Source organism: Micromonospora halophytica (assembly GCF_900090245.1).
GTDB classification, from domain to species: domain Bacteria; phylum Actinomycetota; class Actinomycetes; order Mycobacteriales; family Micromonosporaceae; genus Micromonospora; species Micromonospora halophytica.
This window is the reverse complement of sequence record NZ_FMDN01000018.1, coordinates 1-52,460: the sequence shown is the minus strand read 5'-3', so window position 1 is coordinate 52,460 and position 52,460 is coordinate 1. Positions and strand designations below refer to the sequence as shown.

At 72.6% G+C, this 52,460-nt stretch carries 51 protein-coding genes and 1 pseudogene; 16 read left to right on the top strand and 36 right to left on the bottom strand.

Annotated features, from left to right (window positions below):
* The coding region (locus tag GA0070560_RS28315; RefSeq protein WP_170839511.1) for an SseB family protein at positions 1–1,742 on the bottom strand (1,742 nt) is incomplete at its 3' end.
* Between the two features lie 153 nt (positions 1,743–1,895).
* On the opposite strand from GA0070560_RS28315, the gene mycP reads away from it, so the two are divergent.
* Entirely contained in the window at positions 1,896–3,149 is a 1,254-nt protein-coding gene (mycP, locus tag GA0070560_RS21035) for a type VII secretion-associated serine protease mycosin (RefSeq protein ID WP_091300635.1), read from the top strand.
* Positions 3,150–3,314: 165 nt separating this feature from the next.
* Here mycP and GA0070560_RS21030 read toward each other — a convergent pair whose 3' ends face one another.
* Positions 3,315–3,608: a WXG100 family type VII secretion target gene (locus GA0070560_RS21030; RefSeq protein WP_088977028.1), complete on the bottom strand. Its 294-nt coding sequence runs from the start codon at positions 3,606–3,608 to the stop codon at positions 3,315–3,317.
* A 25-nt stretch (positions 3,609–3,633) separates the two neighbouring features.
* On the bottom strand, positions 3,634–3,951 hold the full coding sequence (locus tag GA0070560_RS21025; RefSeq protein ID WP_091300633.1) for a WXG100 family type VII secretion target: 318 nt from the start codon (positions 3,949–3,951) through the stop codon (positions 3,634–3,636).
* Between the two features lie 295 nt (positions 3,952–4,246).
* Between GA0070560_RS21025 and eccE the strand changes: the two genes are divergently transcribed.
* From eccE to rarD, 4 genes are all read left to right on the top strand, one after another.
* Positions 4,247–6,070, top strand: a complete 1,824-nt coding sequence (gene eccE, locus GA0070560_RS21020) for a type VII secretion protein EccE (RefSeq protein ID WP_091300630.1) — start codon at positions 4,247–4,249, stop codon at positions 6,068–6,070.
* Positions 6,071–6,125: 55 nt separating this feature from the next.
* Positions 6,126–6,512: a phage holin family protein gene (locus tag GA0070560_RS21015; RefSeq protein ID WP_091300628.1), complete on the top strand. Its 387-nt coding sequence runs from the start codon at positions 6,126–6,128 to the stop codon at positions 6,510–6,512.
* 78 nt (positions 6,513–6,590) lie between these two features.
* Positions 6,591–7,082: a GNAT family N-acetyltransferase gene (locus GA0070560_RS21010; protein WP_091300627.1), complete on the top strand. Its 492-nt coding sequence runs from the start codon at positions 6,591–6,593 to the stop codon at positions 7,080–7,082.
* Complete coding sequence (gene rarD, locus GA0070560_RS21005; protein WP_091300625.1) at positions 7,079–7,999, top strand: EamA family transporter RarD; 921 nt, start codon at positions 7,079–7,081, stop codon at positions 7,997–7,999. Before GA0070560_RS21010 ends, rarD begins: the two co-directional genes overlap by 4 nt.
* 40 nt (positions 8,000–8,039) lie before the next feature.
* On the opposite strand, the gene GA0070560_RS21000 is transcribed toward rarD, so the two are convergent.
* Positions 8,040–8,744 carry an anti-sigma factor family protein gene (locus tag GA0070560_RS21000; protein ID WP_091300624.1) on the bottom strand — a complete coding sequence of 235 codons (705 nt, stop codon included), beginning with the start codon at positions 8,742–8,744 and terminating at the stop codon, positions 8,040–8,042.
* Entirely contained in the window at positions 8,741–9,256 is a 516-nt protein-coding gene (locus GA0070560_RS20995) for a sigma-70 family RNA polymerase sigma factor (protein ID WP_091300621.1), read from the bottom strand. Before GA0070560_RS20995 ends, GA0070560_RS21000 begins: the two co-directional genes overlap by 4 nt.
* Positions 9,257–9,469: 213 nt before the next feature.
* Here GA0070560_RS20995 and GA0070560_RS20990 point away from each other — a divergent pair, with 213 nt between their 5' ends.
* Complete coding sequence (locus GA0070560_RS20990) at positions 9,470–11,599, top strand: PhoX family protein (RefSeq protein WP_091300619.1); 2,130 nt, start codon at positions 9,470–9,472, stop codon at positions 11,597–11,599.
* Positions 11,600–11,753: 154 nt separating this feature from the next.
* On the opposite strand, the gene GA0070560_RS20985 is transcribed toward GA0070560_RS20990, so the two are convergent.
* Complete coding sequence (locus tag GA0070560_RS20985) at positions 11,754–12,536, bottom strand: IclR family transcriptional regulator (protein WP_091300617.1); 783 nt, start codon at positions 12,534–12,536, stop codon at positions 11,754–11,756.
* Between the two features lie 156 nt (positions 12,537–12,692).
* Here GA0070560_RS20985 and GA0070560_RS20980 point away from each other — a divergent pair, with 156 nt between their 5' ends.
* The 3 genes from GA0070560_RS20980 to GA0070560_RS20970 are packed head-to-tail and all read left to right on the top strand — an operon-like array spanning position 12,693 to position 14,745.
* Entirely contained in the window at positions 12,693–13,874 is a 1,182-nt protein-coding gene (locus GA0070560_RS20980) for an MFS transporter (RefSeq protein WP_091300615.1), read from the top strand.
* A 32-nt stretch (positions 13,875–13,906) separates the two neighbouring features.
* A complete protein-coding gene (locus GA0070560_RS20975) occupies positions 13,907–14,266 on the top strand; it encodes a DUF6915 family protein (protein WP_139131554.1) in 360 nt (119 codons plus the stop codon).
* Complete coding sequence (locus tag GA0070560_RS20970; protein ID WP_091300612.1) at positions 14,263–14,745, top strand: hypothetical protein; 483 nt, start codon at positions 14,263–14,265, stop codon at positions 14,743–14,745. Before GA0070560_RS20975 ends, GA0070560_RS20970 begins: the two co-directional genes overlap by 4 nt.
* A 104-nt stretch (positions 14,746–14,849) precedes the next feature.
* Here the strand turns inward: GA0070560_RS20970 and GA0070560_RS20965 are convergent, their stop codons facing one another.
* From GA0070560_RS20965 to paaA, 25 genes are all read right to left on the bottom strand, one after another.
* Positions 14,850–15,935: a polyprenyl synthetase family protein gene (locus GA0070560_RS20965; protein ID WP_091300610.1), complete on the bottom strand. Its 1,086-nt coding sequence runs from the start codon at positions 15,933–15,935 to the stop codon at positions 14,850–14,852.
* Between the two features lie 90 nt (positions 15,936–16,025).
* Entirely contained in the window at positions 16,026–17,579 is a 1,554-nt protein-coding gene (gene nuoN / locus GA0070560_RS20960) for an NADH-quinone oxidoreductase subunit NuoN (protein WP_091300608.1), read from the bottom strand.
* Between the two features lie 64 nt (positions 17,580–17,643).
* Positions 17,644–19,176, bottom strand: a complete 1,533-nt coding sequence (locus GA0070560_RS20955) for an NADH-quinone oxidoreductase subunit M (RefSeq protein WP_091300606.1) — start codon at positions 19,174–19,176, stop codon at positions 17,644–17,646.
* Positions 19,177–19,237: 61 nt separating this feature from the next.
* On the bottom strand, positions 19,238–21,196 hold the full coding sequence (nuoL, locus tag GA0070560_RS20950; protein ID WP_091300604.1) for an NADH-quinone oxidoreductase subunit L: 1,959 nt from the start codon (positions 21,194–21,196) through the stop codon (positions 19,238–19,240).
* Positions 21,197–21,207: 11 nt separating this feature from the next.
* Positions 21,208–21,525, bottom strand: coding sequence for an NADH-quinone oxidoreductase subunit NuoK (gene nuoK / locus GA0070560_RS20945; protein WP_091300602.1), 318 nt, complete (start codon positions 21,523–21,525; stop codon positions 21,208–21,210).
* On the bottom strand, positions 21,525–22,295 hold the full coding sequence (locus tag GA0070560_RS20940) for an NADH-quinone oxidoreductase subunit J (protein ID WP_091300600.1): 771 nt from the start codon (positions 22,293–22,295) through the stop codon (positions 21,525–21,527). Before GA0070560_RS20940 ends, nuoK begins: the two co-directional genes overlap by 1 nt.
* On the bottom strand, positions 22,292–22,933 hold the full coding sequence (gene nuoI, locus GA0070560_RS20935; RefSeq protein ID WP_091300598.1) for an NADH-quinone oxidoreductase subunit NuoI: 642 nt from the start codon (positions 22,931–22,933) through the stop codon (positions 22,292–22,294). Before nuoI ends, GA0070560_RS20940 begins: the two co-directional genes overlap by 4 nt.
* Position 22,934: 1 nt before the next feature.
* On the bottom strand, positions 22,935–24,287 hold the full coding sequence (gene nuoH / locus GA0070560_RS20930) for an NADH-quinone oxidoreductase subunit NuoH (RefSeq protein ID WP_091300724.1): 1,353 nt from the start codon (positions 24,285–24,287) through the stop codon (positions 22,935–22,937).
* Between the two features lie 61 nt (positions 24,288–24,348).
* Positions 24,349–26,865, bottom strand: a complete 2,517-nt coding sequence (locus GA0070560_RS20925; protein ID WP_091300596.1) for an NADH-quinone oxidoreductase subunit G — start codon at positions 26,863–26,865, stop codon at positions 24,349–24,351.
* 55 nt (positions 26,866–26,920) lie between these two features.
* Positions 26,921–28,237, bottom strand: coding sequence for an NADH-quinone oxidoreductase subunit NuoF (nuoF, locus tag GA0070560_RS20920; RefSeq protein ID WP_091300594.1), 1,317 nt, complete (start codon positions 28,235–28,237; stop codon positions 26,921–26,923).
* Positions 28,234–29,400 (bottom strand): NADH-quinone oxidoreductase subunit NuoE, encoded by a 1,167-nt coding sequence (gene nuoE / locus GA0070560_RS20915; RefSeq protein WP_091300592.1) that lies wholly within the window; start codon positions 29,398–29,400, stop codon positions 28,234–28,236. Before nuoE ends, nuoF begins: the two co-directional genes overlap by 4 nt.
* A 52-nt stretch (positions 29,401–29,452) precedes the next feature.
* Positions 29,453–30,778 (bottom strand): NADH-quinone oxidoreductase subunit D, encoded by a 1,326-nt coding sequence (locus GA0070560_RS20910; protein ID WP_091300590.1) that lies wholly within the window; start codon positions 30,776–30,778, stop codon positions 29,453–29,455.
* On the bottom strand, positions 30,775–31,512 hold the full coding sequence (locus GA0070560_RS20905; RefSeq protein ID WP_091300588.1) for an NADH-quinone oxidoreductase subunit C: 738 nt from the start codon (positions 31,510–31,512) through the stop codon (positions 30,775–30,777). The genes GA0070560_RS20910 and GA0070560_RS20905 overlap by 4 nt, the downstream gene beginning before the upstream one ends.
* Entirely contained in the window at positions 31,509–32,186 is a 678-nt protein-coding gene (locus GA0070560_RS20900) for a NuoB/complex I 20 kDa subunit family protein (RefSeq protein ID WP_091300586.1), read from the bottom strand. The genes GA0070560_RS20905 and GA0070560_RS20900 overlap by 4 nt, the downstream gene beginning before the upstream one ends.
* 14 nt (positions 32,187–32,200) lie before the next feature.
* Positions 32,201–32,566 carry an NADH-quinone oxidoreductase subunit A gene (locus GA0070560_RS20895; RefSeq protein WP_088977004.1) on the bottom strand — a complete coding sequence of 122 codons (366 nt, stop codon included), beginning with the start codon at positions 32,564–32,566 and terminating at the stop codon, positions 32,201–32,203.
* Between the two features lie 188 nt (positions 32,567–32,754).
* The gene (locus tag GA0070560_RS20890; RefSeq protein WP_091300723.1) at positions 32,755–34,029 is read right to left on the bottom strand and encodes a geranylgeranyl reductase family protein; all 1,275 of its coding nucleotides are present in this window, start codon (positions 34,027–34,029) and stop codon (positions 32,755–32,757) included.
* A 171-nt stretch (positions 34,030–34,200) separates the two neighbouring features.
* A complete protein-coding gene (locus tag GA0070560_RS20885; RefSeq protein ID WP_091300584.1) occupies positions 34,201–34,425 on the bottom strand; it encodes a hypothetical protein in 225 nt (74 codons plus the stop codon).
* Positions 34,426–34,504: 79 nt separating this feature from the next.
* A complete protein-coding gene (locus GA0070560_RS20880; protein ID WP_091300583.1) occupies positions 34,505–35,215 on the bottom strand; it encodes a demethylmenaquinone methyltransferase in 711 nt (236 codons plus the stop codon).
* Positions 35,216–35,346: 131 nt separating this feature from the next.
* Positions 35,347–36,576: an LPXTG cell wall anchor domain-containing protein gene (locus GA0070560_RS20875; RefSeq protein ID WP_091300581.1), complete on the bottom strand. Its 1,230-nt coding sequence runs from the start codon at positions 36,574–36,576 to the stop codon at positions 35,347–35,349.
* Positions 36,577–37,111: 535 nt separating this feature from the next.
* Positions 37,112–38,302 carry a cyclic dehypoxanthinyl futalosine synthase gene (gene mqnC / locus GA0070560_RS20870; RefSeq protein ID WP_091300579.1) on the bottom strand — a complete coding sequence of 397 codons (1,191 nt, stop codon included), beginning with the start codon at positions 38,300–38,302 and terminating at the stop codon, positions 37,112–37,114.
* Positions 38,303–38,704: 402 nt separating this feature from the next.
* On the bottom strand, positions 38,705–39,820 hold the full coding sequence (paaE, locus tag GA0070560_RS20865) for a 1,2-phenylacetyl-CoA epoxidase subunit PaaE (RefSeq protein ID WP_091300577.1): 1,116 nt from the start codon (positions 39,818–39,820) through the stop codon (positions 38,705–38,707).
* Positions 39,821–39,929: 109 nt separating this feature from the next.
* Positions 39,930–40,409 (bottom strand): 1,2-phenylacetyl-CoA epoxidase subunit PaaD, encoded by a 480-nt coding sequence (gene paaD / locus GA0070560_RS20860; protein ID WP_091300576.1) that lies wholly within the window; start codon positions 40,407–40,409, stop codon positions 39,930–39,932.
* Positions 40,406–41,131: a 1,2-phenylacetyl-CoA epoxidase subunit PaaC gene (gene paaC, locus GA0070560_RS20855; protein ID WP_091300574.1), complete on the bottom strand. Its 726-nt coding sequence runs from the start codon at positions 41,129–41,131 to the stop codon at positions 40,406–40,408. Before paaC ends, paaD begins: the two co-directional genes overlap by 4 nt.
* An 8-nt stretch (positions 41,132–41,139) precedes the next feature.
* Positions 41,140–41,427, bottom strand: coding sequence for a 1,2-phenylacetyl-CoA epoxidase subunit PaaB (gene paaB / locus GA0070560_RS20850; RefSeq protein ID WP_091300572.1), 288 nt, complete (start codon positions 41,425–41,427; stop codon positions 41,140–41,142).
* Positions 41,424–42,491 (bottom strand): 1,2-phenylacetyl-CoA epoxidase subunit PaaA, encoded by a 1,068-nt coding sequence (paaA, locus tag GA0070560_RS20845; RefSeq protein ID WP_091300570.1) that lies wholly within the window; start codon positions 42,489–42,491, stop codon positions 41,424–41,426. The genes paaB and paaA overlap by 4 nt, the downstream gene beginning before the upstream one ends.
* Before the next feature lie 368 nt (positions 42,492–42,859).
* Here paaA and GA0070560_RS20840 point away from each other — a divergent pair, with 368 nt between their 5' ends.
* Both GA0070560_RS20840 and GA0070560_RS20835 read left to right on the top strand, forming a co-directional pair.
* Positions 42,860–43,837 (top strand): hypothetical protein, encoded by a 978-nt coding sequence (locus GA0070560_RS20840; protein WP_091300568.1) that lies wholly within the window; start codon positions 42,860–42,862, stop codon positions 43,835–43,837.
* Positions 43,837–44,775 (top strand): serine hydrolase, encoded by a 939-nt coding sequence (locus tag GA0070560_RS20835; protein ID WP_091300566.1) that lies wholly within the window; start codon positions 43,837–43,839, stop codon positions 44,773–44,775. Before GA0070560_RS20840 ends, GA0070560_RS20835 begins: the two co-directional genes overlap by 1 nt.
* Before the next feature lie 101 nt (positions 44,776–44,876).
* On the opposite strand, the gene GA0070560_RS20830 is transcribed toward GA0070560_RS20835, so the two are convergent.
* From GA0070560_RS20830 to GA0070560_RS20815, 4 genes are all read right to left on the bottom strand, one after another.
* Positions 44,877–45,728: a menaquinone biosynthetic enzyme MqnA/MqnD family protein gene (locus tag GA0070560_RS20830; RefSeq protein ID WP_091300564.1), complete on the bottom strand. Its 852-nt coding sequence runs from the start codon at positions 45,726–45,728 to the stop codon at positions 44,877–44,879.
* Positions 45,653–46,426, bottom strand: a complete 774-nt coding sequence (locus tag GA0070560_RS20825; RefSeq protein WP_091300561.1) for a winged helix-turn-helix domain-containing protein — start codon at positions 46,424–46,426, stop codon at positions 45,653–45,655. Before GA0070560_RS20825 ends, GA0070560_RS20830 begins: the two co-directional genes overlap by 76 nt.
* Positions 46,427–46,488: 62 nt before the next feature.
* Positions 46,489–46,809 (bottom strand): helix-turn-helix domain-containing protein, encoded by a 321-nt coding sequence (locus GA0070560_RS20820; RefSeq protein ID WP_091300559.1) that lies wholly within the window; start codon positions 46,807–46,809, stop codon positions 46,489–46,491.
* Positions 46,806–47,177 (bottom strand): type II toxin-antitoxin system RelE/ParE family toxin, encoded by a 372-nt coding sequence (locus GA0070560_RS20815; protein ID WP_091300558.1) that lies wholly within the window; start codon positions 47,175–47,177, stop codon positions 46,806–46,808. Before GA0070560_RS20815 ends, GA0070560_RS20820 begins: the two co-directional genes overlap by 4 nt.
* A 221-nt stretch (positions 47,178–47,398) precedes the next feature.
* On the opposite strand from GA0070560_RS20815, the gene GA0070560_RS20810 reads away from it, so the two are divergent.
* From GA0070560_RS20810 to GA0070560_RS20795, 5 genes are all read left to right on the top strand, one after another.
* The gene (locus tag GA0070560_RS20810; protein WP_091300555.1) at positions 47,399–49,471 is read left to right on the top strand and encodes a HelD family protein; all 2,073 of its coding nucleotides are present in this window, start codon (positions 47,399–47,401) and stop codon (positions 49,469–49,471) included.
* Between the two features lie 65 nt (positions 49,472–49,536).
* Complete coding sequence (locus tag GA0070560_RS28835) at positions 49,537–49,662, top strand: twin-arginine translocation signal domain-containing protein (protein ID WP_170839509.1); 126 nt, start codon at positions 49,537–49,539, stop codon at positions 49,660–49,662.
* Positions 49,659–50,558 (top strand): ABC transporter ATP-binding protein, encoded by a 900-nt coding sequence (locus GA0070560_RS20805; protein ID WP_091300553.1) that lies wholly within the window; start codon positions 49,659–49,661, stop codon positions 50,556–50,558. The genes GA0070560_RS28835 and GA0070560_RS20805 overlap by 4 nt, the downstream gene beginning before the upstream one ends.
* On the top strand, positions 50,555–51,292 hold the full coding sequence (locus GA0070560_RS20800; protein ID WP_091300551.1) for an ABC transporter permease: 738 nt from the start codon (positions 50,555–50,557) through the stop codon (positions 51,290–51,292). Before GA0070560_RS20805 ends, GA0070560_RS20800 begins: the two co-directional genes overlap by 4 nt.
* Before the next feature lie 95 nt (positions 51,293–51,387).
* Entirely contained in the window at positions 51,388–52,146 is a 759-nt protein-coding gene (locus GA0070560_RS20795; protein WP_091300550.1) for a VOC family protein, read from the top strand.
* Between the two features lie 21 nt (positions 52,147–52,167).
* Here GA0070560_RS20795 and GA0070560_RS20790 read toward each other — a convergent pair.
* Positions 52,168–52,460 (bottom strand): annotated as a pseudogene (locus GA0070560_RS20790) (IS982 family transposase); the annotation flags it as partial.

The following is a 52,460-nucleotide window of genomic DNA, read 5'->3' as shown; positions in this document are numbered from 1 at the left end:
GCCCGGTCCACCGACCCGAACGACACCGTCGGCTCCGCCCGATCCACCGGCTTCGACCGGTCGGCGAAGAGCGAGGCGAGCGGCTCGGTGGGCTCCTCCGCGCCCGGGGCGCCCGGAGCGGTCCTCGGTTCCGGCACCGGCGGGACCACCCCGGCGACCGGCGAGATCGGCCGGGTCGGTTCGCCCGGGGCGGCGACGATCAGCTCGGTCGGTTCCTCGGCCCCGGGCCCGACCGGTCCGGCGGGCTGCCCGCCCGGGGTGCCCTGCGGGGGTGCGCCGGAACCGGTCCCGGTGGCGTGCCCGTCCCGAGCGGTGTCGACCGGCGGGCCGGCGGGCCGGGGCGCGGAAGCCGGCGCGGGCTCGTCGGCGACGGGCAGGTCCCGGGACTCGATGACGGTGCCCTCTATCACGATGGGCGAGAAGCCCCGGCGCGGCGCGGACGGCGCGGAGACCGGCTCGGTGTACGACACCGGCGTTTCCTCGGCCACCTCCTCGACCGGGGCCGGCGCGGGCGTCGGCTGCGGGGACGGGTCGGGCAGCGGCTGGGTGGGCTCCTCGGCCGGTGGCGGCGCGGGCGTCGGCCGGCGGCGCGGCAGGGACTGGGTGGCCTCGGGGTCCGGCACCCGGAAGGCCCGGGTGGGCTCCTCCGTCGGCCGGTCGGGCCGGAGGCCGTTCGTCCCCGGCCCGGGGACCGGTGGCGTCACCTTCGCCTCGTCGGTGTCCATCCGGAACGCGCGGGTCGGGTCGTCGCCCGGCGGGCCGGCCGGGCCGCGACGGGGGAACGGCTGGCCGCCGAGCCCGGGCCGCAGTGGCGGGGCGGCCCGTTCGCCCGAGCGCAGCGGGTTGTCCCGGAACACCCGGGCCGCACCCCGACCGGAGGCCGGCTCGAAGAAGGAACTGTGCCCGTTGGGCTGGCCCTCGTCCCCGGCGGACCGGGCACCCGGCCCTTCGGCGAGCAGACGACGTCGCGGTGGGATCGGCCAGGACGTGCCCGTCCGGCCCGCGCCGCCGTCGCGCGGGTCGGGCCCGGGGCCGGGCTCACCGTTCGCCGGGGTCCCGGCATCGGCCGGTACGGCCTCCGGGCGGGCGGCGGGGGCGGGGGCGGGGGCGGGGACCGTCGGCTGCCCGCCGGCCGTACGCACCGGGGCGGGACCGGGCCCGTGGGCGGCCCGCACCGGATGGGGCTCCCGCGCGGCGGCGGGCCGGACGGGTGGGGCGTCGGCCACGCCGCCGATGGCCGGGGGCGGAGCCGGCTCCGGCTGCCTCCGGGCGTCGGCGGGGCCGGTGCCCGGCTGCTCGGCGGCGAGCGACTCCACCCGTTCCAGCCGGGCGCGGGCACCCATGGTGCGGCCGGGCAGCCGCACGTCGCCCCGGGAGAGCTGCGACACGAACCAGGCCGGGAGGTAGCCCTCGACCGGCAGGCCCGGGTTGACCGCCAGCCACCACTCGTGGTGGGGCCAGGCGGCGGCGAGGTCGGCGTAGGGGCTGCGCCGGCTGGGACCGTGGTCGGCGCCGAGGCAGGCACGCATCGCGGCGGGCGAGGTGAAGGCCAGCACATGCGTCCGGCCACCCGTGGTCCAGGTGCCCCAGCCTATCGGCGCCTCGCCGGCCAGGGCCTGCGCGGAAACCGGGAGGAACAGCTCCGTACCGGCCAGGATGCGGAAGTAGAGTCCCTGGTCGTTGGCGCGCAGCGCGTCCCGCATCGCCGCCTCGACCTCGGTAGCCGGCTCCCAGTCGGTCACGGCCACCTCTCCTCCCGCTAACAGGCCATAGGCATCGCGTACAACCTACAAGGTACGAACAAGATCACAATGGGTTGGCCGGCGGCGGGCCGCCGCCGCGACCTCGGGGCGATAACATCCCGTTCCGGAGTCGACACGATACGGAGGCGGTCGATGTACCGGCCCAGTACCCGACCGGCCCTGGCAGGCCTGGCCGCGGCCCTGCTGACCGGAATCCCGGCCGTCGCCGTGTCGTCGGTCACCCCGGCCCGCGCCGCCGTCCCGGCATCCGTGGCGGCCCGCACGCCCGCACCCGGGTGCGCCGCCCCGCTCGCCCCGGCCCGCGCCGTCGCCACCACGCCCTGGGCCCAGCAGCGGTATGCCCCGGAACGCCTCGCACCCCTGGCCACCGGTGCCGGAGTCACCGTCGCGGTGATCGACTCCGGGGTGGACCGGCGGCACCCGCAACTACGCGGTCAGGTGCTCGACGGGGCGGACTTCCTCGACCCGGGCGGCGACGGCGGCCGCGACTGCGCCGGCCACGGGACCGGGGTGGCCAGCATCATCGCGGCGGCCCCCGGCGACGGCGTCGCCTTCCAGGGGCTGGCGCCGAGGGCCCGCATCCTGCCGGTACGGGTCAGCGAGCAGCAGGTCGTCGAGGGGCGGGAGTCGGGGCGTACGGTCGGCGCGGCGGAGTTCGCCCGGGCCATCCGATGGGCCGTGGACCACGACGCCGACGTGCTGAACCTCTCCGTGGTGCTGTACGCGGACGACCCGGCCGTCCGGGCGGCGGTCGGCTACGCGGTCCGCCGGGACGTGGTGGTGGTGGCCGCCGCCGGCAACCTGCACGACAGCGGCGACCCCCGCCCGTACCCGGCCGCCTACGAGGGTGTGCTCGGGGTGGGGGCGATCGCGTCCGACGGCACCCGGGCCGACTTCTCCCAGGCCGGCCCGTACGTCGACCTGGTCGCGCCCGGCAGCGACGTGCTGATGGCCGCGCCGGGGCAGGGGCACCACCGGGCGGAGGGGACCAGCTACGCGGCGCCCTTCGTGGCGGCCACGGCGGCGCTGATCCGGCAGTACCGGCCCGACCTGACCGCCGCCCAGGTGGCGGAGCGCATCGTGGGCGCCGCCGACCCGGCGCCCGGCGACCGGGGCAGCGGCGGGTACGGGGCCGGGGTGCTCAACCCGTACCGGGCGGTCGCCGACACCGGTTCGGGGCCGGTGGCGTACCGACCGCCGGCCACCCTGCCGGCGGACCGTCCGGACCCGGCGCTGCTCGCGCGTGCCGACCGGCGGGCGGCGGCCCGGGACCGGGCGCTACTGGTCGCCGGGGTCACCGGCGCGGCGGTGGCGGCGGCGGTCCTGCTGGCGCTGGTGCTGCCGCGCGGCGTCCGACGCGGCTGGCGCCCGGCCGGTCCGGCCTGAGCCACCGGCGCAGCACGGCCGCGCCCCGACTCTGCCGTCAGCCGGGCACCGGCCGCAGCCTTACGCGCGTCGTGGCCCCGACCAGCGCCGGGTCCGGGCGACACGGCGCGGAACGACGACGGCGGCGCACCGACGGGATGGTCGGGCACCGCCGCGCGGCCGGTCTCACTGGAACAGGCCGACGTTCCTCTTCTCGGTGTTGAGGTAGTCGCCGGCGGAGTCGTCCACCGCGAGTTTGATGTCCCGCAGCATCGCCTGGAGGTCCTGCGAGGCGGAGCGCCACCGCGCCTGCCGCTGCTCGTACGCCTGCTGCGCCTCGCCGGCCCAGCTCGCCACCAGCGGTGCGGCGTCCCGTTCGAGCTGGCCGAGCTGCGAGTCGAGCGTGTTCAACGCCTTCTGGATGTCCGCGCTGGCCTGTTGCAGCGCGGCGAAGTTGACGACCAGCACACCGTTGTCCATCGGATGTCCTCCCCCTCGGGTGCGGTTACAGCGGCAACTGGATGCCGCGGTGGGTGCCGGCGACCCGGCCGGCGGCCTCGGCGTCCGAGGCGTCGTACTGCCGGCCGGCGGTGCGGATCGCCGACGCGGTCTCCCGCAGTGCCCGCTGCAACGCGGCCTGGTCCTGCGACCACTGCTGCTTGACCTGCTCGAACGAGCGCCCACCGGCGCCCCGCCAGGCCTGCTGCAACACCTCCAACTCGGCCAGCAGGCCGCTGAGCATGGTCTGCAGGGACTGGTCCACCTGCTCGAACTTCGCGGCGGTCTGCTGCATCACCGCGGCTTCTGCCTGGGTCTGGGACACCCGGACGTCACCTCGTCTCCTCGGTCGTGGCGGACCGTCGGTCACGTCCACGGTGGACGTCACGCCGGGTGGGTGGCCCCGGTGCGCACGGTCGGCCGAACTCGTCGCTGACGGTAGCGGCCCGATCGCCGTCGTGCTACCCCGTCGCCCTCCCCTGTGGACAACCGGCGGACCCGCGGCCCCTTACCATGGGTCACGCCGCCGTCGCGGTGCGGTCGCGTGAACGGCGCGACACCCCGTCGCGGCCGGCCCACCGGAGCCGAGAGGTCCCGACACGTCGAGCGGAGGAGACGCGGTGACGGCGAGCACGACCGGCCGGCCGGCCGGAGCAATCCACCGCCAGCCGCTGCCGCCGCAGTGGCTGACGACCGCCCGCCCGTCGACCGCCGTCCGCGCCGGCCAGGTGGTGGCCGCCCAGGTCGCGGCGGCGCTGGCCGTCGCGGCGACCGGCCGGGGCGCCGCGACGACCGGGCTCGCCCTGCTCGCCGCCGGCGCCCTGCTCGCCACGGCCTGGGTGCGATGGCGGGGCCGGTGGCTCTTCCAGTGGCTGGGCACCGCCCTCGGGTACGCCACCCGGCGGCACGCGCTCACCCCGACCGCCGGCCCGGACGCCCTGCTGGACCTGGTGCTTCCGGGCGCCGCGGTGCGCGCCGCCGAACTGTCCGGTGAGCCCGCCGCCGTCGTCGACGACGCCACCGGGCTCACCGCCCTGCTCGAACTGGGCGACCCGGGCGACCTGCTCGTTGACGGCCGCCGTCCACTGCCCGCGCCCGCCACGCTGCTCCCACCGGCCACGCCCGAGAACCCGCCGGTGCGGGTCCAGCTCCTCCTGCACGCCGCCCCGGCGCCGGCGCCCGGCGCGGCGGGCGGCACGGCCGGGACGTCGTACCGGCAGTTGACCGAGGGACGGCTGCCGGGCCAGGAACGGGCCCTGCTGGCGGTGCGGGTGCTGCGGGTGGACGGCTGGTCCGACGAGGAACTGCGCCGGGCCCTCTCCGGCACCGTACGCCGGATCCTGCGCCGCCTCGGGCCGGCCGGCGGGCGTCCGCTCGGCGAGCACGCCGCGCTGCGCGTACTCGGGGAGCTGGCCCACCACGACGCCGGGCGACCGACCCGGGAGACCTGGCAGGCGGTCTCCTCCGGCGGCCTGCTGCAGGTCGGCTTCGGGCTGACCCGCTGGCCCGACCCCCGGACCGACCTGGGCCGACGGCTGGTGTCCCGGCTGCTGGCACTGCCGGCGACCGCGACCAGCGTCGCGCTCTGCGCGGGTCCGCGCGCCGGCGCCGATTCCGTCCCAGCGCCGGCCGGGCTGACGGTACGGCTGACCGCCTGGACGCCCGACGAGCTGGCGCTGGCCGCGCAGGCGCTGCACCGGCTCGTCTCCGACGCCGGTGGCGAGGTGCGCCGGCTCGACGGCGAGCAGCTCGCCGGGCTGGCCACCACCCTGCCGCTGGCGGTGGCCGGCGGCCCACCGGCGCCCGGCCCGGAGCCGGAACCGCTGGACCTGTCGATCCGTGGCGGGGGCCTGATGGTGGGGGCGAACCGGCACGGCGGGGCGGTGACCGTACGGCTGTTCCGCGCCGAGGGCACCCGGCTGGTCCTCGTCGGCGGGGTACGCGCGGCGCAACTGCTGGTCCTGCGGGCGATGGCGCTGGGCGCGCGGGTGGCGGTGCAGACCGGCCGCCCCCGGGTGTGGGAGCCGTTCGTCCGGGGTGTGGGCAGCACCGGTGGCGGGGTGGCGGTGCTGCCGCCCGGCCGCCCGGTGGGCGGCGCGCCCGGCTCCCCGTTGTGCCCGCTGCTGCTGGTGGTCGACGCCGGCGCGACGCCGGTCGAGTCGACGCCGGGCCCGGCCTGGCGGGCCACCCTGGTGGTACGCGACGAGCTGACCGCGTCCGACGTGGACGTGCTGGGCCGGGCCGACCTGGCGGTGCTGCAACCGTTGGACGCGCAGGAGGCGGCGCTGGCCGGCACCGCGCTCGGGCTGGGCGGCTCGGCGGAGTGGTTGACCCGGATCCGGGACGACATGGTGGCGGTGGTGAACCGGCGGGCGCTGCGCTGGGCGCTGCTCTCCCCCACACCGATCGAGTCGCAGCTGATCGGTCGGCCCGCGCGGCGCTGATTCCGGGGCGGCCGGAGGCTTCCCCGGGTGGATCTGCCGTGGCACGATCCCCGCCATGGGTTTTCTGAAGGGCCTGCTGATCCGGCTGGGTGCCACGGCCGTCGCGTTCTGGCTGGCGACGCTGCTCATTCCCGGCATCACCCTGGACTCCGGCTCGGCGGTGGAGACGGTCACCACGCTGCTGCTGGTCGCCGTGATCTTCGGCGTGGTCAACGCCGTGCTCCAGCCGATCATCAAGACCGTCGGCTGCGGGCTGTACCTGCTGACCCTCGGGTTGATCGCGCTGGTGGTCAACGGCCTGCTCTTCCTGCTCACGAGCTGGATCGCCGACCAGGCGGGGCTGCCCTTCCAGGTGGACGGCTTCTGGCCTGCGGCGGTGCTCGGCGCGCTCTTCGTCGGCATCGTGACCTGGATCCTCGGGGCCGTCCTCGACCGCGACTGAGCCGCCGACCCGGGACGACGGCCAGCGGGTGGGAATTGGCCGGCGCGGCCGGCGGTCGGTCGGTCTAGCGTCGCCGGTGTGTTCACCCTGACCCGCGACGACGGCTACCTGCTCAGCACCGACCCGGACCGGATCGACGTGGACCGGGTGCACCACTGGCTCTCCACCGACGCGTACTGGGCGCTGGGGCGGAGCCGGGAGACCGTCGTACGCGCCTTCGCCGGCTCGATCCCGTACGGCGTGCACCGGGTGCCGGACGGCGGGCAGGTGGCGGTGGCCCGGGTCGTCACCGACGGGGCCACCTTCGCCTGGCTCTGCGACGTCTACGTCGCGCGCGAGGAGCGGGGGCGCGGGTTGGGCACCTGGCTGGCCACGGCCGTCCGGGACCACCTGGCCTCCCTCGGCGTACGACGGATCCTGCTGGCGACCCAGGACGCGCACGGGGTGTACGCCAGGATCGGCTTCGCCCCGGTCGCGCCGGAACGCTGGATGGAGCTGGACCGGCGGCCGGTCAGTCCGCTCACCGGAAAGGAGCCGAGCGGCTCGCCGGCCCTTACGGTGGAGCGGTGAACCAGACCCGGCTCGGCTACCTCTACGGCTTCGTCGCCTACCTGATCTGGGGCTTCTTCCCGGTCTACCTCAAACTGCTGCGCCCGGCCGGCGCGGTGGAGATCCTGGCCCACCGGATCGTCTGGTCGGTGGTCCTCGTCTCGCTGGTGCTGGCCGCGATGCGCAACGTCGGCTTCCTGCGCGCGCTGGCCCGCCGCCCCCGTACGCTCGCCGGCATCGTCGCGGCGGCGGTGCTGATCGCGGTCAACTGGGGCGCCTACATCTACGGGGTGAACTCCGACCGGGTGGTGGAGACCGCCCTCGGCTACTTCATCAACCCGCTGGTCGTGGTGCTGCTCGGCGTCTTCGTGCTCCGCGAGCGGCTGCGCCCGGCACAGTGGGCGGCGCTCGGCGTCGGCGCGCTGGCGGTCGCCGTACTCACCGTCGACTACGGCCGGCTGCCGTACCTGGCGCTCACCCTGGCCTTCAGCTTCGCCGGCTACGGGCTGGTCAAGAAACGACTCGGGCTGCCCGCCGCGGAGGGGTTCTTCGTCGAGTCCGCGGTGCTGGCGCTGCCCGCCCTGGCGTACCTGGGCTGGCTCGCGTCCCGGGGCGCGGCCACGTTCGGGCAGCTGTCGGCCGGGCACACCGCGCTGCTGGTGCTGGCCGGGGCGGCCACCGCCGTCCCGCTGATGCTCTTCGCCGGCGCGGCCAACCGGCTGCCCCTCTCCGGGCTCGGCATGTTGCAGTACCTCGCCCCGATCCTCCAACTCGGCTGCGGAGTGCTGATCTTCGACGAGCCGATGCCGCCGGCCCGGCTGGCCGGCTTCGCCCTGGTCTGGGTGGCGCTGGTGATCTTCACCATGGACGCGCTGCACCGCGGCCGGCGTACCCGGGCCGCCGCCCGCGCCCTGGAGCCGGTCGCCGCCGCCCGGTGAGCCCCACCCGCGCCCGGATCGGCCGGGCGTGGGATCCGGGTCAGCGCACGTCGTAGCCGAGGACGGCGGTGCCGTCGGCGCGGATCAGCTCCAGCCGGACCAGTTCCGCGTCGGTGAAGCGGGTCGCGCCGGTGAGGCGGACGTCGTCCCCGGGGGCGGCCAGCCAGGAGGCGATCTGCTCAGTCGCGTCGTCCGGCCCGTACGCCACCAGCCGGAAGGTGTACGCCTTGCCGTAGCCGGCCGTCGCGTCGTACCCGCACCGCATGGTGATCTCGGTGCCCCACTCGGTCCCGGTCAGCCCGATCTCGGCGTGCACCGCGGGCGTCTTCGCCGACACCGGCCGCATGGCGACCATCCGGACCGCCTGCCCGGTCGGCGTGGGCACGGGGTCGGCCGGACGCAGCGCGGTCGCCCCGCCGAAGCCCACCACCAGGGCGAACGCGGCGGCGACCAGGGCGGTCACGGCGTACCGTCGGCGCGAGCGCGACCGGTCGCGGCGACGGCGGTCCCGGGCGGCGGCGAGCAGGTCGGGCACCCGGGTGGTCTCCGGCGGTGCGGGCAGGAACTCGTCCAGCGCAACCGGGTCGAGCCGGCCCAGCAGCCCGGGGAGCACGGCGATCTCGGCGACCGCCTCCCGGCAGGCCGCGCAGCCGGCGAGGTGCCGCTCGTACGCGGCACGGTCGGCCGGGGCGAGGGCGCCCAGCACGTACGCGCCGTCGTCGTGCGCGAACTCGCAGCGGGTCATCCGGTCACCCCCATCTCGGCCAGGACCAACCGTAGTGAGCGCAGCGCGTAGTGGGTGCGGGACTTGACCGTCCCCGGCGGCACACCCAGCCGGGCAGCCGCCTCGGCCACCGACCGGCCCTGGTAGAAGCACTCGACCAGCACCTCCCGATGGGTCGGGCTGAGCCGGTTCAGCGCCTCGGCCACGGTCCACGCCTCCACCGCGCGCTCCGCTTCGTCGACCGCCTCCGGCGGCTCGGGCAGGTCATCGGTGAACACCTCACCGACCCGGGTGGACCGGCGCCGCCAGGCGTCGATCGCCAGGTTCCGGGCGGTGGTGAAGAGCCAGGCGCGGACCGAGCCGCGTCGCGGGTCGAGCGACCCGGGATGGCGCCAGGCCCGCAGCAGGGTCTCCTGCACCAGGTCCTCCGCCCGCGTCCGGTCGCCGTTGACCAGCCGGAGCGCATGCGCGAACAGCGCCTCCGCGTGCTCGTCGTGCAGGGCGCGCAGCAGTTGGGCGTCGTGGTCGCTGATGGTGATCCCCTCGCTCTCCGCGGCGAGTCGGGCCGGGTGGGTGTTCGCCCGTGGATACGCGCGGCGACCCGGATCGGTTCACCGCGACAGCTGTTCACACCTCGTTCACGCTCAATCCGAGGGCCGCTCACCGCGTCCTGGCAGCGTCCGGCCGGTACGCACGTCGATCAGCGATCCGCGTGCCACCGAACCGCTGCTTCCAGGAGGCACCCCATGAGCGACCGACCCCGGCTGCTCCCGTTGCTGGGCACCACCACCCGCCACGGCAGCCGTGACTCGATGACCTGTCTGTACCGGTGCGGCAACGCCTGCGACCACCCTGTTCCCAACACCTCCGACAACGCGTACTTCGGCGACGTGGTCTCCGCCGAGGTCAGCCGGCGCGGCGTGGTCCGGGCCGGCGCGGTCGGCGCGCTGGTGCTCGGCTTCGGCGGCGCGGCGGCCGGCGCGCTGGCCGGCGCGGCCCCGGCCGCCGCCGCGCCCGGCACCCCGGTGGTGCCGGAGGCAGCCGGCTTCGGCCGCCCGCAGCCGGGCACCGGCAGCGGCGCGCTGACCTTCAGCCCGATCCCGCCGAACCAGCTCGACACCCTGGTCGTCCCCAACGGGTACGACCACGCGGTGGTCATCCGCTGGGGCGACCCGGTCGTCCCCGGCGCGCCGGAGTTCGACCTGCGCGGCCAGACCGCCGCCGCGCAGTCGAAGCAGTTCGGCTACAACAACGACTTCGTCGGGGTGCTGCCGCTGGACCGGCGGGGCCGGCGGGCGCTGCTCGTGGTCAACCACGAGTACACCAACGAGGAGCTGATGTTCCCCGGCTTCACCACGATGGACGCGCTCAGCGTGGAGCAACTGCGGGTGGCCATGGCCGCGCACGGCATGTCCGTGGTGGAGCTGGAGCGGGTCGACGGCACCGGGCAGTGGCGTCCGGTCGCCAACGGCCGGCGGCCGTACAACCGGCGGGTGACCGCGCTGGCCACGAAGTTCGAGCTGACCGGCCCCGCCGCCGGCTCGGCCTGGCTGCGGACGGCCGCCGACCCGAAGGGCCGCACGGTCGTCGGCACGCTGAACAACTGCGCCGGTGGGGTCACCCCGTGGGGCACCGTGCTCTCCGGCGAGGAGAACTTCAACCAGTACTTCGTCGGCGGCGACGCCGCGCCGGAGGAGCTGAAGCCGAAGCTGGCCCGGTACGGCATCAAGACCACCACGCGGTACCCGGGCGGCAGCCGGAAGTGGGAGCGGGCCGACGAGCGCTTCGACCTGGCGAAGCACCCCAACGAGGCGCACCGGTTCGGCTGGGTCGTGGAGATCGACCCGTACGACCCGGAGAGCCGGCCGCGCAAGCACACCGCGCTGGGCCGGTTCAAGCACGAGGGCGCCAACGTCATCGTGGCGAAGAACGGGCACGTGGTCGCGTACATGGGCGACGACGAGCGCTTCGACTACCTCTACAAGTTCGTCTCCGACAAGAAGTTCCTGCCGGGCGACTCGTGGGTGGCGCGCAGGCACAACCTGACCCTGCTGGAGTCGGGCACGCTCTACGTGGCGAAGATCGAGCAGTCCAGCGCCGCCGAGATCGACGGTTCGGGCAGGCTCCCGGCCGACGGGGCGTTCAACGGCCGGGGCCGGTGGATCAAGCTGGTCAGCGGCAACCGCTCGTACGTCGACGGGATGACCGCCGCCGACGTGCTGACCTTCACCCGGCTCGCCGGTGACAAGGTCGGTGCGACCAAGATGGACCGGCCGGAGGACGTCGAGCCGAGCCTGCTCACCGGCAAGGTGTACGTGGCGCTGACCAACAACACCGACCGCGGCAAGCCCGGCAAGGCCCCGGCCGACGAGGCCAACCCGCGCAACCTCAACAAGCACGGGCAGGTCCTGGAACTGGTCGAGGACCGGGCCGACAACACGGCCGAGACCTTCGCCTGGTCGCTGCCGATCGTCGCCGGCGACCCGGCCGACCCGTCGACCTACTTCGCCGGGTACGACAAGACCAAGGTGTCGCCGATCTCCTGCCCGGACAACGTCGCCTTCGACGCCACCGGCAACCTCTGGATCTCCACCGACGGCAACGCGCTGGGCAGCAACGACGGCCTCTTCGCCACCGCCGTCGAGGGGCCGGAGCGCGGCCACCTCAAGCAGTTCCTCACCGTGCCGGTCGGTGCGGAGGCCTGCGGTCCGTTCATCACCGACGACCGCCGCTCGGTCTTCGTCGCGGTGCAGCACCCCGGCGAGGTCACCGGCGCGACGGTGGACAGCCCGGTGTCGACCTGGCCGGACGGCGACTACGCCAAGCCGGGCGTGGTGGTCACCTGGCGTCTGGACGGCGGCCCGATCGGCAGCTGACGTTCCCCTCGGTGGTCCGGCGCTGGACCACCGGCCGAAGGGCCCCGCTCTCCGCCAGGGACGGGGCCCTTCCGGCGTCGACCGGCCGCTGTCGGGACCCCGGCGGCACCGCGTGCTGCCCACGGCGGGACGGCCGACTACCGCGGAGCAGCGGTCAACTGTCCGTGGCGATGCCGTCGGCGACGGACCGGGCGACCGTCAGCAGCTTGGCCCGGACCACCCGGGCGGAGGTCATCATCTCGCCAGCCGGCAGCGCGCAGGCCAGCACCACGCGGCGCTCGATGTCCTTGTCCGGGGTGACCAGCACCGCCGCGCAGGCCACTCCCTGCCGGAACTGCCCCAGCTCCAACTGCATGCCGCGCCGGTCCCCGGCGGCCAGGTCGGCCTCGAACGTCTCCGGGCTGGTCAGGGTGGCCGCGGTGAACGGTCGCATGCCGTACTCGCGCAGGTAGCGGAACCGCTGCTCGGCGGTGAGGGTGGCGAGCAGGCTCTTGCCGAGGGCGGTCGCGTGCGCCCCCTCGTCGAAGCCGGGGACCAGGTCCTCCAGGTACGGCGAGCGCGGGCCCTCGGCGACCGCCGTGACCGCCACCTGGCCGCCCACGAACCGGCCGAGGTAGTGGCTCCAGCCGGTGTCGGCGGCGGCCCGGCGCAGCGTCTCACCGACCACCGGCGGCCCCCGGAACGCCGTCACCAGTTCCCGGTACCGGTCGGCCACCTCCAGCCCCACGATGTACGTACCGTCCTCCCGGCGGATCACGTAGCCCTCGTAGGCCAGGGTCCGGACCAGGTGGTACGTGGTGGCGACGGTCAGCTCGCACCGCCGGGCGATCTGTTTGACGGTCAGGCCCTTCGGGGCACGACCGACCGACTCGAGCACGCGTAACGCGCGGGAGACGCTCCGGATGAGATCCGAAGGCTCCGCCAGGGGGTCGCGCACAACCACCTCCGCAGCCGGGGACTTACACCATATGAAAAACAGGCCGGGGACGGAACGCCCGTTCGGGTCGAGGATGCCAGATCGGTCTGTACGTGGCGTGTATCGCTCCGACACGCCGAGTCGTCGTGAGGCGGATTCGCGTAGGTTGACGAGACCATGACCGGAACCGTTCTCGACCCCCCGCCGAGCCGGCCCGCGGTGCGTCCGCTGCGCGCCGGGGCCGGTGCCGTCGCGACCACCATCGCCTCGGTGCTGCCGGTGTTCCTGGTCGGCGGCCTGGCGGTGCAGATGGGTGACGACCTCGGCTTCTCCCCCGCCGGGCTGGGGCTGGCCGTCTCGGTCTACTTCGGCGTCAGCGCGCTGGCGTCGGTCCCCTCCGGCCGCCTCGTCGAGCGGTACGGCGCGGCCGTGGTCGGCCGCGCCGGCATCCTGCTGGCCGCCGGCTGCCTGCTCGCCATCGCGGTGCTCGCCCGCTCGTACCCGGCGCTGGTGATCCTGCTGGGGTTGAGCGCCGCCGCCAACGCGCTCGGCCAACTCGCGAGCAACGCCGCGCTGGCCCGGCACGTGCCGGCCCGCCGCCAGGGCCTCTCCTTCGGGGTGAAGCAGGCGGCGATCCCGGCCTCCACGCTGCTCGCCGGCGCGGCCGTGCCCACGATCGCGCTCACCGCCGGATGGCGCTGGGCGTTCGCGGCGGCAGCCGTCGCCGCCCTGGCCGCCCTGCCCGCCGTACCCCCGGCGGAGGCCCGACCGGTGGCACGCGCCAGGACGCGTGGCCGGCAGGTCACCCCCGCCCTGGTGGTCGTCGGGGTGGCCGCGACGCTCGCCGCGGCGGCGGCCAACGCCCTGGGCACCTTCCTGGTCGACTCCTCGGCGGCCCGGGGCCTCGCGCCCGGGCTGGCCGGGCTCACCCTCACCCTGGGCAGCGCGGTCTGCGTGACCGCTCGGGTGGGCGGGGGCTGGCTGGCAGACCGCAGGGCCGAGGGGCACGTCGCGGTGATCGCCGGGATGCTGGTCGTCGGGGCCGTGGGGCTGGGCCTGCTCGCCGTCGCCGGCGCGGTGCCGCTGGTGGTGGGCGTGGTGCTCGGCTTCGGTCTGGGCTGGGCCTGGCCGGGGCTGATGACCTTCGCCGTGGTCAGGCTGCACCCGCAGGCTCCCGCCGCCGCCACCTCGATCACCCAGACCGGGGTGTACGCGGGCGGCTGCCTCGGCCCGCTGGGCCTCGGCGCCACCGCCGCCGCCTTCGGCTACCCGGTGATGTGGCTGACCGCCGCCGTGGCGATGCTGACCGCTGCCGCGTTCATGCTGCTCGGCAGTCGGATGCTGGCCCGCCGGGGCTGAACCTGTCGGAGCCGCCGACTACCTTGTCGATCGTGAATTCGTGGCACCACGCCCAGTCCGCGGCCCGGAAGTGGGGCGGGACCCCGGAGGACTACCTGCCGATCGAGGAGTTCATCGACTCGTCGAAGCAGCTCATCGGGGACGTCCGGCACCGGTCGATGTACCACCACACTGCCGGCATCTACCTCTGCCAGCGGATCTTCGGCGACACCCTCCAGGTGGGGCGGCGACGCATCCCGGTCCGTCTCATCGCCGAACGGCACGTGCTGGAGGACCTGGGCTGGCTGCCCACCCCGGCGGACTACATCGAGGGCATGCCGATCCTGCCGTGGATGTCCGGTGCCCGGCGTAAGGAACTGCCCCTCTCCACCCTGCTCGGAGGCGACCAGTGAGTCACGTCAACTTCCTCGGCATCCCCGTCCAGGGCGATATCACCCGGCGCCGCCGGATCGTGCAGCGACCGCTGGCCGAGTTGCAGCCCCTGCTCCGGGCGCTCCTCGACGACGAGGCGGTGGTCGAGTTCGGCTGGCAGCAGTGCACGCCCTACTTCAACGACGGCGAGCCGTGCGAGTTCGCCGTGGACGGCTTCTGGGTGCGGACCACCGCCGACGCCCCCGACACCGGCCCCGAGGACCTCTGCGTCGGCGAGTACGAGGACCCGCACCCGACCCTGGGCTGGCGGGGCCGGAAGGCCGGCCGGCAGCACCCGTACACCGGCCCGGACGAACTCCGGTACGAGCGGGCCCGGGCGCTCGCCGACGCCCTGACCTCGGGTGGCTTCAACGACGTGCTCCTCGACGCCTTCGGCGACCACGCGCTGGTCGGCGTCCGCCGGGACGGCATCACCGTCACCTTCTACGAACACGAGTGACCCGGCCCCACCGCCCGGAGCGGCACGAGGGCGTCGGGGAACGGAAACGGGCGGGCACCTCCTGACCGGCGCGCGGCGGCGCGGGAGCCCGGCGGGCGCGCACGTCAGCTGGTGCGGTCGGCGATGTGGTCGCAGAGGGATTCGAGGGCGCGGCGGGCCGGGCTCTGCGGCAGCGGGGCGAGCCGCGCCCTGGCGTCCTCGGCGTAGCTGCGGACGGTCTCCCGGGCCCGCTTCAGCGCCGGGCTCTCGCGGAGCAGGCCGAGGGCCTCGGCGTGCAGCGCGTCGTCGACCAGCGGGCCGGTCGCCAGGATCTCGCGCAGCCGCGCCGAGGCCGCGTCGGAGTCGTCCGACGCCCGGGCGTAGAGCACCGGCAGGGTCGGCACGCCCTCGCGCAGGTCGGTGCCGGGCGTCTTGCCCGACTGCACCGACTCGCTGGCGATGTCGAGCAGGTCGTCGGAGAGCTGGAAGGCCACCCCGATCGTCTCGCCGTACCCGGCGAGAGCCTCGGTGTGCTCGGCGGTCGCGCCGCTGAACAGGCCGCCGAAGCGGGCCGAGGTGGCGATCAGCGAGCCGGTCTTCTCCGCGATGACGCTCAGGTAGTGCGCCACCGGGTCCTCGCCGGCCCGGGGGCCGACGGTCTCGGCGATCTGGCCGTGGACCAGTCGGGCGAAGGTGCGCGCCTGGAGGCGGACCGCCTCCGGGCCGAGGTCGGCGGCAATGTCCGCGGCCCGGGCGAAGAGGTAGTCGCCGACCAGGATGGCCACCGAGTTCGTCCAGCGGGAGTTGGCGCTCGGCGCGCCCCGCCGTACGGCCGCCTCGTCCATCACGTCGTCGTGGTAGAGCGTCGCCAGGTGGGTGAGCTCCATCACCACCGCGGCCGGGACGACCTGCGCGGTGGTCGGATCACCGAACTGGGCGCCCAGCGCCACCAGCAGCGGCCGGAACCGCTTGCCACCGGCCTCCACCAGGTGCCGCGCGGCCTCGGTGACGAACGGGTCGGCGCTGGCCACGCTGGCGCGCAGGTCGGCCTCGACGGAGTCGAGCAGACCCAGCACGGAGGTCTCGACGCGCGAATCGGCGAGATAGACGCCGAGCGCGCCGACCTGACTCGTGCCCGCCCGGCTCCGACGCCCGCCGGAGCCGACGACGCCTGAACCCTCGCCAGCCGGAATCACCACGCCATCAACCATGCCACACCCGTTCGACCTGCACCGGGGCGGGGATACAGGCGCGGGGCCGGTGCGCCACAGCGCACCGGCCCCGCATCCGGAAAAAGTGGATCATCTTACGAACGCCGCAGCGTCTGTCGCCAGGTCGAGCAGCGGGGCCGGGACCACGCCGAGAACCAGGGTGGCGACCACGCCGATCATCAGCGCGGTGGCGGTCAGGCCACCCGGCACGGTGACCGTCGGGGTGCTCTCGCCCGGCTCGGAGAGCCACATCATCACCACGACCCGCAGGTACGGGAAGGCCAGCACCATGCTGGTCAGCACGCCCGCCACCACCAGCCAGGCGTGACCGGCCTCCAGTGCCGGGCCGAACACCGCGAACTTGCTGGTGAAGCCACTGGTCAGCGGGATACCGGCGAAGGCCAGCAGGATGAAGGTGAAGATGCCGGCGTAGAACGGCGAGCGGCGGCCCAGCCCGGCCCAGCGGGACAGGTGGGTGGCCTCCCCGTCCGCGTCCCGCACCAGGGTCACCACGGCGAACGCGGCCAGCACGGAGAAGCCGTACGCGGCCAGGTAGAACATCGTGCCGGAGATGCCGGCGCCGCTCGGGGCGAGCACACCGACCAGCAGGTAGCCGGCGTTGGCGATCGAGGAGTACGCCAGCAGCCGCTTGATGTCGGTCTGGGTGACCGCCAGCACCGCGCCGACCAGCATGGTGAGCACCGCCACCACGCCGAGGACCGGGGTGAAGTCCCAGGCCGCGTCCGCGAACGCCACATGGAAGACCCGGAGCAGGGCGCCGAAGGCGGCGACCTTGGTGCAGGCCGCCATGAAGCTGGTGACCGGCGTCGGGGCGCCCTGGTAGACGTCCGGCGTCCAGACGTGGAACGGCGCCGCGGCGGCCTTGAAGAGCAGACCGATGGCGAGCAGCGCCATGCCGGCGAAGAGCAGCACCGGGCTGGCCGGCGACTCCTTGACGGCGGCGTGCACGGTGGCGAAGTCGACGCCGGCCGCCCGGCCCGGAATCCCGGCGGTGAAGCCGTAGACCAGCGCCACACCGAACAGGAAGAACGCCGAGGCGTACGCGCCGAGCAGGAAGTACTTCATCGCCGCCTCCTGGCTCAGCAGCCGCCGGCGGCGGGCCAGCGCACAGAGCAGGTAGAGCGGCAGGGAGAAGACCTCCAGCGCGATGAACATGGTCAGCAGGTCGTTGGCCGCCACGAAGATCAGCATGCCGCCGATCGCGAAGGTGGTCAGCGGGTACACCTCGGTGGCCCCGTTCTTCCCCTCGGCCTGCCGCCGGTCGTCGGCCGACTCGGCGGTCACCGCGGCCTGGGCGACGAACGCCCCGCCACGCTCCACCGAGCGCTCACCGATCAGCAGCAGCGACATCGCGGCGAGCACCAGGATGGCGCCCTGGAGGAAGAGCGCCGGGCCGTCGATGGCGATCGCCCCGCCGATGGTGATCAGCCGGTCACCGGCGCCCCGCACCACCATCACGAGCGCGGCGAGCACCGCCGCCAGGGCGAGCGACAGCTGCACCAGGTGCCGCCTGCGGCGCGGGACGAACGCCTCCACCAGGACGCCGAGCAGGGCGGCGCCCAGCATGATCAGGATCGGAGCGAGCGCCGCGTAGTCGATCGACGGCAGTTTCAGCTCGGTCATTGCAGATGCCGCCTTTCGTTCGCGACTGCGGGGCTCACTCGCTGCGCTCGTTCACTCCTCGCGCTCACTGCGATGCCTCCTGGACGCTGCCGACCTCAGGGGCGGGATCGGTCTTGCCGACGTCCTGCATGGTCGCCTGGACGGCGGGGTTGATGACATCGGTGACCGGCTTCGGGTAGAAGCCGAGCAGCACGATCAGAGCGATCAGCGGGGCGACCACGACCTTCTCGCGCAGGCTGAGGTCACGGCGCATGGCCTCGACCTCGGTCAGCTCCGGGTTGAGCGTGCCCTGCGTGGTGCGCTGGATCATCCACAGCACGTACGCGGCGGCCAGGATGATGCCCAGCGTGGCGATCACCGCCACCGGCTTGTTCACCGTGAAGGTGCCGATCAGCACCAGGAACTCGGAGACGAAGGGCGCGGTGCCGGGCAGCGCCAGCGAGGCCAGGCCGGCGAAGAACAGCACGCCGGCCAGGAGCGGCACCAGCTTGCCCGCGCCGCCGAAGTCCTTGATCAGCGCCGAGCCACGGCGGGCGATCAGCATGCCCACGACCAGGAAGAGCAGGCCGGTGGCGAGACCGTGGTTGAGCATGTAGAGCACCGCGCCGGTGCCGGCCTGGGTGGTGAAGGCGAAGATGCCGACCCCGATGAAGCCGAAGTGCGCGATCGAGGTGTACGACACCAGCCGCTTCAGGTCGGACTGACCGACCGCCAGCAGCGCCGCGTAGATGATGCCGATCAGGCCCAGCGCCAGCGCCCACGGGGCGAACCACTTCGACGCCTCGGGGAACAGCGGCAGGCAGTACCGCAGGATGCCGAAGGTGCCGACCTTGTCCAGCACGCCGACCAGCAGCGCGGCGGCGCCCGCCGGGGCGGCGCCACCGGCGTCCGGCAGCCAGGTGTGGAACGGGAAGAACGGCGCCTTGATGGCGAAGGCGAGGAAGAAGCCGAGGAACAGCCAGCGCTCGGTGCCGGTGGAGATGTCCACCTGGGTCAGCGTCTGCCAGTCGAAGGTCTTCCCGCCGACCACCCAGAGGCCGATCACCGCGGCGAGCATGAACAGACCGCCGACGAGCGAGTAGAGGAAGAACTTCACCGCCGCGTACTGCCGCTGGTGGCCGCCGTAGCTGCCGATCAGGAAGTACATCGGCACGAGCATGACCTCGAAGAACACGTAGAACAGGAAGACGTCGGCGGCGGCGAAGACACCGATCATCGTGCTCTCGAGGATGAGCAGCAGCGCGAAGTAGACCGGCACGGACCGCTTCGACGCCTCCGCGTCGTGCCAGGACGCCAGGATCACCAGCGGCACCAGCACGGCGATCAGCATCAGCATGACCAGCGCGATGCCGTCGGCGGCGAAGGTGAAGCTGACGCCCCAGGTCGGGATCCACGGGTACGACTCACGGAACTGGAGCCGGTCGCCGTCGACCTGGAACGACACCCACATGACCACGGAGAGCACCAGCACCAGCAGCGACCAGGCGAAGGCCACCTGCTTGGCCAGCTCGGGCCGGCGGCGTGGCAGGAAGGCCACGACCAGGGCGCCGACCAGCGGCGCCACGGTGAGCACCGAGAGGAACGGGAAGTCGGACATTATGCGGCCTTACCTCCGTCGTCACTGCGCGGTCCGCCGGCGACGGCCGCCTGAAGGTCGATCACGCCAACCACCCCGCCTGGACGGCCAGGAACGCGGCCACCACGAGCAGCGCGCCGGTGAGGATGGACGTCGCGTACGACCGGACGAAGCCGGTCTGCAGCCGCCGGAGTCGGCCGGAGCCGCCGCCCACCGCCGCGGCCAGGCCGTTGACCAGACCGTCGACGCCCCGGTTGTCGATGAAGACCAGCGCCCGGGTGAGGAAGATGCCCGGCTTCTCGAAGACCGCCTCGTTGAAGGCGTCGGTGTAGAGGTTGCGCCGGGCGGCGGTGACCAGCACGCCCGCCGGCTGCGGCGCGGTGGCCGTGCCGTTGCGGAACAGCATCCAGGCGAGCCCGGCGCCGAGCACCGTGACCAGCAGCGAGAGCACGGTGATGACGGTGTGCGACAGGACCGCCTCGTGCCCCTCCTCCTGCGCGCCGAGCCCGGCGGTGGCGGTCAGCCAGTCCGGCACGGAGGTGGCCAGCAGGAAGCCGGCGCCCACCGAGCCGATCGCCAGCAGGATCAGCGGGATCGTCATCAGCTTCGGCGACTCGTGCGGGTGCTCGATGTCCTCGGTCCAGCGCTTCGGGCCGTGGAAGGTGAGCACGAAGAGCCGGGTCATGTAGAAGGCGGTCAGCCCCGCGCCGAGCAGCGCCGCGCCGCCGAACAGCCAGGCCGTCCAGCCCTCCCGCTCGAACGCCGCCACGATGATCGGCTCCTTGGAGAAGAAGCCGGAGAAGGGGAACATGCCGATGATGGCGAGCCAGCCCATCATGAAGGTGATCCAGGTGACCTTCATGTACTTCGACAGCCCGCCGAAGCGGCGGATGTCCACCTGGTCGTTCATGCCGTGCATGACCGAGCCGGCCCCGAGGAACATGTTGGCCTTGAAGAAGCCGTGCGCCAGCAGGTGCACGATCGCCAGCGCGTACGCCGCGCCGCCCAGGCCGACGCCGAGGAACATGTAGCCGATCTGGCTCACCGTCGACCAGGCCAGCACCCGCTTGATGTCGTCCTTGGCCGCACCGATGAGGCAGCCCATCAGCAGGGTGATCGCGCCGACGCTGACCACGACGAGCTGGAGGGTGGAGTTGGCCGAGAAGACCGGGTTGGAGCGGGCGATCAGGTAGACGCCCGCGGTCACCATGGTGGCGGCGTGGATGAGCGCCGACACCGGGGTCGGGCCCTCCATCGCGTCCGGCAGCCAGGCCTGCAGCGGGAACTGGCCGGACTTGCCGGCCGCGCCGAGCAGCAGGAGCAGGCCCAGCACCAGCACGGTGCCGCCGGCCAGCGCGCCGACGCCGTTGAAGACCTCGTCGTACTGGGTGGTGCCGAGGGTGGCGAACATGATGAAGATGCCGATCGCCAGGCCGGCGTCGCCGACCCGGTTCATCAGGAACGCCTTCTTGCCGGCGGTGGCCGCGCTCGGCCGCCCGTACCAGAAGGAGATCAGCAGGTACGACGCCAGACCGACGCCCTCCCAGCCGAAGTAGAGCATCACGTAGTTGTTGCCGAGCACCAGCAGCAGCATCGCGGCGACGAAAAGGTTGAAGTAGGCGAAGAACCGTCGCCGGCCCTCGTCGTGCGCCATGTACTCGACCGCGTAGAGGTGGATCAGGAAACCCACCCCGGTGATCAGCAGGACGAAGACCGCGGCCAGCGGGTCGAAGAGCAGACCGAAGTCCACCCGCAGGTCGCCGACCGTGATGAAGTCCCAGAGGCTCAGCTCGACGGACTTGTTCTCCAGGCCGCGGAGCTGGAAGAAGTAGCTCAGCCCGAGCACGAACGCGGCGCCGATGGCGGCCACGCCGAGCCAGTGCCCCCAGCGGTCGGCCCGCCGCCCGAGCAGCAGCAGGATCGCCGCGCTGACCAGCGGGATCGCCACCAGCAGCCAGACGCTGCTCAGCAGACCCCCAGCTTCCGCGTAGGCGACGGTGCCGGCCGGCTCGGCCTGGGCGTACGTCAGGATCTCATCCACCGCAGGGCCCCTCAGTACTTCAGCAGGTTGGCGTCGTCGACGCTCGCGGAGCGCCGAGTCCGGAAGATCGACATGATGATCGCGAGCCCGACCACGACCTCGGCCGCCGCCACCACCATCACGAAGAACGCCATGATCTGGCCGTTGAGGTCACCGTTGATCCGGCTGAAGGTGACCAGCGTCAGGTTCGCCGCGTTGAGCATCAGCTCGACGCACATGAACAGCACGATCGCGTTGCGCCGGACCAGCACCCCGACGGCGCCGATGGTGAAGAGCACCGCCGCGAGGACCAGGTAGTAGTTCGGCTCGACCGAGAAGAACTCGCCCATCACTTGTCCGTCCCCTTCAGCGTGGTCTCCTCGGCGGTCAGCTCCCGCACCGGCAGGATCTCCGGGATGCTGCGGTCGGTGAGCCGGCCGTCGGGCAGCCGGGCCGGGGTGGCCACGGAGGACGAGGTGGCGAAGACACCCGGGCCGGGCTTCGGGCCCGGGTAGTTGCCGGGACGGAACCGGGCCTTCATGGTGGCGACCTGGTCCATCCGGTCCTCCTTGCGCCGCTCCACGTGCGCCAGCACCATCGCGCCGACGGCCGCCGTGATCAGCAGCGCCGAGGTCAGCTCGAAGGCGAAGACGTACTTGGTGAAGAGCAGCCGGGCGATGCCCTGCACGTTGCCCTCGGCGTTCGGCTGGTCGAGCCCGGCCGCGGTGACCCCGTCGAGGGCGCGGTACAGGCCGGTGCCGACCAGGCCGGCGAAGCCGAGGGCCAGCACGATCGCCGCGACCCGCTGGCCGCGCAGCGTCTCGATGAGCGAGTCCGAGGCGTCCCGGCCGACCAGCATCAGCACGAAGAGGAAGAGCATCATGATCGCGCCGGTGTAGACGATGATCTGCACCATGCCGATGAACGGGCCCGCCTGGAGCACGTAGAACACGCCCAGGCAGAGCATGGTCAGCACCAGCCAGAGGGCGGAGTGCACCGCGTTGCGGGCCAGGACCATGCCGATCGCGCCGATCAGCGCCAGCGGGGCGAGGATCCAGAAGGTGACCTGCTCACCCCCGGAGACCCCGCCCGCCGCCGCGAGCACCGTCTGCGTGGTCATGCTCCTGCTCCCTTGCCAGCCTCGGCCCGCTGGGCGTGCTGCTCGGCACCGGGGAAGGTCACCCCGGGGTGCTCCTCGAGCTGGTAACGGCCCGGGTTGTTGGCCGAGTGCTCGGCACCGGCCGAGGTGCCCGGGTTGGTCAGCGCGCCGACGTAGTAGTCCTTCTCGCTGTCACCCAGCCGCATCGGGTGCGGCGGTTGCTCCATCCCCGGCAGCAGCGGCGCGAGCAGCTGCTCCTTGGTGAAGATCAGGTCCTGCCGGTTGTCCCGGGCCAGCTCGTACTCGTTGCTCATGGTGAGCGAACGGGTCGGGCAGGCCTCGATGCAGAGCCCGCAGAAGATGCACCGGGCGTAGTTGATCTGGTAGACGCTGGCGTACCGCTCACCCGGCGAGAAGCGCTGCTCGTCGGTGTTGTCGCCACCCTCGACGTAGATCGCGTCCGCCGGGCAGGCCCAGGCGCACAGCTCGCAGCCGATGCACTTCTCCAGGCCGTCCGGGTGCCGGTTCAGGATGTGCCGGCCGTGGTAGCGCGGCGCCGAGACCGGCGGCTTGAACGGGTAGTCGGTGGTGACGACCTTCTTGAACATGTGCGAGAAGGTGACCCCGAAGCCCTTGAACGTTCCGGTGATCGCGCCCACGTCACACCTCCCTGGAGTCCGAGCCGGCGGCGATGTTGGCCGGCTCCCGCTCGGCGACCACGCGCTTGGTGCGCGGGCTCGGTGGTACCTGAAGGTCCATCGGGGGCAGCGGGAAGCTGCCGTGCGGCCGACTGTTGACCTGTTCCTGAACGGACGGCTTCGGCGTCGCCTTGCGGCTCGGCCACAGCAGCGTGATCAGCAGCAGCACGCCCGCGCCGATGGCGGTGGCGAGCAGCCGGTCCCGCGACTGCCAGTCCTCGATCGACCGCAGGCCGGCCAGGACCAGGATCCAGACCAGGTTGATCGGGAGGAGGACCTTCCAGCCGAAGCGCATGAACTGGTCGTACCGGAGCCGGGGCAGGGTGCCCCGGAGCCAGACGAAGACGAAGACCAGGATCAGCACCTTGCCGAAGAACCAGAGCATCGGCCACCAACCGGAGTTGGCGCCCGCCCAGATGGTGGTGATCGGGGCCGGGGCCCGCCAGCCGCCGAGGAAGAGCGTCGTGGTGACCGCGGACATGGTCACCATCGCGACGTACTCGGAGAGCATGAAGAGCGCGAACTTCAGCGAGCTGTACTCGGTCATGAAGCCCGCGACCAGCTCGGACTCCGCCTCGGGCAGGTCGAACGGCGCCCGGTTGGTCTCACCGACGGTGGCGATGAAGAAGATGATGAAGCTGGGCAGCAGCAGGATCGCGTACCAGCCGGGGGCCGGGAACTCGAAGCCCCCGATGCTGAGCTGGGTGCCGTTGGCCTGGGCGGCGACGATACCGCTGGTGGACATCGTGCCGGCGGTCATGAAGACCGCCACGATGCTCAGCCCCATCGCGACCTCGTACGAGATCATCTGGGCGCTTGAGCGCAGGCCACCGAGCAGCGGGTACGTCGAGCCGGAGGCCCACCCGCCGAGCACGATGCCGTAGACGGCCAGCGAGGAGCAGGCCAGCAGCACCAGCACCGCCACCGACACGTCGGTGACCTGCAACGGCGTCCGGTGGCCGAAGATGCTGACCATCGGGCCGAACGGGATCACCGACAGGGCGGTGACCGCGCAGACCACCGAGATGACCGGTGCGAAGAAGTAGACGACCTTGTCGGCGGACTTCGGAAGGATGTCCTCCTTGAAGGCCATCTTCAGGCCGTCGGCGAGGGTCTGCAGCAGGCCGAACGGTCCGACCTGGTTCGGGCCGGGCCGGACCGCCATGCGGCCGACGACCCGCCGCTCGAACCAGACGCCGAGCAGCGTGGCGAGCAGACCGAAGGCGAAGGCGAAGACGATCTTGCCGAGGACCAGCCACCACGGGTCCTTGCCGAAGTCGGCCAGCGTCGGGTCCTGCGCGAGGAGGACGGTCACGGTGCCCACCTTTCGTTCGCGACTGCGGGGCTCACTCGCTTCGCTCGTTCACTCCTCGCGCTCACTGGACACCGCCGGAGTTGAGGAGCGGACCCGGACGGCCGGCCTCGTCCGCCGCGACCCGCCCGGCCGGGACGCTCGCGCCGGTCGGGGTGGGGACGGAGAGCCGTACGACCGCGCCGGACGTCGCGCCGAGGCTGCGCCGCACGGTCGAGCCGGGAGAGTTGGTCGGCAGCCAGACGACGCCGTCCGGCATCTCGGTGACCGCGGCGGGCAGGGTCACCGCGCCACGGTCGGTGCCCACCGTCACCGGGTCGCCGTCGGCGACGCCGATCGCCTCGGCGGTGCCCTTGCCCAGCCGGACCACCGGCGGGCGGGCGGTGCCGGCGAGGTGCTCGTCGCCGTCGGTGAGGCTGCCCAGGTCGATGAGCTGGTGCCAGGTGGCCAGCACGGCCTCCCCGGGCCCGAGCTCTCGGACGGCGGCCGGCTCGACCGTCGGGGCTGCCGGGGGAGCCATCCGGGTCTGCGGCAGTCCGCCCAGCTCGCGGCGGACGCTCGGCACGTCACCGGTGCCGAGCCGGACGTCGAGCTGCGCGGCGAGCGCGTCCAGCACCCGGCCGTCGGTCATCGCCCCGGTGTGCAGCACCTCCTCGAAGGTGCGCAGCCGGCCCTCCCAGTCCAGGAAGCTGCCGGCCTTCTCGACCACCGGGGCGACCGGGAAGACCACGTCCGCCCGGCGGGCCACCGCCGAGTTGCGCAGCTCCAGGCTGACCAGGAACGGCACCGCGTCCAGGGCCTGCTCGGCCAGGCGCGGGTCGGCCAGGTCTGCGGGGTCCACGCCGGCCACCACCAGGGCGCCGAGCCGGCCGTTGGCCGCCGCGGCGACGATCTGGTCGGTGTCCCGACCGGCCTGGCTGGGGATCACCCCGGCCGGGATGTCCCAGGCCTCACCGAGCTCGGCGCGGGCGGCCGGCTCGGTGACCAGACGCCCGCCGGGGAGCAGGTTGGGCAGGCAGCCCGCGTCGACCGCGCCGCGGTCACCGGCACGCCGCGGCACCCAGGCCAGCTTCGCACCGGTACGCCGGGCGACGTCCGCGGCGGCGGAGAGGCCACCCGGCACGCCGGCCAGCCGCTCGCCGACGAAGAGGATCGCGCCCTCGGCGCCGAGCGCCTCGGCCACCGTGTCGTGCTCGGCGAGCACGCTCGCCTCCTCGCCCGGCACCACCCGGGCCAACTTGGCGCCGAGCTTCTCCAGGCCCCGGGTGGCGAACGGGGCGATCGCGTAGACCTTCAGCTTCTTCTTCAGGTACGCCTTGCGCAGCCGCAGGAAGAGGATCGGGCACTCCTCCTCCGGCTCCAGGCCGACCAGCACCACCGTGGACGCCTTCTCCACGTCGGCGTACGTCACGTCGGTGACCCCGGCGACGGTGCTGGCCAGGAAGTCGGCCTCCTCGCGGGAGACCGGCCGGGCCCGGAAGTCGATGTCGTTGGTGTGCAGGGCGACCCGGGCGAACTTCGCGTACGCGTAGGCGTCCTCGACGGTGAGCCGGCCGCCGGTCAGCACCGCGGTGCCCTGCCCGCCGTCCCGGGCGGCGCGCAGGCCCTCGGCGGCCCGGGTCAGCGCCTCGCTCCAGGACGCCTCGCGCAGCTCACCGCTGTGCTCGTCGCGGACCAGCGGGGTGGTGAGCCGGTCGAAGGCGCGGGTGTACTGGAAGCCCCACCGCCCCTTGTCGCAGTTCCACTCCTCGTTGACCTGCGGGTCGTCGCCGGCCAGCCGGCGCAGCACCTTGCCCCGCCGCCAGTCGGTGCGCTGGGCGCAGCCGGCCGAGCAGTGCTCGCAGACGCTGGGGGTGGAGACCAGGTCGAAGGGGCGGGCCCGGAACCGGTACTGCGTGCCGGTCAGCGCGCCCACCGGGCAGATCTGCACCGTGTTGCCGGAGAAGTACGAGTTGAACGGCACGTCACCGCTGTCGTCCCCGGGCTCCGCGCCGTACGCGTCGTCCCGGTAGATGTTGATCTCCTCGGCGGACGACCGGCCCATCAGGTCGATGAACTTGTCGCCGGCGATCTCCTCGGAGAACCGGGTGCAGCGCTGGCAGAGCACGCAACGCTCACGGTCGAGCAGCACCTGGGTGCTGATCGACATCGGCTTCTCGTACTCCCGCTTGTGCTCGTGGAAGCGCGAGTCGGTGCGGCCGGTGGACATGGCCTGGTTCTGCAGCGGGCACTCGCCGCCCTTGTCACACATCGGGCAGTCGAGCGGGTGGTTGACCAGCAGCAGCTCCATGATCCCCTCCTGCGCCTTCTTGGCGACCGGGGAGGTGAGCTGGGTACGCACCACCATGCCGTCGGCGACGGTCTGGGTGCAGGAGGCGACCGGCTTGCGCTGCCCCTCCACCTCGACCAGGCACTGGCGGCAGGCGCCGGCCGGGGCCAGCAGCGGGTGGTCGCAGAACCGGGGGATCTCGGTCCCCAACTGCTCGGCGACCCGGATCAGCAGCGCCCCCTTGGGGGCGGTGACCTCGACGCCGTCGATGGTGAGGGTGACGGTCTCGGCCGGCTTGGCTACGTCGGTCATCAGAGTCGCCTTCCATTCGCGACTGCGGGACTCGCAAGCTCGTTCCTCGCGCTCATCAGTGCGCACCCACCAAGGTCTTCTCCGACAACCTGGGTGCGGTACGTCCCTCGATGTAGTCGAGGTAGTCCTGCTTGAAGTACTTCAGCGACGAGGTCACCGAGCTGGTCGCACCGTCACCCAGGCCGCAGAACGCACGGCCGAGGATGTTGTCGCAGGTGTCGAGCAGGGTGTCCAGGTCCTCATGGGTGCCCTGGCCGGCGAGGATCCGCCGGTAGATCCGCACCATCCAGTAGTTGCCCTCCCGGCACGGGGTGCACTTGCCGCACGACTCGTGGTGGTAGAACTCCATCCACCGGTAGGTCGCGTACACCGGGCAGTCCTGGTCCGAGAAGATCTGGGTGGCCGTGGTGCCCAGGATCGAGCCGGCCGCCGCCACCTGATCGAAGTCCAGCGGCACGTCCAGGTGCTCGGCGGTCAGCAGCGGCGTCGACGAGCCACCCGGGGTCCAGAACCGCAGGTTGTGCCCGGGCTGCGTCCCCCCGGCCAGCTCGATCAGCTCGCGCAGGGTGATCCCCATCGAGCACTCGAACTGGCCCGGGTTGGCGATCCGGCCGGAGAGCGAGTAGATCATCGGGCCGGAGGACTTCTCCGTGCCCATGGTCTTCCACCAGTCCGCGCCGCCCAGCACGATGTACGGCACGCTGGCGATGGTGCCGACGTTGTTGACCACGGTCGGGCTGGCGTACAGGCCGTGGGTCGCCGGGAACGGCGGGCGCAGCCGGGGCTGGCCCCGGAAGCCCTCCAGCGAGTCCAGCAGCGCGGTCTCCTCACCGCAGATGTACGCCCCGGCGCCGGAGTGCACCACCAGATCCAGGTCGAAGCCGCTGCCCTGGATGTTGCGGCCCAGGTAGCCCTTGGCGTACGCCTCCTGGACGGCGTGCCGCAGCCGCCGCGCGGCGTGCACCGCCTCGCCCCGGATGTAGATGTAGGCACGGTTGGCCCGGATCGCGTACGACGCGATGATCACGCCCTCGACCAGCGAGTGCGGGTCGTGCGTCATCAGCGGCAGGTCCTTGCAGGTGCCCGGCTCGCCCTCGTCGGCGTTGACCACGAGGTAGTGCGGCTTGCCGTCGCCCTGCGGGATGAAGCCCCACTTCAGGCCGGTCGGGAAGCCCGCGCCGCCCCGGCCGCGCAGGCCGGAGTCCTTGATCAGCTGGATCAGGTCGTCCGGGTGGGCCTTGAGGGCCTTGCGCAGCGCCGCGTAGCCGTCGAGCTTCTGGTAGGTGCCGATCCGCCAGGCGTCCGGCGACAGCCAGCGCTTGGTCAGCACCGGCGTCAGCTTGGCCAGCGTCTCCGGCCGGGGAGTGGTCACTTCTGGACCCCCGTCTCGCTCGCGACGGCGGAACCGGCGCCGTTGGTGCCGGCCCCTGCCTCGGCTTCCTTGAGGTTGCGCTCCTGCGCCCCGGCCTCGTCGCCGGCGGGCTTGCCGTCACCGGCCGGCGCGTTCGCGGCGGTGCCGGCGGCCTCCGCCTTCTGCGCGTCGCGGGCAGCCGGCGCGGTGCCGTCCACCGGCATCTTGGTGCCGGGGGCGTCGGCCACGGCGGTCTGCGCGTCCGGCTGCCGGGTCTCGGCGGCCCGGATCTCGGGCGACTTGGCGTCCGGCGCCTTCACGTCGGGGGCGGTGCTGCCGGTGGCCCGCTCCGCGGGGGCCGGCTCGCCGACGCCCGCGCTGCCGGGCGTACCCGACGGGACGGCGCTGCCGGTCGGGGCCGTCGTCGGGGCCGCCGTCGGGGCCGGCTTCGCGGCCTCGGCCTTCGCCTTCGCCTCGGCGGCGACCTTGTCGGCCTCGGCCTTGCTGCGGATCGGCGTGTTCGGGTCGAAGCCGGGTACCGAGATCCCGTGCTGCTCGGCCAGGCGCAGGCCCCGCAGGGTCGGCTCCCCCGGCCCGCCGTCGGCGACCGCGCCCTCGCGCTCGTCGGCGAAACCGGCGAGCTGCACGGCCATCTCCTTGAGCGTGCAGAGCCGGGCGCCCCGGGTCGGCATCGGCCGGCCACCGGCGCGCAGTTCCTCGACCACCCCGAGCGCGGACTGCGGGTCCACGTTGTCGAAGAAGTCGTAGTTGACCGTCATGACGGGCCCGTAGTCGCAGGCCGCCAGGCACTCGGCGTGCTCCAGGGTGATCTTGCCGTCGGCGGTGGTCTCGTCGTGCCCGACGCCGAGGTGCTCGGCGAGGGTGTCGTAGACCTCCTGGCCGCCGAGCACGTTGCACATCGTGTTGGTGCAGACGCTGACCAGGAAGTCACCGGTCGGCCGGCGCTTGTACATGGTGTAGAAGGTGGCGACCGCGCCGACCTGGGCCTTGTTCAGCCCGAGCACCTCGGCGCAGAACTCCACGCCCGCCGGGGAGACGTACCCCTCCTCGGACTGCACCAGGTGCAGCAGCGGCAGCAGCGCCGAGCGGGACCGGTCGGCCGGGTACCGGGCGATGATCTCCCGCGCCCGGGCCCGGGTCTCGTCACTGAAAGTCGTCGTCATCAGAGCCGCCTTCCGTTCGCGACTGCGGGGCTCGCCAGCTCACTCCTCGCGCTCACCGGTCACAACCACCCATCACGGGGTCCAGCGAGGCGCCACCGGCGATCACGTCGGCGATCAGGCCGCCCTCGGCCATCGCCGGGAGGGCCTGGAGGTTGATGAAGCTCGGCTCCCGGTAGTGCACCCGGTAGGGGCGGGTGCCGCCGTCGGAGACCGCGTGCACGCCCAACTCGCCGCGGGGCGACTCGATGCCGACGTACACCTGGCCCGGCGGGACCCGGAAGCCCTCGGTGACGAGCTTGAAGTGGTGGATCAGCGACTCCATCGACTGACCCATGATCTTGGCGACGTGCTCCAGCGAGTTGCCCATGCCGTCGACGCCGATGGCGAGCTGCGCCGGCCAGGCGATCTTCCGGTCGGCCACCATCACCGGGCCCGGCTTCAACCGGTCCAGCGCCTGCTCGACCAGCTTGAGCGACTCCCGGATCTCGGCGAGCCGGACCAGGTAGCGGCCCCAGACGTCGCCGTCGGTGTGCGTCGGCACGTCGAACTCGTACGTCTCGTAGCCGCAGTACGGCATGGTCTTGCGCAGGTCCCAGGCGAGCCCCGCGGAGCGGAGCACCGGGCCGGTCACGCCGAGGGCGAGACAGCCGGTCACGTCGAGCACCGCCACGTTCTGCGTCCGCTCCAGCCAGATCGGCTGGCCGGAGAGCATGTTCTCGTACTCCTTGAGCTTCTTCGGCATCAGCTTGAGGAACTCGCGGATCTTGACGATCGCCTCGTCCGGCACGTCCTGCGCCACACCGCCCGGCCGGACGTACGCGTGGTTCATCCGCAGGCCGGTGATGATCTCGAAGATCTCCAGGATGTACTCACGCTCGCGGAAGCCGTAGAGCATCATGTTGATCGCGCCCAGCTCCATGGCCGTGGTGGCCACCCAGACCAGGTGCGAGGAGATGCGGTTCAGCTCCATCATCAGCACCCGGATGGTGGTGGCCCGCTCGGTCACCTCGTCGGTGATGCCGAGCAGCTTCTCCACCGCCAGCGCGTACGCCGTCTCGTTGAACAGCGGGGAGAGGTAGTCCATCCGGGTCACGAACGTCGAGCCCTGGACCCAGTTGCGGTACTCCAGGTTCTTCTCGATGCCGGTGTGCAGGTAGCCGACGACCGAGCGGGCCTCGCGGACCGTCTCGCCCTCCAGCTCCAGGATCAGCCGGAGCACGCCGTGCGTGGACGGGTGCTGCGGACCCATGTTGACGACGATGCGCTCTTCGTTGATCGGGTCGGTACCGGAGACGACCGTGTCCCAGTCCCCACCGGTGACGGTGAAGACCCTGCCCTCGGTGGTCTCGCGCTCGGTGGCGTAGTTCGACGTCGTCACTGGTACGACCTCCGCTTGTCCGGCGGCGGGATCTCCGCGCCCTTGTACTCGACGGGCACGCCGCCGAGTGGGTAGTCCTTGCGCTGCGGGTGCCCCTCCCAGTCGTCCGGCATGAGGATCCGGGTGAGGTTGGGGTGGCCGTCGAAGACGATGCCGAACATGTCGTACGCCTCCCGCTCCTGCCAGTCGGCGGTCGGGTAGACGGCGGTGACACTCGGCAGGTGCGGGTGCTCGACGGAGACCGCGGCCTCCAGCCGGACCATGCGCCGGTAGGTCATCGAGGTGAGCTGGTAGACGACGTGCAGCCGGCGCTCGTCGGCGCCCAGGTAGTCCACGCCGGAGACCGAGGAGCAGAGTTCGAAGCGCAGCGCCAGGTCGTCCCGCATCACCTGGCACACCTCGGCGATCCGCTCCGGGCGTACGTGCAGGGTCAGCTCGCCCCGGTCGACGACGACCTTCTCGATCGCCTCGCCGAAGGCCGGGTACGCCTCCTCCAGCGCGTCGCGGACCTCGTCGAAGTAGCCGCCGTACGGGCGGGGGCTCTCCTCGATCGGTCGGCGCTGCCGGACCAGGCCACCGAAGCCGGAGACGTCGCCGCTGCCGTGGATGCCGAACATGCCGCGGCCGGCGGGGCTGGACGGCGGGTGCTCGGCCGGGGCGCCGCTGGTGGCGCCGGCCGGCGTGGTCGGGACCGGCACGCCGCCGTTGTCGTTCCTGTCGTTGGGTGCGGTCACTTGATGCCCCCGTGCTGGTGCAGGTGGTTCTGGGCCTTCATCCAGTTCTCGATCCGCAACTGCTCCTCGCGCCCCTCGCGGACGGCCTTGGTCCACTCGGCGCGCCGGGCCTTGTCGTTGCGGTACGACGAGGGCATCGAGCCGTACGGCACCACGGGCACGTCACCGCGCTCCTGGCGGGCCTGGAGCATCTTGCGGCCGTTCGGGCCCAGCGGCTCGTACATGATCTTCTCGCGGAGCTTGAGCACCGCGTCGATGAGCATCTCCGGCCGGGGCGGGCAGCCCGGGAGGTACATGTCGACCGGGACGATGTGGTCGACGCCCTGCACGATGGCGTAGTTGTTGAACATGCCGCCGCTGCTGGCGCAGACGCCCATCGAGATGACCCAGCGGGGCTCGGCCATCTGGTCGTAGATCTGGCGCAGGACCGGGGCCATCTTCTGGCTCACCCGGCCGGCCACGATCATCAGGTCGGCCTGGCGCGGCGAGGCGCGGAACACCTCCATGCCCCAGCGACCCATGTCGTAGTGCGGGCCACCGGCGGCCATCATCTCGATGGCGCAGCAGGCCAGGCCGAAGGTGGCGCCCCAGACGGACGACTTCCGCGACCAGTTGACCAGCTTCTCCACGGAGGTGAGCAGGACGCCGGCGGGGAGCTTCTCCTCGATGCCCATCTGACGTACCTCCCTCAGTCCCAGTCCAGGCCGCCGCGCCGCCACACGTAGGCGTACGCGACGAAGACCGCGACGATGAACAGGACCATCTCCACGAAGCCGAAGATCGGCAGGGCGTCGAACGAGACCGCCCAGGGGTAGAGGAAGATGATCTCGATGTCGAAGACGATGAAGAGCATCGCCGTCAGGTAGAACTTGATCGGGAACCGTCCGCCGCCCACCGGCTGGGGGCTCGGCTCGATACCGCACTCGTACGCTTCGAGCTTGGCCTTGTTGAAGCGTCGGGGCCCGGCGAAGCGAGCGGCGGCCACGGAGAACAGCGAGAACCCCGCGGCGAGGGCGAACAGCCCGATGATCGGTGCGTAAGGCGAGAGCGACATCTTTTCTCCTGCTCGTCCTTCCCCTGCCCCTGGTGCTTGGCGAAATCACACTATTCACGTCCCCCGTGACGGCCGCCAGCGGGGTCTGTCTCGGTCCGGCCGGGGCCGGCGTTGGCTCCGGGCGTGGTCGACTACACGGTGCCCGCTTTCGTTTCGCGACCGCGGGGCTCGCAAGCTCACTCCTCGCACTACACGGCTGGCGCCGCCTTCGTCATCGCGTTGATGACCCGGTCCATCGCGTCCCCGCCGCGCGGGTCGGTCAGGTTCGCCAGCAGCTTGAGCACGAAGCGCATCAGCGTGGGGTGCGGCATGCCGTGCTTCGTGGCCATCCGCATGACCTCCGGGCGGCCGATCAGCTTCACGAAGATCCCGCCGAGCCGGTAGTAGCCGCCGAAGCGGGCCTTCAGCTCCTGCGGGTACGCCATCAGCGCCCGCTCCCGGTCGGCCCCGGCCGGTCGGGCGAGCGCCTGCACCGCGATCTCGGCGGCCAGTTCGCCGGACTCCATCGCGTACGCGATGCCCTCGCCGTTGAACGGGTTCACCATGCCGCCGGAGTCGCCGACCAGCATCACCCCGCGGGTGTAGTGCGGGACCCGGTTGAAGCCCATCGGCAGCGCCGCGCCGAGGATCGGCCCCTCGGCGTTCGTCTCGTCGGTCATCCCCCAGTCCTCGGGGGTGTTGGCCAGCCAGTCGGTGAGCAGCCGCCGGTAGTTGGTCTTGCCGAAGGCGGAGGAGGAGTTGAGGATGCCGAGGCCGACGTTGACCCGGCCGTCGCCGAGCCCGAAGATCCAGCCGTACCCGGGCAGCAGCGCGTCGCTGCCCTTGCCGCGCAGTTCGAGCCACGACTCCAGGTAGTCGTCGTCGTGCTTGGCGGGCGAGCGGTAGTAGCGCCGGACGGCCACGCCGATCGGCCGGTCCTCCCGCTTGGCCAGCCCGAGGGCGAGCGGGAAGCGGCCGGAGACGCCGTCCGCGGCGACCACCAACGGGGCGTGGAAGCTGACCGGCTCCTTCTCCGGGCCGGCCTCGGCCTGCACGCCGATCACCCGGTCGTCGGCGTCGAGCACCGGGCCCATGACGTTCACGCCGGTGCGCAGCTTCGCGCCGGCGGCGACCGCGCGCTGGGCGAGCAGGTCGTCGAAGTCCAGCCGGGTACGGACCAGGCCGTAGTTGGGGAAGCTGGCCAGGTCGGGCCAGTCCAGTTCGAGGCGTACCCCGCCGCCGATCACCCGCAGGCCCTTGTTGTGCAGCCAGCCGGCCTCGGGCGAGGTGTCCACGCCCATCCGGACGAGCTGCCGCACGGCGCGGGGGGTGAGCCCGTCTCCGCAGACCTTCTCCCGGGGAAACTCGGTCTTCTCCAGCAGCAGCACGCGTACGCCGTGCCGCGCCAGGTGGTACGCCGTCGCCGATCCTCCGGGACCGGCGCCCACGACGATCACGTCGGCGTCGTTCTCCACCGCGGTCATCTGCGCCTCCTCCCGCATGCTCGTGAAATGCTTCACAAGCCCGATCGGGTTGGAGTCTATGACCGGTGCCTCACCCCCGCCGGGTGAGGGGTACCTAACTTGCCGGAAACACGCCGGTCGGCGTCCCCTTCGGCGTCGGCGGCGGTTCCGTTCGGCGGCGTCGAGGCAGTGTCAGTGGCGGGCCGGGGCGGTGGCGTCCAGGCCGGCGTCGACCCGGATCGTGTCGGGCAGGTGCTCGCGCAGCGCCCCGCCGGCGGCGCGGTCCAGCGCGGTCAGCACCTCGGCGACCACCTGACGGACGTCGGCGGGATCCGCGCCGGCCAGCTCCTTGAGCTGCGCGACGAGTTCGGCGGCGTCGTCGTCGGTCGCCGCGTCCAGCTGCTCCGGTCCCGTCATGCAGGGCAGCTTACGGGGCAAAGCCGACCGAAAACGCACATTCACGAAATCGGCGGCGGAAGGCCGCCGGAGCCGTGACTCAGTCGCGGACCGCCCGGTGCAGCGCCGCAAGGCCGCCGGTCAGGTTCCGCCACGCCACCTTGCCCCAGCCCGCCGCCTGGATGCGCTGCGCCAGCGCGGCCTGGTCCGGCCACGCCCGGATCGACTCGATCAGGTACACGTACGCGTCCGGGTTGCTGGAGACCACCTGCGCCGCCGTCGGCAGCCACCGCATCAGGTACGACAGGTAGGCCGTGCGGAACACCGGGTTGGTGGGATGACTCAGCTCACAGACCACCAGCCGCCCCCCGGGCCGGGTGACCCGGGCGAACTCCCGCAGCGCCGCCTCCGTGTCCACCACGTTGCGCAGCGCGAACGAGATGGTCACCGTGTCGAAGACGCCGTCGGCGAAGGGCAGCCGCAGCGCGTCACCGGCGAGCAGCGGCACCTCGGGGCGGGTCCGCTTGCCGGCGTGCAGCATGCCCAGCGACAGGTCAGCGCCGACCGCCCAGGCCCCGGACCGGGCCAGTTCCTCGGTGGAGACCCCGGTGCCCGCGCCGACGTCGAGCACCCGTTCGCCGGGGCGCAGGCCGAGCGCCTCCCGGGTGGCCCGGCGCCACGCCCGGTCCCGGCCGGCCGTCATCACCGTGTTGGTCAGGTCGTAGCGGGCCGCCACGCCGTCGAACATCGCGGCGACCTCGTGCGGCTGCTTGTCCAGACTGGCGCGCTGGCCCTGCGGGGTACGGCTCACCCCTCCACTCTGCCAGCCGCCCTCCGGCCCTCGGCCGGAGGGGCGTACCGGCCGGGGCCGACGGCGGCGACGGCCGGCAGGTACGCGAAAGGGCGGGGTGGTCACCCACCCCGCCCTCGGCACGCGACGGATCAGCTGTCGGACTTCTCGTCGCCCGGGGTCACCAGGACGACCTTGCGACGGCGGGAGAGCACCACCAGCGCGCCACCGGCGAGCAGCACCGCGCCGCCGATCCCACCGATCAGGCCGGCCTGCACACCGGTCACCGGCAGGCCGCCGTCACCGGAACCGCCACCGTTGCCGCCACCCGAGGTCGGGGTCGCGGTCGGCTGGCCGGTCGGGGTGGGCTCACCGGTCGGGGTCGGCGAGGGCGCCGGGCTCAGGTCGACGAAGACGTCGAACTGGGCGATGTTGTCGACCGGGTCGGTCTCGGTGAACGCCTTGCGCTGCAGGGAGGTGGCGGCCTTCGGCTCCTCCTCCGGCTGGCCCTCGGCGGCGTCCAGGCCGGTGGCGAAGAGGAAGCCGGGGCGGAGCACCTTCTCGGTGGCGTCCGCGTCGACCTTCACCCGCACCTCGGCGGCGTAGAACTCGCCCGGCCGCAGCACCGCACCGTCGTCCTGGCAGTACGCCTGGGCGAGCCCGCCCAGTTCCTGCTCGACGCAGCCCTCGGGGAGCTGGGCGAAGGTGACGTCCGCCGGCAGGGTGATGTGGTACGCGATACCGGTGGCCTTGCGGCTGCCGCCGTTGTAGACCGCCCAGTCCAGCGGGGCGGTCTGGCCCGGCCGGACCGGGGTCAGGTTCGCCTCGCCGGCCTCGTCGCCGTCGACGACCACGTCCGCGTACACGTCCTGCACCCAGGTGGTGAGGTCGTAGCCGGGCTTGGCGACGGTGATGTCGTGCCTGACCTTGTTGTTCTTCGGGTCGGGGTCGGCGGTGGCCGCGCTGATGGCCACCACCAGCTTGCCGGCGTCGCCGCGCCGGCCGGTGGAGAAGAGCGGGATGCCGAAGTCCTCGGTGGTGCCGCCGGCCAGGTCGCCGAGGAGGCAGCTGAAGCGGGTGCCGTCGACCTCGCAGCCCTCCGGCACGACCACGCCGACCTTGCGGTCCTTGAGGCCCTTGGTCTCGACGGTGACCCGGACGTCCTTGGCGTCGACCGTGCCGGTGGTGTTGCGGACCTGGAACTTGAACGGCTTGGCCTTGGCTTCCTTGACGCCCTTGGCCAACTCGTAGCTGAGCGGGATCAGCTGGAGGTCGGCCTGGTCGGCCGCCTGCGCCGGAGTGGCGACGGTGGCGAGGCCGGCCGCCGCGAGCAGGGCCACGGCACCGGCGCGGGCCAGGGCCGAGCGGTGGAGCAGAGTCATCGATCCCCCGGGGATTAGGGACAGTGGGAATGGGTTGCGGACCGAGCGGACGGTATCGGAGATCGACGCGGGCACGCCAGCACCGTGCCGCGTCTCCCGACCGTCCCGTCCGGACGGATGACACAGTGGGGGCGGGATGGTGGCACCACCCCGCCCCCACTGCCGTGCGTTATATGTGAACGGCCCTCATGGGCCGATGGAGGACACGCCTCGTTTGTCGGCTAGCACCTCCCCCACCTGCGCGAACAGGCGTCGAAAGGTACGCGGGCCGCACGTTAGCGCCCCCTCGTCGGCCCCGCCAGCCCCCGCGCCGGTCGCCACCGGACCGGACTCCCGGCGCCACCCCGGAGATTGTCGGGATTGACAGGTCTTGTGCCGGGCACGCCGGCCGACCGGTCCTCCGAACGGTCGGCAGGAATGCCGTCCCGACGGCTCCGATCAGGACTTTCGGTCGGTCACCCGGACGCGGGCGGCCGGTCACCCGGCGTGGCCGGGAGGCCGCCGCCACCTGGCCGAAGGGCGGCGGGCCCGCCCGTCAGCGGGCGTCGACCAGCGGCAACTGCCGCCCGGCGCCGCCACCCGGCATGGCGATCGAGGAGAAGTGCGACACCACCCGCTCGTCGGTCGGGTCGTCGGCCGGCGTGTGGTGCACGGCGAGCCGGCGGTAGAGGGTGTCCCGCTGGGCGGGGATCCGCCCCGCCGAACGGATCATGCCGATCAGCTCGTGCAGGTTGGAACGGTGCCGGGCGCCGGCCGAGGAGATGACGTTTTCCTCCAGCATGATCGAGCCCAGGTCGTCCACGCCCATGTGCAGCGCGAGCTGGCCGACGTCCTTGCCGGTGGTCAGCCAGGACGCCTGCAGGTGCGGCACCGTCTCGAAGAAGAGCCGGGCCACCGCGACCAGGCGCAGGTACTCCAGGGTGGTGGCCTGGGTACGGCCCTTGAGGTGGTTGTTCTCCGGCTGGTAGGTCCACGGGATGAAGGCCCGGAAGCCGCCGGTCCGGTCCTGCACGTCGCGGATCATCCGCAGGTGCTCGATCCGCTCGGCGTTGGTCTCGCCGGTGCCCATCATCATGGTGGCGGTCGACTCCAGGCCCTGCCGGTGCGCCAGCTCCATGACCTCCAGCCAGCGCGCGCCCGACTCCTTCAGCGGCGCGATCGCCTTGCGGGGCCGCTCCGGCAGCATCTCCGCGCCGGCGCCGGCGATCGAGTCGAGGCCGGCCGCCTTGATCCGGGCGATGGCCTCGTCCAGGCTCACTCCGGAGACCTTGGCCATGTGCAGGATCTCGCTCGGCCCGATGGAGTGGATGGCGAGCTGCGGGTACGCCTTCTTGACCGAGGAGAAGAGCTCCTCGTAGTACTCCACCCCGTAGTCCGGGTGGTGGCCGCCCTGGAGCATGACCTGGGTGGCGCCCAGCTCGACCGCCTCGCCGCAGCGGCGCAGGATCTCCTCGGTCGGGTGGGTCCAGCCCTCCTTGTGCTTGGGGGCCCGGTAGAACGCGCAGAACTTGCACGCCGTCACGCAGACGTTCGTGTAGTTGATGTTGCGGTCGATCAGGTAGGTGACGACGTTGTCCGGGTAGCGCCGCCGGCGGACCGCGTCCGCCGCCTCACCCAGGGCGTGGAAGGGCGCCTCGGTGTAGAGCAGCAGGGCCTCCTCGGGCGTGATCCGCCCGCCGTCCGCGCCGCACTGCAGGATGTCGTCGATCTCCCGGCTCACCGTCACGCCTTTGAGGGTACGTCGCCCGCTCCGGCCCGGCGACGAGCGGCCACCCCGATGTGACCTCGACAGCCGAACCCGGACCACTCGCCACGCACCGTCACCACCCGGCCAACCCCACCCCCGCACGCCGCCCCCTTTGCTCTGCACCCACGGACGCGACAGACACGCTCGGTAGCGCGTCACCGCCCCAGCGCCCGAGAGCCGGGACGAAGAAGGGCAGCTCACCGGCGTGGCGCGTATCCAGGTGCAGAGCAAAGCGACACAGCCGCACCGTCGACCTCACCACGGACATGACGCTCAGTACAGAAGTTCGGACCCGCGGAACGAGGTCACGCCGGGTAGCCGCCCCGACCGCCTGACGCCGCCGGTGGGGCCACCCGGCGCCTCGGTCCGCGCCACCGCCCGTCAGGCGTCGTAGTCGACGGTGAGCGTGTCGGTGGTCGGGCTGGACTGGCAGGTGAGCACGTACCCCGCCGCCACCTCGTCCGGCTCCAGCGCGTAGTTGCGGGCCATCGTCACCGCACCCGAGACGACCTTGGCCTTGCAGGTCGAGCAGACCCCGCCCTTGCAGGCGTACGGCAGCTCGCCACGGACCTTCAGCGCGGCGTCCAGCACCCGCTCGGCACGCCCCATGGTAAAACGCGACGAGCGACCGTCCAGCACGATCGTCACCTCGGTGCCGGCACCCGGCTCGTCGGCGGGCCGGCGCACCGGCTCGGGCGGAGCGTCGACGTGGAACAGTTCCGCGTGCACCGCCGACTCGGGCACCCCGCGCCCGGCCAGCACCGCCTTCGCGTCCACCACCATCCCGTACGGGCCGCAGAGGAACCACTCCTCGATCGCGTCGCCGGGAACGATCGTGTCCAGCAGCCGGGTCAGCCGGTCGGCGTCGATCCGCCCCGACAGCAACGGCGACTCGCCCGGCTCCCGGGAGAGCACGTGCACCAGGTGCAGCCGGGTCGGGTAACGGTCCTTCAGGTCGGCCAACTCCTCGGCGAACATCACCGTGTTGGCCGTGCGGTTGCCGTACACCAGGGTGAAGGTGCTGGCCGGCTCGACGGCCAGGGCCGTCGCGACCAGCGCGAGCACCGGGGTGATGCCGGAGCCGGCGACCACCGCGCCGTAGCGGCGGACCCGCTGCGGCGCGAACGCCGTGGTGAAGTGCCCGAGCGGGGGCAGCACCTCGACGGTGTCGCCGCCACGCAGGGCCCCGCAGGCGTACGCGGAGAAGGCGCCACCCGGGACCTCCCGCACCCCGATCCGCAGCCGGCCGTGCCGGGCCAGTTCGTCCGGCGTCGAGCAGATCGAGTACGACCGCCGCACGTCCTCGCCACCGCCGGCGGCGCCGGGACGACGCACGGTCAGGTGCTGTCCGGCGGAGAACGCGAAGGTCTCCCGCAGCTCCTCCGGCACGGCGAAGGTGATCGCCACGGCGTCGTCGGTGAGCCGGTCGACGGCGGCGACGTGCAGCGGGTGGAAGACCGGCCGGCGGCGGACCGGGCGGGTGATGGTGACAGTCACAGGAGCCTCCGTCTGAACCCGGCTGGTGTTGATCGCGTAAGACTTGATCGTTCGCTGTGCGACCGAGCGGCGTGAGCCAGGAATCCCGGCCCTTCGGTGCCGGGAGCAGTCAAAGCGCCTTCAGGTGGTCGAAGGGTTCCCGGCAGGAGCGGCACCGCCAGAGCGCCTTGCAGGCGGTGGAGCCGAATCGGCTGACCTGCTCGGTCTCCGGGGAGCCGCAGCGCGGACAGCGTACGGCGAGGGTCAGCGGCACCACGGTGCCGCCGCGCGGCGCGGGGGCGGGCGGGGCGATGCCGGCGGCGGCGAGCTTCGCCCGACCCGCCTCGGTGATCCAGTCGGTGCTCCAGGCGGGGCTGTACACCGTGCGGACCTCGGCGTCCGGGTGGCCGGCGGCGGCGAGCGCCCGGCGGATGTCGGCGCGGATCACGTCCATCGCCGGGCAGCCGGTGTAGGTGGGGGTGATGGTGACGACGACCCGGCCGCTGGCCGGATCCTCCTCCACCGCCCGCAGGATGCCCAGCTCGTCGATGGTGATGACCCGGATCTCCGGATCCACCACCGACGCCGCCGCCTCCCTCGGGTCACTCACCAGCGTGCTCCGGGGTGGGCCCGGTGCAGCACCTGCATCTCCGCCAGCAGGTACGACAACTCCTCGGTGTGCACGCCCTCCCGGCCGCCGGCCGGCGCCCAGCCGCCCTCCGGCCGGGTGAGGCCGGCCTCGTCGAGCACGGCGGACACGGTGGCGTCGAAGTCGGCCCGAAGGGTGGCCGGGTCGACCGGCGCCGCCGGGTCCGCCGTGAACAGCTCGTGGTGGTACGGCCAGAGCTGCTCCAGCGCGGCCTGGGTGCGGCGGTGCGACTCCTCGGTGCCGTCGCCGAGCCGCTTCACCCACAGCGAGGCGTGGTCCAGGTGGTACGCGGACTCCTTGCGCGCCTTCGCGCCGATCGCGGCCAACCGCTCGTCGGCACAGCCGGCCAGCGCGGTGTAGAGCGGCACCTGGTACGCGGCCAGCAGCAGCAGCTTCACCATCGTCACCGCGAAGTCGCCGTTCGGCAGCTCCACCAGCAGGCAGTTGCGGAACTCCCGGTCGTCGCGCAGGTACGCCAGCGCGTCCTCGTCCCGCCCGGCGCCCTCCAGTTCGCCCGCGTAGGTCAGCAGCAGGCGGGCCGCGCCGAGCTGGTCGAGGGCGATGTTGGCCAGCGCGATGTCCTCCTCCATCTCCGGCGCGTGGGAGGTCCACTCGGCCAGCCGCTGCGCCGCGATCAACGCGTCGTCGCCGATGGCGAGGGTGAAGTCGAAGGGGCCGTTCACAGGGCTGCTCACAGGTGGGCCACCCCGTCCGGCACCTCGTAGAAGGTGGGGTGGCGGTAGACCTTGTCCGCCGCCGGGTCGAAGAAGGCGTCCTTCTCGTCGGGGCTGGACGCGGTGATGGCGCCCGCCGGCACCACCCAGATCGACACCCCCTCCTGGCGGCGGGTGTACAGGTCCCGGGCGTTGCGCAGGGCCAGTTCGGCGTCGGGGGCGTGCAGGCTGCCGACGTGGGTGTGCGACAGCCCGCGCCGGGCCCGCACGAAGACCTCCCAGAGCGGCGTGGATTCCTGGCTCATGCGGCGATCTTCTCCTTCTGCCTCTCCGCCTGCTTGGCGGCGTACGCCGCGGCGGCCTCGCGTACCCAGGCGCCCTCGTCGTGGGCCCGCCTACGGTGCTCCATCCGCTGCCGGTTGCACGGCCCGTCGCCCTTGATCACCCGCATCAGCTCGTCGTAGTCGGGCTGGGTGTAGTCGTACGCCTGCCGCTCGTCGTTCCAGCGCAGGTCCGCATCGGGCAGGGTGAGGCCGAGGATCTCGGCCTGCTGCACACACATGTCGACGAAGCGCTGGCGCAGCTCGTCGTTGGAGAACCGCTTGATCTTCCAGGCCATCGACTGGGCGGAGTGGGTCGAGTCGCCGTCCGGCGGGCCGAACATCGCCAGTGACGGGTACCACCAGCGGTCGATCGCGTCCTGGGCCATCGCCTTCTGCGCCGGGGTGCCGTGCGACAGCGTGTGCAGGATCTCGTAGCCCTGCCGCTGGTGGAACGACTCCTCCTTGCAGACCCGGATCATGGCCCGCGCGTACGGCCCGTAGGAGCAGCGGCAGAGCGGCACCTGGTTGACGATGGCCGCGCCGTCCACCAGCCAGCCGATCGCGCCGACGTCGGCCCAGGTCAACGTCGGGTAGTTGAAGATCGAGCTGTACTTCTGCCGGCCACTGATCAGCAGCTCGACCAGCTCGTCCCGGCTGATGCCGAGGGTCTCGGCGGCGGCGTAGAGGTAGAGGCCGTGGCCGGCCTCGTCCTGCACCTTGGCCAGCAGGATCGCCTTGCGCTTGAGCGAAGGGGCGCGGCTGATCCAGTTCCCCTCGGGCTGCATGCCGATGATCTCGGAGTGCGCGTGCTGGGCGATCTGCCGGATCAGCGTCCTGCGGTACGCCTCCGGCATCCAGTCGCGCGGCTCGATCTTCTGATCGGCGTCGATGACGTCGGCGAAGTACGCCTCGAGGTCCTCGCCTGGCTCCGGCGCGCCGCGCCGCCCCCGCGCCGCCGCCTCGCGCAGCGCCGCCTCGGCCGCCTCGACCTGGCCGAGCAGGCCGCCGCCCGGAGCGTCCTCCGCGGCGAAGTCGTTGCCATACATGAGCCAAGTGTTACAGCTCGCCCCCAATGACACCAGGGGGTGTAACAGGATTCCGAGAACGCCCTTCGTTACCCGGAAGCCGCTCCGGGCTGGCACCAGGAGAGGGGCGATGCTATGACTTGCGTCACTTGTTGAAGATGAATCCTCTCAAGCCGTGCATACCGGCTCTTTGCTCCGGCTTTACAGCAATTTGCCGAGCGTCGGATCTGGCGTGTCGCTTATCCGAACGTAGACTTCCCCCCGTCACACCGATCGGCTGCTGACGATCGCCACGAAGACGACGGCCACCCATCCCCCGGCCGCGGCGGTCGAGCCGACCCATGCGAACAGCCGGTCCCCCCGGCCTGACATCTGGAGTCCACCCACTCATGCGATCCCGCGTGATCATGGTGCTCGCCGTAATGGCGGTTCTGCTCGGCGCCGGCCTCCTGGTGCCCGCCGCGTACGCACGCCTGTCCGACAGTGGCGGCGTCGGTGGCGGCGCCGCGGAGCTGGTCCCCGCCCCCGCGCCCACCGAGCCCCCGGCCCCGACCCTGGCCGCCGGCCCGGTCTCGGTGAACTTCAAGGGCGAGTTCTTCGGCTGGGCCCTGATGGACCGGGAGACCGACAAGATCGCCGGCTCGAAGAACATGGCCTCGACCAGCTCCACCGAGTCGATGCTCAAGGCGTGGATCGTCTCGGACTACCTGCGCCAGCTCGGCGACAAGGAGCCGACGGCGGCGTTGAAGAAGGCCGCCAGCACCGCCATCCGGGACAGCGACGACAGCGGGGCGAACAAGGTCTTCGCCGCCGCCGGCGGCACGTACCGGCCGGAACCGAACGGACAGCCGGACCCGGTGATCCAGCGGGCCATCAAGATCTGCGGTCTCACCGACACCAAGCGCGGCAACGTGCCCTCCTACGAGGGCTGGTGGAGCTTCACCCGGATGTCGCCGCGCGACGCCGTCCGGCTGGGCGACTGCATCGCCGACGGCAGGGCCGCCGGCCCGAAGTGGACCAGGTGGGTGCTGGACGAGATGGCCAAGGTGCGCGGCAGCGTCACCCAGCAGCAGGCGCGCTCCGGCGGCGGCAAGTGGGGCATCGTGGACGGCCTGCCCGCCGAGATCAGGGCACAGGGTCCGGTCAGCATCAAGAACGGCTGGACCGCGCTCGCGTACGACGGCAACTGGCACGTGAACTGTCTTGCCGTCACCGACAAGTGGAGCCTCGCCGTGATGTTGCGCTACCCGCAGTCGCAGAAGCTGACGTACGGCGCGAAGGTCTGCGCCGGCGTCGCGACCCAGCTCGTCACGCCACAGCCCGGCGCGGCTCTCAAGGTCCCGCAGCAGCCGGTCGGGAAGCTCTGATGGCCCGCAGCAGGCGCAGCCGGCGCGACCACGCCCCGCTGCAGTTCGCCGCCGTCACCGCGATCCTGATCGGCCTGGTGCTGGTCTCGTTGCGGCTGCTGCCCGGTTCGCCGCTGGCCTCGGCCGCCGCCTCACGCTGGGGCGAGCCGTCCACGCCCGGGCGGTCCACGAATGCGCCCTCCGACCGCAGCGACCGACCGAAGGCGAACCCCGTCCCGAGCCCGTCGCTCGAGCCGCTGCCGTTCCGCGACCAGCAGGTCGACCTCGACCTGAAGGGCTGGTACGCCTGGAGCGTCCAGGACACCCGGACCGGCGAGATCTTCGGCTCGGAGAACATGGCCGAGACCAGCACCACCGCCTCGCTGATCAAGTCCTGGATCGTCGCCGACTACCTGCGCCGGACGGCCGAGGGCGGGAAGACCCCGAGCGACGCCAAGCTCGCCGACGCCACCCGGATCATCCGGGACAGCGACAACACCCGGGCCGAGCAGTTCTACAACTCCATCGGGCGGTCCGCCGCGATCAAGCGGATGGTCTCCATCTGCAAGATGACCGACAGCAGCCCGGCCGCCGACGGCGGCTGGAGCCGGACGAACCTGTCCCCCCGGGACACCACCCGCCTCGGCGCGTGCATCGCCGACGGCCGGGCCGCGGGCCCGAAGTGGACCAAGTGGCTGATCAACGAGATGCGGCTGGTTCGCGGCGCGGGCGACTTCGGCATCCGCAAGGCGTTCCCGGCCGCCGAGCGCAAGACCATCGCGATCAAGAACGGCTGGGTCGACCGGACCCGCGAGCAGGAGATGCACATCAACTGCCTGGCCATCGGCGACGGCTGGACGATGGGCGTGATGGTCCGTTACCCGATCGGCATGGGCTACGAGTACGGCATGAAGAACTGCCAGAAGATCACCGAGGCGGTGCTCGGCAAGGACGTCTGAGTCGGCCCCCGCCGGGCCGTTTCGCCGATGTGGCGGTGTTCCCGGGTCCGGGACACCGCCACATCGGCGTCCCGGCAGCGGTCGGCCGCAGGATGCCGGGGTCAGCCGGCGAAGAACTCCGGCCCGCTGTCGGGCAGCGGCGGGGCCTCGCCGGCCACCGCGGCCCGCCGGGCGAACTCACGCAACCCGGCCACCTGCCGCCCGCCCAGCGAGAAGTCGAGGGTACGGAAGTACGTCGCCAGCGTCGCCGCGTCGAACGGCTCCCAGCGGGCCGCCGCCTCGGCGACCTGGTCCAGCTCCGCCAGGCACAGGTCACGGGAGCGCAGGAACGCCTCGTGCACCTCCTTGACCATGCCCGGGTGGGCGGCGGCGAAGTCGCGGCGTACCGCCCAGACGGCGAAGACCATCGGGAGCCCGGTCCAGTCCCGCCAGGCCTGCCCGAGGTCGGTGACCTCAAGCCCTCGGCGGGGCGCCTCGTGCAGCGCGCGCAGCGCCACGTCGCCGATGAGCACCCCGGCGTCGGCCTCCAGCAGCATCTGGGTCAGATCGGGCGGGCAGCGGAAGTACTCGGGACGCACGCCGTACCGCTCGGCGAGCAGCAACTGGGCGAGGAGCACACCGGTGCGGGAGGTGGAGCCGAGGGCGACCCGCGCGCCGTCCAGCTCGGCCAGCGGCCGGGTGGAGACCACGTTGACCGAGAGCACCGGCCCGTCGCTGCCGACCGCCAGGTCCGGCAGGAGCAGCAGCTCGTCGGCGTGCCGCAGGTACTCAACGTGCGAGATGGGCCCGATGTCCAGGTCACCGGCGACCAGCGCGGCGCTGAGCCGGTCCGGTGAGTCCTTGTGCAGGTCGACGTCGAGCAGCGCGCCGGAACGCATCAGCCCCCAGTAGATCGGCAGACAGTTGAGGAACTGGATGTGTCCGACCCTGGGGCGGGCGACTTGCTCAGCCATGACCCGACCGTATCCCCGGGCGTCGCGACCTGCTCACCGGGCCGGCTCGGAAGTGGCCAACTCCCCAGCACCGACCTCGTCCGGGGCCGCCTCCGCAGCGGCGGTCGCCGCGCGCTCGGCGCGTACCGCGCGGTCCGGTACTGGACGGCGACCTTCCGGGCCCCCGCCGGCGGATCGGCCCGCAGCCGCTTCCGGTACGGCTCCAGCAGTGCCTGGACCTGCTCGTTCAGCCCCGCCAACTCCTCGGCGGTGAGCAACAGGACCGAGTCGCTGAACCAGGCGGCCTCGTACCACTCGCGCGGCTCGTCCGCGGCACGCCGGATCCAGTCCCGGGCCCGCTGGCCGTCCCGGGCCAGGTGGGCGTCGACCAGGGCCAGTTCGGCGGCGCGGGTCTCCGAGTCGGCGTCCTGCCCGCTGTCGATGTAGTAGGACGGGCTGACCGCCCGCCAGACCCGCTCCCGGGCGTCGCCCCGGCTCGGGGCCTCCTCGATCAACCCGAACTTCGCCAGCTCGCGGAGGTGGTAGCTGGTCGCGCTCGGGCTGAGCCCGGCGATCTCGGCACACTCGGTGGCGGTCGCACCGTCCTCCGTCGCGCTCAGGTGTTCCATGATCGCCATGCGGGCCGGGTGGGCCAGGGCCCGCATCACCTGCGGGTCGCTGATCGTCACCCGGCCCGGTTCGGGGCGTGCCTCACTCATTCCCGCATGACCCCTTCCTTGGCGGGGAAGTCGACCACGAGGCCAGGGTCAGCACCACCGACTCAGGCGACTTTGAGCTGTTCGTCGCCGAAGTCAGCGATCAGCTTTAGCGTGCCACCCAAGGCTGCAATGTAGCGGGCCAGCACCTCCTGGGTCGCCACCTTGCCAGCCTCGATCTGCGACACCCGGGCCACCGACACCCCCATCCGTGATGCGACCTGCTCCTGGGTCATCTCGCGCCGCTTGCGCAACTCGGCGAGACGCCAACCGCGGGCCTCATCGAGCATCTCGCCGACCGCAGCCTCGAACGCGCGCTCCCCACCGGCCGTATCCACCGCCCGGTCCAGGTGGGTGGTGTCCCGCCACCGCTTGACCCCACTCATCGGATCTCCTCCTCGCGCTCCTTGAGGTACGTGTCGTAGAACTGCTCCGCCTCCGGGATGGCCTCCCGGTACCACCTCTTCCACTGTCCGGACTTGTCCCCTGCGACGAGCAGGACCGCAGAGCGCCAAGGGTCGAAGACGAAGAGAACCCTGATCTCCGTACGCCCAGCGGACGGGGGCCTAAGCTCCTTGAGGTTGCTGAGACGGGAGGCGGTGATGCTGTCGACGAGGGGCCGCCCCTCGGCGGGTCCGTTACGTTCCAGCACCAGGATGGCCTGGTTGACGAGACGATGAGACTCGCGGTCGGCAGCGAAGAGGGCGTCCAGGAACTCCTCGACCTGACCCGTCATGAGGATCTCCCACTCCATTTCCCCACCTCCACCTTAATAATATTGTTTAGTTCAGTGTCGCGTCGTCAAGTCGCGCCGCGAGTCGTATTCGGTGGCGCGCCGCACCGGGCTTCCGTATCGTGGATGGCCGCTTGACGGCCGCGGTGAGCAAGCACCGCAGCGGACGTCCCCGCGCCGGGAGCAGGCCAACCGCCCCGGACACGCGAGCGAGCATCATGTTGAGCCCCGGGAGTTCACCTGTGCCCGCCACCGAACTTGACCCCGCCACGACCACGCTCGACGCCGACCTCGCCGCCGAACGCGAACACCTGACCGCGTCCCGCGCCGCCCTGCGCCGGATGCGCGAGCGCGCCGAGGCGCTCTTCGCCACCGGCGACAAGGTGGCCGGCGACGCCTACACCGCCGAACAGCTCGGCCGGCACCTGGCCCGGCGGGTCGCCGAACTCGCCGACGACCCCACCACCCCGCTCTTCTTCGGCCGGCTCGACTTCGGTCGGCACGGCGGCGCGCAGCACGCCGACCACGCCGGCCGCGAGTACCACGTCGGCCGCCGGCACGTCACCGACGAGCAGGGCGAACCGCTGGTGCTGGACTGGCGCGCCCCGGTCTCCCGGTCGTTCTACCGGGCCAGCGCCCGCGACCCGCAGGGCGTCGCGGTACGGCGTCGCTTCGGGTTCAGCAACGGCGTGCTGACCAGCTTCGAGGACGAACACCTGGACCGGGGTGAGGAGCTGGGCACGACGAGCCGCATCCTCACCGCCGAGATCGAGCGGCCCCGCGTCGGCCCGATGCGGGACATCGTCGCCACCATCCAGCCCGAGCAGGACGAACTGGTCCGGGCCGGCCTGGCCGACTCGATCTGCGTGCAGGGCGCGCCGGGCACCGGCAAGACCGCGGTCGGGCTGCACCGGGCCGCGTACCTGCTCTACCTGCACCGGGAACGGCTACGCCGCTCGGGCGTGCTGATCGTCGGGCCGAACCGGGCCTTCCTGTCGTACATCGCGGCGGTGCTGCCGGCGCTCGGCGAGGTCGAGGTCGAGCAGGCCACGGTGGAGGACCTGGTCGCCCGGGTGCCGGTGCGGGCCGTCGACGACCCCACGGTGGCCGCCCTCAAGCACGACGTACGGATGGCCGAGGTGCTGCGCCGGGCCGTCGACGCCCACATCGGCACACCCACCGAGCCGATCATGGTGCCGGACGGCTCGTTCCGCTGGCGGATCGGCCTCGAACCGCTGCACCGGCTGGTCGAGGAGACCCGCCGGGAGGGCCTGCCCTACGCCACCGGCCGGGAGCGGATCCGGGCCCGGGTGGTCGGCCTGTTGCAACGGCAGTCCGAGGCACGCCGGGCCGAGTCGCCCAGCGACGCCTGGCTGCGCCGGACGGGCAAGGCGAAACCGGTCACCACCTTCCTGGACGCGGTGTGGCCGGCGCTGACCCCGGAGGGCCTGCTGCACCGGCTCCTCTCCGACGCCGACGCCCTCGCGACGGCGGCCGACGGCCTGCTCACCGCCGACGAGCAGGCGCTGCTGTCGGCCACGGCGGGCAACGGCACGAAACTCGGCCGTACCCCGAAGGCGACGAGGTGGACCGCCGCCGACGCGGTGCTGATCGACGAGGCCGCCGGACTGCTCGAACGTCCCGCTGGCTACGGGCACGTGGTCGTCGACGAGGCGCAGGACCTCTCCCCCCTGCAGTGCCGGGCCATCGCCCGGCGCAGCGAGCACGGCTCGATCACACTCCTCGGCGACCTGGCCCAGGGCACCGCCCCCTGGGCCGCCACCGACTGGCGGGAGTCCCTGGCCCACCTGGGCAAGCCGGACGCGGCGGTGGTGCCACTCAGCGTCGGCTTCCGGGTGCCCGCCGTGGTGGTCGCGTTCGCGAACCGCCTGCTGCCGGCGCTCGCCGTCGACGTGCCCCCGGCCGAGTCGCTGCGCCGCGACGGCGCGCTGGACGTGCGTACCGTGACCGACCTGACGGCGGCGACGGTGGCCGAGGTACGGGCGGCGCTCGCGCACGACGGCTCGGTCGGTGTGATCGCCGCCGACGACGCGGTGGACGGGCTCCGCGCGGCGCTGGCGGCCGCCGGGGTGCAGACCGCGACCGCCGACGACCTCGACACCGTGGCGCGGGTCACCGTGGTCCCGGCGACCCTGGTCAAGGGCCTGGAGTACGACCACGTGGTGGTCGTCGAACCGGCCGCGATCGTGGCCGCCGAGCCGCGTGGCCTGCACCGCCTCTACGTGGTGCTGACCCGGGCGGTCTCCCGGCTCGCCGTGCTGCACGCCGCGCCGCTGCCCGCCCCACTGGGCTGACCGGCCCTGGCCGGGGTTGCGGGGACCGGCGAGGATGGACACCGACCATCCACGAGGAGTTCGACATGCCACTGTCCCGACGGGACCTCCTGACGGCCGGGGCCGGTGCCGCGCCGGCGGTAGCGTCCCCGCTGGCCGGCACACCGACACCGGCCGACGACCAGCCGCACACCGCTGAGCGGCAGCGGTGATCCTCGCCCGGGCCGACCAGGTCACCCGCCGCTACGGCGACGTGCTCGCCCTCGACGGCGTCGACCTGGCGGTCCGCGCCGGTGAACTGGTCGGCCTGCTCGGGCCGAACGGCGCCGGCAAGAGCACCCTGATCAATCTGCTGGTCGGGCTGCGCCGCCCCACCGCCGGCCGGGTGGAACTCTTCGGCGGCGACCCCCGCGACCCGGCGTCCCGGCGGCAGCTCGGGGTCACCCCGCAGGAGACCGGCCTGCCCGGCACCCTCCGCGTCGGCGAGGTGGTCGACTTCGTCGCCGCGCACTACTCCGACCCGGTGCCGAAGGCGGAACTGCTCGACCGTTTCGGCCTCACCGAACAGGTGAAACGGCAGTCCGGCGGGCTGTCCGGCGGGCAGCGCCGCCGGCTCGCCGTCGCGCTCGCCTTCCTCGGCCGACCCCGCCTGGTCGTCCTCGACGAGCCGACCACCGGGCTGGACGTGGAGGCGCGGCACACCCTCTGGGAGCAGATCCGGGCGTTCCACGCCCAGGGCGGCACCGTGCTGCTGAGCAGCCACTACCTGGAGGAGGTGGAGGCGCTGGCGCAGCGGGTGGTGGTGATGGGCCGGGGTCGGGTGCTCGCCGACGACACCGTCGGGGCGGTGCGCGACATCGTCGGCGTACGCCGGGTCAGCCTGGTCGCCGACACGCTGCCCCCGCTGCCCGGCGTGGTCAACACCGCCCACGCCGACGGGCGTACCCACCTGCTCACCACGGACGCCGACCAGCTCGTCCGCGACCTGGTCGCCGCCGGGGTGGCCTTCCGCGACCTGGAGGTCCGCCCCACCTCGCTGGAGGAGGCGTTCCTCGCCATCACCGCCGACGACCGGCCGGCGGCCAACGTACCGGAGGTGACCCGGTGACGCTCGCCTTGGTCCACGCCCGCTACCAGCTGCTGGAGATCGTCCGGATCCCGGTAGCGGTGTTCGGCAGCGCCTTCTTCCCCGCCGCCGCGATGCTCTTCTTCGTGGTGCCGTTCGCCGGGGACGACCGGGTCGGCGCCACGTACGCCACCGCCGCGATGGTCACCTTCTCGGTGCTCACCGCCAACATCTTCCAGTACGGCGTGGGCGTCGCCGAGGACCGCGACCAGCCCTGGAACCCGTACACCCGGACCCTGCCGGCGGGCCCGGCGCCCCGGCTGGCCGGCCGGATCCTCGCCGGCCTGGTGCTGACGTACGTGTCGATGCTGCCGGTGGTGGTGATCGCGGCGGTGGCCACCGCCGCCCGGGTCACCCCGGCGCAGTTCCTGCTGGCCCTCGCCACGGTCGCGGTGATCTCGGTGCCGTTCACCCTGATGGGGCTCGCCATCGGCTACTCGCTGCCGAGCAAGGCGGCGATCGTCGTCGCGCAGATCGTCTTCTTCCCGCTCGCCTTCGGCGGCGGCCTGCTCTCCGGCCCGGACGACGCGCCCGGCTTCATCAAGGCGATCGCCCCCTACCTGCCCACCCGGGGCGCGGTGGAGCTGATGTGGGCGGCGTCCACCGACTGGCGGCCGGACCCTCGCGCGCTGGTCTCGCTCGTCGTCTGGGTGGCGGTGCTCGCGGCGCTCGCGGCGTGGGCGTACCGGCGGGACGAGGGTCGCCGGTTCAGCTGACGTTTCGCCCCGTTCCGGCCCGTTCGGGGGCCGACCGGTGCCACGATGCGGGCAGGGCGTCCGGCCGGGCCGCCCACCGGAGGAGAGGGGTCACCGTGAGCGGCGTCGAGCCCGGCACGCCCTGCTGGGCCGATCTGGCCACCCCCGACCTGACGGCCGCCCGGCGCTTCTACCCCCAGCTCTTCGGCTGGACCGGCCGGGTGTCCCGCCAGCCGGAGGCGGGCGGGTACACCACCTTCCTGAAGGACGGGCGGGCGGTGGCCGGTGCCGGACCGCCGGCCACCCCGGACCAGGTGCCGATCTGGTCCACGTACGTGGCCACCGACGACGCCGACCTGGCGGCCACCCGGGTCGAGGCGGCGGGCGGGCAGGTGCTGGTCGCGCCCTTCGACGTCTTCGACCAGGGGCGGATGGCGGTCTTCGCCGATCCCGCCGGCGCGACGTTCAGCGTCTGGCAGCCGATGGCGATGCACGGTGCGGAACTGTTCAACGCCCCCGGGGCGATGAGCTGGAACGAGCTGGTCACCCCCGACCCGGACGGCGCGAAGCTCTTCTACGAGCTGGTCTTCGGCTGGCACCCGGAGGACGAGCCGACGGGACCGGTCACCTGCACCGGCTGGCGGTGCGGGGCGCGGATCGTGGCCGGGATGACGCCGCCGCTGGAGGAACTGCCGGCGGACCTGCCCGCGTACTGGTCGGTCCACTTCGCGGTGGCGGACACCGACGCCGCCGCCGCGCGCGCCGCCGAACTCGGTGGCACCATCCTGGTCCCGCCCCACGACGTCCCGCAGGGCCGCCTCGCCGCCCTCCGCGACCCCCAGGGCGCCCTCTTCTCCATCACCACCCTCCCCTAGACGAGTAAGTCCTAATCCTGGTCAGTGGTCGTAGGCGATCAAGGACCTGGTCAGGGGTTGTCCGGTGGTCCGGTTGTGCCAGATGGCGGCGGTCATGGCCAGGAGCCGTTGTGCGACGCGGGCGGCGACGCCTTCGATGCTGCGGCCGCCGTGTAGCTCGAGGTCGAGCTGGCCCTTGAGGGTGTCGTTGACCGATTCGATGAGTTGCCGGATCGGCTTGAGCAGGTGCTCGCCGGGGCGTGGGGTGCGGTTGCGGTAGGACGGTCGCAGCAGCCGCACTCCACGCTCGGCCAGCCAGCGGTCCAGTTCACCGG

What these genes read in the sequence shown, in the direction of transcription:
- mycP (WP_091300635.1), top strand. Translation starts at nt 1,896, where the DNA reads ATGTACCGGCCCAGTACCCGACCGGCCCTGGCAGGCCTGGCCGCGGCC.
- GA0070560_RS21030 (WP_088977028.1), bottom strand. Translation starts at nt 3,608, where the DNA reads ATGGACAACGGTGTGCTGGTCGTCAACTTCGCCGCGCTGCAACAGGCC.
- GA0070560_RS21015 (WP_091300628.1), top strand. Translation starts at nt 6,126, where the DNA reads ATGGGTTTTCTGAAGGGCCTGCTGATCCGGCTGGGTGCCACGGCCGTC.
- GA0070560_RS21000 (WP_091300624.1), bottom strand. Translation starts at nt 8,744, where the DNA reads ATGACCCGCTGCGAGTTCGCGCACGACGACGGCGCGTACGTGCTGGGC.
- GA0070560_RS20990 (WP_091300619.1), top strand. Translation starts at nt 9,470, where the DNA reads ATGAGCGACCGACCCCGGCTGCTCCCGTTGCTGGGCACCACCACCCGC.
- GA0070560_RS20980 (WP_091300615.1), top strand. Translation starts at nt 12,693, where the DNA reads ATGACCGGAACCGTTCTCGACCCCCCGCCGAGCCGGCCCGCGGTGCGT.
- GA0070560_RS20965 (WP_091300610.1), bottom strand. Translation starts at nt 15,935, where the DNA reads ATGGTTGATGGCGTGGTGATTCCGGCTGGCGAGGGTTCAGGCGTCGTC.
- nuoN (WP_091300608.1), bottom strand. Translation starts at nt 17,579, where the DNA reads ATGACCGAGCTGAAACTGCCGTCGATCGACTACGCGGCGCTCGCTCCG.
- GA0070560_RS20955 (WP_091300606.1), bottom strand. Translation starts at nt 19,176, where the DNA reads ATGTCCGACTTCCCGTTCCTCTCGGTGCTCACCGTGGCGCCGCTGGTC.
- nuoK (WP_091300602.1), bottom strand. Translation starts at nt 21,525, where the DNA reads ATGGGCGAGTTCTTCTCGGTCGAGCCGAACTACTACCTGGTCCTCGCG.
- GA0070560_RS20940 (WP_091300600.1), bottom strand. Translation starts at nt 22,295, where the DNA reads ATGACCACGCAGACGGTGCTCGCGGCGGCGGGCGGGGTCTCCGGGGGT.
- GA0070560_RS20925 (WP_091300596.1), bottom strand. Translation starts at nt 26,865, where the DNA reads ATGACCGACGTAGCCAAGCCGGCCGAGACCGTCACCCTCACCATCGAC.
- nuoE (WP_091300592.1), bottom strand. Translation starts at nt 29,400, where the DNA reads ATGACGACGACTTTCAGTGACGAGACCCGGGCCCGGGCGCGGGAGATC.
- GA0070560_RS20900 (WP_091300586.1), bottom strand. Translation starts at nt 32,186, where the DNA reads ATGGGCATCGAGGAGAAGCTCCCCGCCGGCGTCCTGCTCACCTCCGTG.
- GA0070560_RS20895 (WP_088977004.1), bottom strand. Translation starts at nt 32,566, where the DNA reads ATGTCGCTCTCGCCTTACGCACCGATCATCGGGCTGTTCGCCCTCGCC.
- GA0070560_RS20890 (WP_091300723.1), bottom strand. Translation starts at nt 34,029, where the DNA reads ATGACCGCGGTGGAGAACGACGCCGACGTGATCGTCGTGGGCGCCGGT.
- GA0070560_RS20885 (WP_091300584.1), bottom strand. Translation starts at nt 34,425, where the DNA reads ATGACGGGACCGGAGCAGCTGGACGCGGCGACCGACGACGACGCCGCC.
- GA0070560_RS20875 (WP_091300581.1), bottom strand. Translation starts at nt 36,576, where the DNA reads ATGACTCTGCTCCACCGCTCGGCCCTGGCCCGCGCCGGTGCCGTGGCC.
- paaB (WP_091300572.1), bottom strand. Translation starts at nt 41,427, where the DNA reads ATGAGCCAGGAATCCACGCCGCTCTGGGAGGTCTTCGTGCGGGCCCGG.
- paaA (WP_091300570.1), bottom strand. Translation starts at nt 42,491, where the DNA reads ATGTATGGCAACGACTTCGCCGCGGAGGACGCTCCGGGCGGCGGCCTG.
- GA0070560_RS20840 (WP_091300568.1), top strand. Translation starts at nt 42,860, where the DNA reads ATGCGATCCCGCGTGATCATGGTGCTCGCCGTAATGGCGGTTCTGCTC.
- GA0070560_RS20835 (WP_091300566.1), top strand. Translation starts at nt 43,837, where the DNA reads ATGGCCCGCAGCAGGCGCAGCCGGCGCGACCACGCCCCGCTGCAGTTC.
- GA0070560_RS20830 (WP_091300564.1), bottom strand. Translation starts at nt 45,728, where the DNA reads ATGGCTGAGCAAGTCGCCCGCCCCAGGGTCGGACACATCCAGTTCCTC.
- GA0070560_RS20825 (WP_091300561.1), bottom strand. Translation starts at nt 46,426, where the DNA reads ATGAGTGAGGCACGCCCCGAACCGGGCCGGGTGACGATCAGCGACCCG.
- GA0070560_RS20820 (WP_091300559.1), bottom strand. Translation starts at nt 46,809, where the DNA reads ATGAGTGGGGTCAAGCGGTGGCGGGACACCACCCACCTGGACCGGGCG.
- GA0070560_RS20815 (WP_091300558.1), bottom strand. Translation starts at nt 47,177, where the DNA reads ATGGAGTGGGAGATCCTCATGACGGGTCAGGTCGAGGAGTTCCTGGAC.
- GA0070560_RS28835 (WP_170839509.1), top strand. Translation starts at nt 49,537, where the DNA reads ATGCCACTGTCCCGACGGGACCTCCTGACGGCCGGGGCCGGTGCCGCG.